This window comes from Polaromonas sp. P3_A5, assembly GCF_056403055.1.
This window is the reverse complement of sequence record NZ_JBFUGF010000003.1, coordinates 225,086-280,387: the sequence shown is the minus strand read 5'-3', so window position 1 is coordinate 280,387 and position 55,302 is coordinate 225,086. Positions and strand designations below refer to the sequence as shown.

The following is a 55,302-nucleotide window of genomic DNA, read 5'->3' as shown; positions in this document are numbered from 1 at the left end:
GGACCCCATCGCTTTTGTTTTTGTGTTTTAGAGGAGTCCCTTCATGGGCAACAAACTTTACGTCGGCAACCTGCCGTACTCGGTCCGCGACGAAGACCTGCAACAATCTTTTGGCCAATTTGGCGCTGTCACCAGCGCTAAAGTCATGATGGAACGCGACACCGGTCGCTCCAAAGGCTTTGGCTTTGTCGAAATGGGCAGCGATGCAGAAGCCCAGGCAGCTATCAACGGCATGAACGGCCAGCCTCTGGGCGGCCGTAGCGTTGTCGTGAACGAAGCACGTCCCATGGAGGCACGTCCTCCACGTAGCGGCGGCTTCGGCGGCGGCGGTGGTGGCGGCTACGGTGGTGGTGGCGGCGACCGTTCCGGCGGTGGTGGCTACGGCGGTGGCGGCGGTGGTCGCTCCGGCGGCGGCGGTGGCGACGGCGGTTTCCGCAGCCCCTACGGCGGCGGCGGTAGCGGCGGTGGCCGTTCCGGTGGTGGCGGCGGTGGTGGACGCGGCGGCTACTAAGCCCTGCAGAACCCCCTCTTCAGCCTCTGGTTGAAGAGCGCTTAAAAGGCTTCAAGACTTCGGTTTTGAAGCCTTTTTGCTTTGTAGTGCCCAATAAATGGGCGCGAGCAGCTCCTGTTTTGATAGCGCAGCGCGCAAAGGCGCCCGGCTCTCAGCTCTCGCCCTGGCGATGCTTGCGTGCGCGGCCAGACAAAGCCTTGTCGAACACCGCATTGGGCAGCAGACGCAACAGCTTGGCCACCACACCCATTTGCCAGGGGATCACCCGGTAGCTGCACCCCGCCTGGATGGTGGCAAACGCTTTTTCGGCAAATACCTCGGCCTTCATCAGAAACGGCATGGCATAGCGGTTTTCGCGGGTCAGCGGCGTGTCGATGTAACCTGGGCAAATCGTCACCACCTTCACGCCACTGGGGCGCAGTTCCCCGCGCAGGCTTTCGCAATAGGCGATGACTGCAGCCTTGCTCGCGCAATAGGCGCCATGGCCGGGAAGGCCCCGTATGCCGGCCACGCTGCCAATACCAACCAGTGTTCCTGTGCCTCGCGAAACCATGCCGGCGATGAACGGGTGAAAGGTGGCTGCGACACCGATATTGTTGGTCGCAAAAGTCCGGGCCATGACCTCAAGGTCAGCACGCACCGCGGAGTCCATGCCGATGCTGATACCGGCATTGGCAATCACCACATCGGGCACGCCCTGCGCGGCGATGCAAGCCTCGCCGGCGGACACAATGCTGTCGATGTCGGATACGTCTGCGCCGTAGACCTGGTAGCGGCTCGCACTGATGGCATGGGTCTCGGCCCAGGCCTGGACCTCGGCGGTTCTGCGAGCAGCCAGCGCCAGCCGATAGCCTGCAGAATAAAAACGCAGTGCCAATGCCTGACCGATACCGCTGGAAGCGCCGGTGATAAATACGAGTCTGGACATGGTGGGCAGTCGTTGATTAGAGAGTGTCGCGTTAGCGGGTCGCTGGTGCGTTGCTTGCCGGATTGACGGGTGGTGCAGGCGTGAGAGTGGGCAAGGTACCAGCACCTGCAGCGCTGGCCGCGGAACGCGGGACGAGAATGCCGCGGACACGTCCCTTGAGATCGGCCACCTGGTCCAGGTTGTCGTAGGCAAAAGTGTCACCGGTGAACTGGTCGGTGCCGCGAATCAGCAGCACCGGTTTGTGCGACTTCACGCGCTCGTCATTCAGGAAGGCATGAAGAAACTCACCGCGAAATTCCATGCGCGGCGTTTCCTTCCCGTTCGCATCCTGGCTCGCCTCCCTGACCACTACCGCATTGCCCGTCAACTGCACTTCCGATCCATCACCGTTGGTGTAGGCCCGGTTGGCCGTAGCCGTCGTGATGCGCTTTTCCACATTAATGCTGCGGATGCGCACCTGGTCAATTTCCAGGATGTCGGTGTCGGCGAAATGCCGGGCCTCTGTCCCATAAATTTCGCTCTTGAGCTGGCCCCCGTCGTCAAACGTCTTGACGGTGAACTTGCGCATGAAATAGTCCACATCGTGGCTCGCCTCCCTGGCCACTTCCGGCGTGCTGAAGATCGGGGTGTTGCGCACAAGCCAGTAGGTACCCAGCGCCAGCACCCCCATCATCACCAGCGGCATGTAAATGGCCATGCTGTCCCAGACGCGCAGAAAGCGTCGCCACACATTTTTCAGGTGCAGCAGGGCGCCGCGGTTCTTCGCCGCGGTGCTCACTGGCTGTACTCCTGAAGGAGCCCGGCATAGCGTCCGCTGGCAACCAGCAGCACATCACAGAACTCGCGTGCGGCGCCATGGCCACCAGGTGCTTGTGTCACATGATGGACCATCGCACGAACCTCCGCGTGCGCGTTGATCGGCGCGCAGCTCAATGCCACACGGGACAGAACAGGCAGGTCGGGCCAGTCGTCACCCATGGCTGCGGCAGCGCTCCAGTCCAGCCCCAGGGCCTGCAGCGTGAGCTCGGCGGCCGGGCGTTTGTCCTCCGTACCGAAATGGGCATGGGTGATGCCGAGTGCCTGCAAACGTGCGCGCAGCACGTGGCTATCGCGCCCGGTGATGACGGCGGGAGTAATGCCGGCCCTCTGGAGCAACTTGAGGCCATGGCCGTCCAGCGTGTTGAACCGTTTGACGATCTCACCCGAAGCGCGATAACCACCTGACGCCACAGCCAGTTCATGGCCGTCGGGGTATTCGGAAAAATACAGGCCACCGTCCGTGAGTACGCCGTCAACGTCAAAAAATGCCACCTTGATGCCTTGCGCGCGCAGCAGCAGTTCAGGCGGAAAGCTCAGTGTTGGAGTAAGCATCTATCGTTTCACCGCAAGCCAAATAACGGGTGCAAGTGTCATATCACTTTTGCGCGCATCAGGTCGTTGGTATTCAGCGCCCCGCATAACACCCCTGCGTCGTCCACAACCAGCACGCTGGTGATGCGGTGCTGCTCCATCAATGCCACAGCCTCGACAGCCAGCGAATCCGGCTGTATCGTGCGCGGATTGGCGCGCATCACATCGCCCGCCTTGCTGCTGCGCAGGTCCACGCCTTTTTCGACCAGCCGGCGTAAATCGCCGTCGGTAAATATACCGAGCACCCGCCGGCTGCCGTCCACCACCGCAGAAGCCCCAAGTCCCTTGGCGCTCATTTCACGCATGAGATCGGTGAAGCTGGTGTCAGCCAGCACTTGCGGCACCGCATCGCCACTGCGCATCACGTCACTGACATGCGTGAGCAGCTTGCGGCCGAGCGCACCGCCCGGGTGGGAGCGGGCAAAGTCTTCTTCCTTGAAACCGCGCGCATCCAGCAGGGCGACGGCCAGCGCGTCACCCAGGGCGAGCTGCGCGGTCGTGCTGGCCGTCGGCGCCAGGTTGAGCGGACAGGCTTCCTGCGCCACGCTGCTGTCGAGCGTCACCCGTGCATGCCGGGCAAGCGTGGACTGTGCGCCCCCGGTAATTGCCACCATCGGTACGCCCTGACGGCTTAACACCGGCAGGATCATCGTCAACTCGGCACTCTCGCCGCTGTTGGAAATTGCGAGTACTACGTCGATGGCCTTGATCATGCCCAGGTCGCCGTGGCTGGCTTCAGCCGGATGCACAAACATGGCAGGTGTTCCGGTGGAGGCGAGTGTGGCGGCAATCTTGCGGCCTATATGGCCGCTTTTTCCCATGCCCATGACAACCACTCGGCCGCGGCACTGCAGCATCAACTCCACGGCCCGGGCAAACTCATCGCCCAGCCGTCCCACCAGGCCCAGCACAGCGGCGGCTTCTATTTCAAAAGTCTTCCTGGCTAGGCTCAGCACCTGTTCGGCATCAAAATTCACGGCGTCAAGGCTCATGGCTGCATTCTATAGAGGCGGGCAGGCCCCATCCTGCCGGCCTGCCGCCGCGTGAATGGGCCTTTGCCGCCTGCAAATCGTCAAGGCCATGCAATATCCTCGGCTACCATCAACGCATGAGCGCGCTTGAACTGACCCTGCTGTACCTGCTGGCTGCTGTGCTGGGTGTGGTGGCATGCCGTTCGCTCAAGCTGCCGCCCATGCTGGGTTACCTGGCGGTCGGCGTGGTCATCGGGCCCAACGCACTGGCGCTGGCGCAAAATTCCGACGGCGTCAGGCATTTGGGCGAGTTCGGCGTGGTGTTTCTGATGTTCGTGATCGGGCTTGAGTTCAACCTGCCCAAGCTGCGCTCCATGCGGCGTCACGTCTTTGGCCTGGGCCTGCTGCAAGTCACGCTGACCATCGTGCTGGCCACGGTGGGCTCGCTGTTCCTTGCCAGCATGGCCCCCGGTCTCTGGAAGATGGGCTGGCAGACCGCGCTGGCGCTGTCCGGTGCCATCGCCATGAGCAGCACCGCTATTGTGGTCAAACTGCTGTCGGAGCGACTTGAACTCGAATCCGAACACGGCAAGCGTGTCATGGGCGTGCTGTTGTTCCAGGACTTGGCCGTTGTGCCGTTGCTCGTGTTGATTCCGGCACTGGGCGCGCCCGCCGATGCGCTCCTGATGGCGCTGGCGATCGCGGGGCTGAAGGCGGCCGTGCTGGTGGGGCTGCTGCTCACCGGCGGGCAACGCATCATGCGCTGGTGGCTCACCATCGTGGCACGGCGCAAAAGCGAAGAACTGTTCGTGCTCAACCTGCTGCTGGTCACGCTGGCGCTGGCCTGGCTGACCGAGCGCGCCGGGCTGAGCCTGGCGCTGGGCGCCTTTATTGCCGGCATGCTGATCTCCGAGACGGAATACAAACACCAGGTCGAAACCGACATACGGCCCTTCCACGATGTTTTGCTGGGTCTTTTCTTCATCAGCATCGGCATGCTGCTGGACTGGCGGCTGGTGCTGGAACGATGGCCGCTGGTGCTGTTGCTGACGACGTTGCCTGTTCTCTTCAAGCTGGTGCTGGTTACCGCGCTGGCGCGTTCGCTGGGTGCAACAGCCGGCGTATCGCTGCGCACCGGCCTGTATCTTGCCCAGGCGGGCGAATTCGGCTTTGTGCTGCTGACGCTGGCCCAGCAAAGCAAGCTGGTGCCACCCGCACTGTTAAATCCCATTTTGGCCAGCATGGTGCTGTCCATGCTGGCGACGCCCTTCATCATCATGTACAGCAACCGCATTGTGATGAAGCTCGTTTCCAGCGAGTGGCTGCAGCAATCGCTGCAAATGACCACCATTGCACGCAAGTCCATCAACGCCAACAAACACGTGATCATTTGCGGCTATGGCCGCTGCGGCCAGAACCTGGGTCACATGCTGGAGCGCGAAGGCATCCAGTACATGGCGCTTGACCTCGACCCTGACCGGGTACGGCAGGCCGCAGCCGCAGGCGATTCGGTGGTGTTCGGTGATGCGGTGCGGCTCCAGGCCCTGATGGCAGCCGGGCTGGCCCGGGCCAGCGCCGTGGTGGTAACTTATCTCGACACAGCCAGCGCCCTCAAGGTGCTGGCCAACACGCGCGCCCACGCGCCGACCGTGCCGGTGATTGTGCGGACGGTAGACGACCACGACCTGGAAAAACTCCAGGCAGCCGGCGCTACAGAGGTCGTGCCAGAGGCCATCGAAGGCAGCCTGATGCTGGCCAGCCATGCGTTGGCGCTGGTAGGGGTGCCCATGCGCCGCGTGATCCGCGTCGTGCAGGATCAACGTGACGCCCGGTACAACCTGCTGCGAGGTTACTTTCGCGGTGCCGACGACGACACCGTCAACGAGCTCGAGCAGGAGCGCCTGTCAAACGTCACATTGCCGCTGGGCACCAGGTCTGCCGGAAAACCTTTGGGTGCGGTGGCACTGGGCGCCGGCGGCGTGCGTGTGGTCAGCCTGCGCCGCAGCAATGGCAAGGCAGTGGCCGCGCATGACGAAACATTGCTGGAGGGCGGGGACACGCTCGTGCTGTCAGGCAAGCCCGAGGCATTGGCCATGGCCGAAGAGAAGCTCCTGCGCGGCCGTATCAACTGAGCAGCGGGCCGCCCGTCGCAAAGAGGGGCTTCCGGGGAAACATCTCACCGCTTTGTTCGCGCCTGCAGCAGGTCGTTGTTCGTTGGCACTGACGGCACAATATGGGCGCCACCCACCTTGGACACGCCATGCCTGATCTGCACAGCCTCACTCACCAGACCGTCGGCCAGTACCTGAAGAACCATATCCGCACCGTGCCCGACTGGCCGGCCCCCGGTGTGCAGTTTCGCGACATCACACCGCTGCTGCAGAACCCCAAGGTCTTTCGCGTGCTGATCGACGCTTTTGTGCACCGCTACATGGACGGCAAGCTCCGCCCCGACATCGTGGCAGGGCTGGATGCGCGCGGGTTCATCCTTGGCGCCGTCATCGCCTATGAGTTGAATGTTGGCTTTGTGCCGATACGCAAAAAAGGCAAACTGCCCTTCACGACCGTGCAGGAAACCTATGAGCTCGAATATGGAAGCGCCACCGTGGAGCTGCACACCGATGCGGTCAAACCCGGCGACCGGGTGCTGCTGATCGACGACCTGATCGCCACAGGCGGCACCATGATGGCCGGCAAGAAACTGCTGGAGAAGTTGGGCGCCACTGTCACCGAAGGTGCGGCGATTGTTGACCTGCCGGAACTCAGTGGTTCAGAAAAACTGCGGGCAGCAGGGCTGCCGCTGTTCACCTTGATCGACTTTTCGGGGCATTGAGCCGCGGGATGCAGTTCTGGAAACTGCCCGGAGAGAGAACGGGTTCAGCTATAACTTTTATAGCTGCTTGCGCCCGCCGCTATTGGGTTTGAAGCCTATTTGTTTTAAATTTAAAGCCGGCTCGGCCTAATTCAAATCGCCATACTGCGTGCTGCTCAGCGCTGGTGACGTGCTGAATTCCGGCGGCATTTCGGTGTCTTCAAAGCCCGTCAGCAGCGTGTATGAACGTGAGCGCGGGCCGCTTTGCACTTTGACCCCTTTTTCCGGCGCGACTGCGGGGCCTTGTGCAGACGCAGCAACCAAAGCTTGTTTGAAGGCGGCAACCTCGTCGGCCTGGATAGGCTCATACCGTGGTGTTGCGGGTTTGACGGGCGCGGGCGCGCGGGTTTCTACATTGGCTTCAGCGTGTGCTACTACGGGTGCTGGTACAACAGGTGCTTGCACGGCCTGCGGTGGCGTCGGGGCCTGTTTGACCACGACCGCCATTTCCTCCAGACGCCAGTACACAGCGGGTACCGTGATCTCAAAGCGCGCTTTGGCGTGCTGTGTGATCGATGCCTCAATTCCACTCAATTGCTCGGACGTGCCGCCAAATGCTTTTGCCAGGTCCATCATGACCAGGAATTCATTGCCGCTCTGGTCGAGCGAAAGAACTTTGAATTTGTAGCTGGCCGAAAGCACGCCGGAGCGGGTCATGGCCTCACGAATTGCTACGTACAGCTGCTCGCGGCGGGCGTGACGCTTGAGCTTGCCGGAATCCGCGGGAGCAGGGTGTTCGGGGGAGAGTCGCTGGGGTACGGACGTAGCAAATTTGTCGCGTCCGACGGACGCGCGTTTTTGTTCGTCATTCGCAGCCGCGCTGGCTTGCTGCGGTTTGTCGGAAAACCAGTTTAAGAAAGACATGGGCAATGTTCTCGTGATGAATGTTGATTTTCCGTCAATGCACGGAGTGAATCTGTAAGCAATATCGCAAACGGTTCAGCTGTTGTTTAGCAGCAAATCCTGTTGCCGACTTTATCGAATCACCCATGCAACTGTCTGGTAAAAAATCACGCCCGTCACGTTTTTGAGAACGCCTGTGACGCCCAAAAGTATTACGGCAAGGAGTCAGTTGTCTGATGATGCCAGTACACCCGAGAGAGGGGCGACGCTCAGGTCACGGCGACGCGCTTGGGACGGTTATAGAGTCGCTTGGCCATGACCGACCCCATTGCCATGGTCAGCTCCAATGCAATGGGGCTGTGGCGGTTTGCCAGTTCGAGGAACCGCATCGGGGTGAGGCACCAAAGCTTGCAGGGCGTCGACGCATGGACCGTGGCACTGCGCGGCATGTGCGAGAAAAATGCGCCTTCACCAAGCACGGTACCCGCACCCACCAGTGCCATTCGCACGCGGGCCTTTTCATCTTCGTAATGAACGCTGAGCGTGCCGCTCTCCACAAAGTACAGCGTGCGGTCCAGCGCGCCCTGTTCCATCAGCACCTGACCACTGTTGAGCGCGAAAGGCTGCATGTAGCTGGCCAGGATGTCCCAATGCGGCTGGTTGAATTGACAGCGCAATGCGTCACTGGCGTGGCAGTGAAGAATGGCCTGGGCAAGGCCCTGAATGTCAAAACGGATGGCGGCAGGTAGTGGAGCGTTCATAGTGGGACGGAAGATACCTTCGCACTACATAGCCCGCAAGAGACGTTAACGGCCCCTTACACCTGATACAGGAAATCCGGAGTTGTAATTTCCCCTCGACAGAGCCCCATTTTTGACTGTTTTGGGGCATTTTTCGCGGCATGGAACCGCTTGTCCCCAGACAAGGCCCGCCTGTCGCCGGTTTACTACTTTCCAATACAGAATCTGGAAAAAATTTCGCCCAACAAGTCATCCGGTGTGAACGCACCGGTGATCTCGCCGAGGTGCAGTTGCGCCTGGCGCAAATCCTCGGCAAGCAGGTCCAGGGCAGGGTGCCCCGCGCGAATCTGCGCATGGGCACGCCCGAGTTGTTCGGCGACCTGCTGCAGGGCATGCACGTGGCGTTCGCGGGCCATGAACACACCTTCAGGGGCGGCCTGCCAGCCCACGACGTGCAGCAGTTGCTTGCGCAGCGCCTGCAGGCCGTCGCCGGTTTTGGCGGAGATCAGAACACCGCCGCTGATTGTGCCCAGCACATCCGCGTCAGCCGCGTCCGACTTGTTCCAGACATCGATGATGGGCGTGTTGCGTGGCAGCTCGCGGCTCAGTACTTCTGCGATGTGTGCGTCAGCGGCCAGGTAATCGGCGGCACGCCGGGTCAGGTCATGCAGGAAGAGCACCGCGTCGGCGCTGGCGATTTCAGCCCACGCGCGTTCAACGCCGATTTTTTCCACTTCGTCGAGCGCGTCCCGCAGGCCGGCTGTGTCCACCACGTGCAGCGGCACGCCTTCAATCTGGATCAGCTGCGAAACCTTGTCGCGTGTGGTGCCGGCAATCGGCGTGACGATGGCGAGTTCGGCGCCGGCCAGCGCATTGAGCAGCGAACTTTTGCCGGCGTTCGGCTGGCCAGCGATCACCACCTTGATGCCTTCGCGCAGCAAGGCGCCCTGCACCGCGCGCTGCATCACGCCGGCGAGCGTCACCTGCAAGCGCTCAAGCTGGCCCTGTGCGTCTGCCTTCTGCAGGAAGTCGATGTCTTCCTCCGGGAAGTCCAGCGTGGCTTCGACCAGCATGCGCAGATGGATCAGCTGCTCCAGCAGCGTGTTGACCGCCAGAGAGAATTCACCCGACATTGAACGCGCGGCTGATCGTGCCGCGGTTTCAGTGCTCGCGTCGATCAGGTCGGCAATCGCCTCGGCCTGCGCCAGGTCGATCTTGTCGTTGAGGAAGGCACGTTCGGTGAACTCGCCCGGTTGCGCCACGCGCAGCCCCGGCACGGCCGCCGAGCCTGTCACCGGGTCGGGTGTAGCACCGGCCTCGAGGCATCGCGCCAGCAACAGTTGCAGCACAACAGGGCCGCCGTGCGCTTGCAGCTCCAGCACGTCTTCGCCGGTATAGGAATGAGGCGCCGGGAAATGCAGCGCGAGTCCCTGGTCGATGGCTACGCCATGTGCATCCCTGAAGGGAAGGTAGGTCGCCTGGCGCGGTTGAAGCTGGCGGCCGCAAATCGCTTCGATGACGGGCGCGATGTGCTTGCCGGACACCCGCACAATGCCCACCGCACCGCGCCCGGGCGCAGTGGCGATTGCAACGATGGGGTCGTGGTGTCGGGCCAGCATGGTGGTAGATGTTAAGGGGCAAACCAGATCTTGGCGCCAGGGTAAGGAGCGCAGCCGCGAAAGTCGGTTTCCCAAGAAAAAGGGCCGCGAAGCGGCCCAATTTTTTATTCCGTGTCCGCCTTATTTGAATTTCGGCAGGTTGAACTGCGGCGGCACGCCCATGCGCGTGTTGATCACCCACTGCTGCGCGATGGACAGAATATTGTTGGTAATCCAGTACAGCACCAGGCCAGCCGGGAAGAAGAAGAACATCACGCTGAAGATCAGCGGCATGAACCACATCAGCTTGGCTTGCATCGGATCCGGCGGGGCGGGATTGAGCGCCGTTTGCAGCATGGTGGTCAGGGTCATCACCACCGGCAGGATGAAGAACGGATCCGGCGCCGAGAGGTCATGAATCCACAAAATCCAGGGCGCACCGCGCATTTCAACGCTGGACAGCAGCACCCAGTACAGCGCGATGAACACTGGGATCTGGATCATGATGGGGAAGCAGCCACCCATTGGGTTGACTTTTTCCTCACGGTAGATTTTCATCATCGCCTGCTGCATTTCCTGCGGCTTGTCTTTCAGGCGTTCACGCATTTCCATGATCTTGGGATTGATCGCCTTCATCTTGGCCATGCTGGCATACGCCTTGGCGTTGAGCCAGTAGAACGCAATCTTGAGCAGCAGCACGAGCGCCACGATGGACCAGCCCCAGTTCTGGATAAAACCGTGCAACTTGTCGAGTAGCCAATACAAGGGCTTGGCCAGGATCTTCAAGTAGCCATAGTCCTTGACCAGCTCCAGCCCGGGCGCCAAGGCTTCCAGCGACTTTTCTTCCTGCGGACCGATAAAAAAGATCGAGTCAACCGTCTTGGTTGCGCCAGGGGCAATGCTATCCAGTGGCGTAATCATGCCCACGGCATACAGATTGGTGTCCACCTTGCGGAAGAACAGGTCGCGCTTGATACCGTCACCCAGAATCCAGGCTGTGGCGAAATAGTGCTGCACCATGGCCACAAAACCGTTGGTCGCCTGTTTTTCAACATCAACCTTGCCTTTTTCGATGTCCTTGAATTCGACCTTCTGGAATTTCTGTGCTTCGGTGTAGACAGCCGGGCCGGTGAAGGTCGAGTAGAACGACGACTCGCCGGGTGGTGGGTTGCCATCACGCACGAGCTGCAGGTAAAGCTGCGGAGCGACCGCGGCTGTGCCGGTATTGACGATCTCGTGGCGCACGGCAATGTCGTAGACGCCGCGCTTGAGCGTGTAGGTCTTGACCAGCTTGACGCCGCCGACGTCGGCCGATTCGAACTTCACTTCCAACTCGTTCACGCCTTCCTTGAGCGAACGCTCACCAGGAACTGCCTTCATCGGGGTCTTGTGGGTCGGGAAGCTGCTGCCGCCCGTGGCGCCGGCGATAAGGCCGGTTTGCGCGACGTAAACACGTTTGGCGCTTTCATCCAGGAGTACAAAGCCCTCTTCCTTGTTCGCCATGTCCTTGAGCTTACTGAAGGCCGAATGCACCAGGGTGCCGCCTTCGCTGTCAAAGGTCAGCGCGAGCACGTCGGTGTTCACCAGCACGCGCTCTTTGGTCGCCGAAGTTGCGGTGGATGGTGCGCCGCCAGGCACGGCGCCTGGGGTGGCTGTTGCACCGACGGCCTGAGGCGCCGGTACCGAAGAAGCTGCTGCACCGGTAGCGGGTGCAGAAGCGGCAGACCCAGCGGCCGGCGCCTTGGCGCTTTGCGTGGCTGACGGGAAAAAGGTCGCCTTGTGGCCGTTATAAACCTGCCATTGGTCCCACAAAAGGACCATGGAAAAACCAAAAATCACCCACAGAATGGTGCGGCGGATGTCGTTCATGACGGCGTCTTTTTAGAAGGGGTGGAGGCCACGGGGGTGGCCAGGCGGGAAAAGAGGGGAACAGGCGGCACCGGGTCGTACCCGCCATCGCACCAGGGATGGCAGCGTACCAGCCGGCGCAAAGTGAGGTAGCTGCCGACTGTTGCGCCGTGCTGCTGCAGGGCCTGCAGTGAATAGGCGGAACACGTCGGCTCAAACCGGCAGGCTGAGCCCAGCCACGGGCTGAGCAACAAGCGGTAGCCTTTGACCAGGCCGATCAGCAGGGTTTGCGGCAAACGGAAAAGAGGTGCCAGCGCGGCAAAAACAGGGCTCATGGCGCCTTGGCTCCTGCCTGCATCAGCGCCAGCACTTCGGTGCGTACCGCCAGCTTGAGCTGCTCGGACGTCGCGCTGATGAATTCCTTGCGCGAAAAATCACGCCGCAAGCGGACCACAAAAGCAGCCTGAGGATACTGATGCGAAAAATCAGCGCTCACGGTGTAGATCTGTCGTTTGATGGCGTTACGTGTGACGGCGCGTTTGGCCCAGCGTTTGGGAACCATGGCCCCAAGCCAGACATCCTGTACGGGAAACAGCGGCTTTGCCGCGAGCACGTCCGCCAGCTTGCCTGGCTCAGCTTGCACGGGCTTTGCGTCCAGCGCATTGCGGTGCAATGCGAAGTGCGTTGTCTTTGCAACAATGGCGCCGGCAAGAACTGCCTGGAACTGGGGTCGGGTTTGAAGCCGTTGCACGAGCGCCAGGCGTCAGTTTAAAAAACTGCGAATGGCCAGCAGAAAACAGGCTTATACGGCCAGGCGCTTGCGGCCTTTGGCGCGGCGTGCAGCAATCACTGCGCGGCCGCCACGCGTTTTCATGCGGGTCAGGAAGCCGTGCGTACGAGCGCGTTTGACTTTGGATGGTTGGTATGTGCGTTTCATGATTGAGTCCTACTAGCCGGTCAGCTACAAAGCTTTCCCCTTTGCCGTTACCTTGCCTTAGTTATAAGACACACTGCTTTGGGCGATTCGAATGATCTTGGTGGCCGTACAACACAGCCATCTCTGCAAGTCTTCAAGGCAGGCAAAACCCGCCGCGAATCAGGGAAACCCATGATTATCGCAGATTTCCTAACGCTGGCAACAAGTTAGCCTGCCCATTTGGGGTAAAGGCTGAGATGCGGCGAACCGGGTCGCTACATACCCCAAACCAGTGCCGAAAATAGGTTGAAACCCGGATCAATTATTTTGTGGATAACTCCCCGTCCGGACTACAATTGCCGGTGCTCAAAATTAACAATATCCACAAGCAGCTCACCGCTGCCGGGCGCCTCTTGCCAGGCCAGCAACCCAGCCAAAACCAGCCATGAGTGAGGCATCCGTCCAAAATCTGAACCAGGACTTGTGGCAGAGCTGCGTCGACCACCTGGCCCAGGAATTACCTGAACAACAGTTCAATACCTGGATCCGACCCCTGCTTGTCGAGGTCGCTCCCGACCTCACCAAAGTCACCGTTTTAGTAGGCAACCGGTTCAAACTGGACTGGGTTCGCGCCCAATATGCCGGCCGTATTTCGGCCCTGCTTGAGAAAATTTCCGGGCAAAGCATCCCCCTTGAGTTAGCACTTGCTCCGCGCGAAGCGCCCGCCAAATCTTCATCTCTGGTTCGCAGCTTTGAAGGCTCCGGCGTTCCTGAACCCGTCGGCCTGGGCGTTCCCGAAGAAGCCGCCGGCGCGCCGTTCAAGAATCGGCTCAACAGCGCGCTGACCTTCGACACCCTGATTGAAGGCACGGCCAACCGCATGGGCCGGGCCGCGGCGCTGCATGTTTCCAGCAGCCTGGGCCAGCTTTACAACCCGCTTTTTATCTACGGCGGCGTCGGTTTGGGCAAGACCCATTTAATGCACGCCATCGGCAATAAATTGCTGTCGGACAACCCCGCCGCCAAAGTTCTCTACATCCACGCTGAACAATTTGTTTCAGATGTGGTTAAAGCTTACCAGCGCAAGACTTTTGATGAATTCAAGGAGCGTTATCACTCCCTGGATTTATTGCTGATTGACGACGTCCAGTTCTTTGCCAACAAGGACCGCACCCAGGAAGAGTTTTTCAACGCTTTCGAGGCCTTGCTGACCAAAAAGTCGCACATCGTGATGACCAGCGACACTTATCCCAAGGGTTTGACGGATATCCACGAACGCCTGGTGTCGCGCTTTGATTCCGGCCTCACCGTCGCCATCGAGCCGCCTGAGCTCGAAATGCGCGTCGCCATCCTGATCCGCAAGGCCGAAGCCGAAGGCGCCTCCATGCCCGAAGAGGTCGCCTTCTTCGTCGCCAAGAACGTCCGCTCCAACGTGCGTGAGCTCGAAGGCGCCTTGCGCAAGATCCTGGCGTACTCTCGCTTCAATCTCAAGGAAATCTCCATCCAGCTGGCCCGTGAGGCCCTGCGTGACCTGCTTTCCATACAGAACCGGCAGATCAGCGTCGAGAACATCCAGAAGACCGTCGCCGACTATTACAAGATCAAGGTCGCCGACATGTATTCCAAGAAGCGGCCTGCCAGCATTGCGCGGCCGCGGCAGATTGCCATGTACCTGGCCAAGGAACTCACGCAAAAGAGCCTCCCGGAGATCGGTGAGCTCTTTGGCGGGCGTGACCACACCACCGTGCTGCACGCCGTGCGCAAGATGTCTGCCGAGCGCCAGCAAATGACTGAGCTCAACCAGCAGCTGCATGTGCTTGAACAGACCCTGAAAGGCTGAGGAACAGCCTACATGTGCCCCATGAACCCCACGAACCCTCTTGCGCCCGGTTTTCACGGTGTTTTACAGAGCCCAACCACCCTCACAATAACTTTGGGGACAACTTTTGAACAACCCATGGCTTATCCACAGAAGCAGATGACAATCGAAAGTTGTTCATATTCAGCAGTGCAGTTCAGGGGCGTCTGAACACATGGTTAAACAAACGCCAAGTGGTTGATCAAAAAGGGGAAAATGGCACTATCCACAGATGGGCGCCACCCTTATCTACTACTACTAATTTGAATTAAAGAATTAAAGATATATACAGAGGAAGTCATGATCGTTCTGAAAGCAACCCAGGATAAAGTTTTGTCGGTACTGCAGTCGGTGGCCGGCATCGTTGAGCGCAGGCACACCTTGCCCATCCTTGCCAACGTGCTGATCCGCAAAACTGGCGCCCAGCTGCAGCTCACCACGAGCGATCTTGAAATCCAGATCCGCACCACTGCCGAGCTCGACGGCGATGCCGGCAACTTCACCACCACCGTGGGTGCCCGCAAGCTCATCGACATCCTGCGTTCCATGCCCAGCGACCAGACCGTCTCGCTCGAGTCGTCGCAGAACAAGCTGATCCTCAAGGGCGGCAAAAGCCGCTTCACGCTGCAAACCCTGCCGGCCGAAGACTTCCCCCTGGTGCAGGAAGCTGCCAATTTCGGCCCCAGCTTCTCGGTGCCGCAAAAGGTTTTGAAAGAGCTGCTCAACCAGGTCTCGTTTGCCATGGCGGTGCATGACATCCGCTACTACCTCAACGGCATCCTCTTCGTCGCCGAAGGCAAGCAGTTGAGCCTGGTCGCTACCGACGGCCACCGTCTGGCCTTCTCCTCAGCCACGCTCGACGTTGAAGTGCCCAAGCAGGAAGTGATCCTTCCGCGCAAGACAGTTCTGGAAATGCAGCGCCTGCTCAGCGACAAAGAAGGCGCCATCGAAATGCAGTTCGCCGGCAACCAGGCCAAATTCAGCTTTGAAGGCATGGAATTTGTCACCAAGCTGGTCGAAGGCAAGTTCCCCGACTACAACCGCGTGATTCCCAAGAACCACAAAAACATCATCACCCTGGGCCGTGTGCCCCTGCTGGCCAGCCTGCAGCGCACCGCCATTTTGACCAGCGAGAAGTTCAAGGGCGTGCGCCTGAACATCGAACCCGGCACCCTGCGAGTGGCTTCCAACAATGCCGAGCAGGAAGAAGCCGTCGACGAGCTCGACATCGACTACGGCGGCGACGCCATCGAAATCGGGTTCAACGTCACCTACCTGATCGACGCGCTGGCCAATATGGACCAGGACATGGTGAAGATCGAACTGGCTGATTCCAACAGCTCCGCGCTGCTGACCATCCCCGACGACGCAGCCTTTAAATACGTGGTGATGCCGATGCGCATTTAACGCGCTGACCACACGCTAACCAACAACCAGACCCGCGACTCTCCGCGGGTTTGGTCATTCAAGAGATTGAAGAAATCGAAGCAATTCGAGAAAAGATCGGAAATAAAGCTGGCTATGACTGAAGAAAACAAACCGAACGAAGCCGATCAGGTAAACGTCAACGACGGCGCCGCAGGCGAGGGAAGCTCCAATTTCCAGCCCAAGATCGACACCAACCAGGCCGGCGCGTCCGAAGCCTATGGCGAAGGCTCCATCCAGATCCTGGAAGGCCTGGAGGCCGTGCGCAAGCGCCCCGGCATGTACATCGGCGACACGTCCGACGGCACCGGCCTGCACCACCTGGTGTTTGAGGTGGTCGACAACTCGATTGACGAAGCACTGGCCGGCCATTGCGACGACATCGTTGTCACCATCCACACCGACAACTCTGTCAGCGTCACCGACAACGGCCGCGGTATCCCGACCGGCATCAAGATGGACGACAAGCACGAGCCCAAGCGCTCGGCCGCTGAAATCGCCCTGACCGAGCTGCACGCCGGCGGCAAGTTCAACCAGAACAGCTACAAGGTGTCAGGCGGCCTGCACGGTGTGGGCGTGAGCTGCGTGAATGCACTCAGCAAGATGCTGCGCCTGACGATTCGCCGTGACGGCAAAGTGCACGTCATGGAATTTTCGCGCGGCTTTGTGCAAAACCGCATCATCGAACAAGTCAACGGTGTTGATGTGTCGCCCATGAAAGTCATGGACGACACCGACAAGCGCGGTACTGAAGTCCACTTCCTGCCCGACACCGACATCTTCAAAGAGAACAACGATTTCCACTACGAAATCTTAAGCAAGCGGCTGCGCGAGCTGAGCTTCCTGAACAACGGTGTGCGCATTCGCCTCAAAGACGAGCGCAGCGGCAAGGAAGACGACTTTGCCGGCGCCGGCGGTGTCAAGGGCTTTGTTGAATTCATCAACAAAGGCAAGACGGTTCTGCACCCCAACGTGTTTAACGCCATGGGTGACCGCCAGAGCGACCAGGGCACCAACATCGGTGTTGAAGTCGCCATGCAGTGGAACAGCGGCTACAGCGAACAAGTTCTCTGTTTCACCAACAACATTCCCCAGCGTGACGGCGGTACCCACCTGACGGGCCTGCGCGCCGCCATGACCCGCGTCATCAACAAATACATCGACGATAGTGAACTGGCCAAGAAAGCCAAGGTTGAAGTCACCGGCGACGACATGCGCGAAGGCTTGTGCTGCGTGCTGAGCGTGAAGGTGCCTGAGCCAAAATTCTCCAGCCAGACCAAAGACAAGCTGGTTTCCAGCGAAGTGCGCGGCCCGGTCGAAGACATTGTGAGCCGCCTGCTGCACGACTACCTGCAAGAGCGCCCCAATGACGCAAAAATCATTGTCGGCAAGATCATCGAAGCCGCCCGCGCCCGTGAAGCCGCGCGCAAGGCACGCGACATGACGCGCCGCAAAGGCGTGCTCGACGGCATGGGTCTGCCCGGCAAGTTGGCCGACTGCCAGGAAAAAGACCCCGCCATGTGCGAGATCTACCTGGTCGAGGGTGACTCCGCCGGCGGCTCTGCCAAGCAAGGCCGCGACCGTAAATTTCAGGCCATCCTGCCCCTGCGCGGCAAGATTCTGAACGTCGAAAAAGCCCGCTACGAAAAGCTCTTGACCAGCAACGAAATCTTGACGCTGATCACCGCGCTGGGCACTGGCATCGGCAAGGCCGGCGGCATTGGCGGCACGCCAGGCACTGACGACTTCAACGTCGCCAAGCTGCGCTACCACCGCATCATCATCATGACCGACGCCGACGTTGACGGCGCCCACATCCGTACGCTGCTGCTGACCTTCTTCTACCGCCAGATGCCCGAGCTTGTTGAGCGCGGCCACATCTACATTGCGCAGCCACCGCTGTACAAGGTCAAGGCCGGCAAGGAAGAGCAGTACCTCAAAGACACCGCAGCGCTTGACGGCTTCCTGCTGCGCATTGCGCTGAAAGATGCGTCTGTGCAAACCGGCGCTGAAGGCAGCACGGTATTGACGGGCGAGACGCTGGCCGAACTAGCCCGCAAGCACCAGCTGGCCGAATCCGTGATTGCGCGCCTGCGCGGCTTCATGGACGCAGAAGCCCTGCGCGCCATTGCTGACGGCGTGAGCCTGAACCTCGACACCGTGGCCGACGCTGAAGTGTCAGCCGTGACGCTGCAGGCCAAGCTGCGCGAGCTCAACACCACCGGCGCCCCTGCCGAAGTGGCCGGCGAGTTTGACACCCGCACCGACAAACCCATTTTGCGCATCAGCCGCCGCCACCACGGCAACGTGAAGAGCAGCGTGCTCACGCAAGACTTTGTGCACGGCGCCGACTATGCCACCCTGGCCGATGCAGCCGCCACCTTCCGCGGTTTGATCAGCGAAGGCGCAAAAGTCATGCGCGGCGAAGGCGAGCGCCAGAAGGAAGAAAAGATTGGCGACTTCCGCCAGGCCATGGCCTGGTTGATTGGCCAGGCAGAAAACGCCACCGCACGCCAGCGCTACAAAGGCCTGGGCGAGATGAACCCCGCCCAGCTGTGGGAAACCACCATGGACCCGACCGTGCGCCGCCTGCTGCGCGTGCAGATCGACGACGCCATCGAAGCCGATCACGTCTTCACCATGCTGATGGGCGATGAAGTGGAACCACGCCGCGAGTTCATTGAACAGAACGCCCTGCGCGCCGCCAACATCGACGTCTAAGCGACCACTCAGCTCTTACCTGACACCATGACCGAAGAAACCAAAACGGCAGAACGCCCAGCGCTGCCCGACCACCTTTCGACCGACGAGCGCAGCCCGCACTTCGTCAGGGCGATCTTTGAGCACGACATCGGCATCCGCTTCAACGACAAAGAGCGCAACGACGTCGCCGAATACTGCATCAGCGAAGGCTGGATCAAGGTGCCCGTGGGCAACAAGGTCGACCGCAAGGGCAACCCGCTGATGATCAAGTTGAAGGGCAAGGTAGAGTCGTTCTACAAGTAAGCTGCCGTGTTCCGGGTCGACGCATTGACTAACCGGACATTGACTAACACCATGAAGTTTGAACCTCTGCAGGTCGATTTCATGGTGTTTTTATTTTGGTGATCACATTACCTGAGCCATGAGCCGCATAGCCGTCATCGACTTTGAAACCACGGGCCTCTCCCCCGCGATGGGCGACCGCGCGACGGAAGTAGCCATCGTGCTGGTCGAACACGGCCAGGTGGTGGACAGGTTCCAAAGCCTCATGAACGCAGGCCGCTACATCCCGTCCTTCATCGAAAGCCTGACGGGCATCAGCAACGCCATGATCGCCGCCGCGCCGGCAGCTGAGAAGGTCATGGCTGAGGCCAACCGCTTTGTCGGCAACGCGCCCATGGTGGCGCACAACGCTTCTTTTGACCGCAGGTTCTGGGAGGCTGAACTAAGCCGCGCAGGGGAGACTGCTACCCAGCCCTTCGCCTGCACCATGCTCGTCGCTAGAAGGCTTTATCCCCAGGCACCCAGCCACAAGCTCGGCGTACTGATTGACTACCACCGCCTGCCCAAAGCCGGCCGTGCTCACAGGGCGATGGCTGATGCGGAGATGGCGGCGTCCTTGCTGGGCCAGATTCAGGATGATCTGCGTAGCCGCCATCGTGTGACTCGGCCTGACCATGCCTTGTTGCTGGCGCTGCAGCGTTGCGCCAAGCCTGCCGTGTCAGCGCTAATGTCGAAGTACGCTGAACGACTCCCTGCACAGTAACAGCTGAAGTCATGTTTGCCACGACGCGACGACTGAATCACAAAGAGCCTAACTTCGATCATCCATTTTTTAATGTCAATCTGGAGGTTGAGTTGCGTGCGTGAGCTATCAACTCTAGGTTGACGCAACACCCGATCAGCAGACCGGCATAGATTAGAGAGGCATTTCTGGCGAGCTTCGCCAACCCCGGCAGACGAGCAGCATTTTTCCCGTATTGTTTGAGGATCGCCTCGCCGACACAACCTTGAGCGACAAGTAGATGTGGCGTTAGCAACGAGATCAACTGCTCTCCGGTTTCGTCGATTTGATCCAAGAGCATGAATGGAGCAGTTCTTCCCACCCCGCGATGAGCCCATATCTTCTGCATATTTTCAACATCTGCATGAAGAACATACTTTCGTAGATTTTCAAGATTAGTTACAGCTGCTTTTCTTGCTGCAATCGGTAGTCCACAGACCAGTTCCTTATAGACCTGCGGCGTCATCTCCAGTTCATGTATAGATTTAGAGGTCCCAAAGTAGAAGGCGACCCTCCAAGAAGCTTCACCACTGTCAGTTATAGCGTTGGTCAGATCAAATCGAACGCCGCTCTTGAGGCGCAGACTGGGAATTGCAAATCGAAAGTTTCTTGTTAGAGGGTACGAAAAATGTGGCCGCGGCGGCTTGTGAACAATCGCCAGCGTTGTGGGAGGCTTCCAATGTTTCGATGCCTCGCTCAAGCTTGGAACGCGCTCGGAGGGGACTCCTTTGACGGCTTCGGCGACATAGTATGCAAACGGCGGCGGAATTGCATTTCCAACTAATCGCGCTTTCTCGCTGTATGACGCCGAATAGAACTGATAGTCAACCGGAAAACCCTGAAGAGAAGCCTTTTCGCGGATTGATAACCTACGATAGCGTCCCGTCATTTCAGGCGACTCGATGACAACACTTTCTCTTGACACGCGTGTGCAGGTAGCGGTGATTGTTCGAACCGTCCGAGTCAAGGGATCGGGGAATAGCATCGAGTTGTAGACGGGGTGCATACACTTCGAGGCTCGATTAATACGCACCTCCTCCTCGGTAAAAAACTCCTCCGTCACATGGTCGGTAAGTCGCTGACGCGAAATGCTGAAGCTGTAGATGGGATCAACGATCTGCTTGCGATTAAGAGAGCGAACCACGTCACCGAGGGTTAGTTTTTGGTCCTGATTGGCATATGACCTTAGTAGGTCAAAGTCTATGTTCCCTGCAATGCAGCGCACGCGACGTTGGGGAACTCCATAATTGGACATGTTCACCACGGTACTTTGGATGCCCAGATGTTTGAAGCGTGCAAGCCTGCCACCGGGCTGAAGCTCCTCCTTTAGGATTTCTGCGATCCTCGGCACGTTTTCCATTGCCCAGTATTTAGGGCGCAAATAGTCAACGATGGTAAGAAACTTAATAACGTCCTGCAGACCATCGTTGATATCGCCGTTTCCCCCTCTGTTCGAGAATGAAAACTGGGTACAAGGTGGGCTTCCTACTATTAGGTCTATGTCTTTAGGCAAATCCGCTAAATCTAGGCGCCGTATGTCGATGGTTTGTGCTTGGTGGCTGTTGTTCTTGAAATTCGTTTCATTTGCCGGCCCCCACCATTCATATGAACAAACAATTTCTACCTCCGCAAGTCGAAGCCCCAATGACCATCCGCCAGCGCCGGAGTAAAGATCAATAGCACGAATTTTTTTTGTTGATTTTGTCATCGTACAAATTGAAACCCAGCGACCTAGACCTGTCAAGATCTTTCAGCATTGCTCGCCGTTAATGGAACGATGAGAACGGAGCTTTATTCTGCTACTTGCGAACGTTGTTGATGATTTCAAAGAGGCGTGAATAGCCTTCTTCCGGGAGTAAGCGAAGAATTTTTACTAGTTTCTCGTCACCCGATTTAAGAATCTCAGCGCGAAAGTCGGCGGCAATTTCCTCGGACTCTTGAACGGCGTCTTCTGACAAGTCCATTCCCCTGACAATCGCTCCGTCGCGAAGTGCCTCGTCTAGCGTGAGACGGAATTGGTGTTGACTTGCAAATTTTCCACCACACGAGTGGCACGTCTTTGCAGATACGGTGTTTAACGCTCCGCAAACAGTGCACGATTTTGTCGGTTGCACCCGTGGCGGAAAAGTATGTTCGCAAGAAGAGCAAGTAGTCGCGGTTAGCGGGTTTTCGGTTGCACAAACCGGGCATCGTTTTGTTGTGTGGGTCGGTTCTTTTCGGGCATGAACAGGCATTTCATCCTCGACCCTTCGAGCATATCGGTCGAAAACTTCCCAGCTTGGCATAACAACATAGGCCCGAGTATCGTCCTCTGGGCCGTTTGATCTGACGACGCGGCCGATTGCCTGGCGAAACGCTAGCTCCGTAGTGGCGGTTGGAAGATAAATGAGGATGCGTAGCCGTTTGATATCCACACCTTCGGAGATCATCGCTACGGATACGAGCCACCTCCGTTGAGTGCCTCTGAATGCAGCAATCTTTGATTCAGCATCGGTCAGTCCGCTATGAACTAGCAATGGCTTTTCACCATCGATAAGCTCGATTAACTTGGCGAAGTATTCGGCCATTTCAATCGAATGCGCGATGATCAATCCGCCCGCATCCGGCATTCGGTTTCGAAGATCCATGAGCTTTTCTATGGCCCACTGAACCATCGTTCCTTGATAGCCATCCCTTTGTGGCGTGACACCATCACTTTCAAATAGAGGGGTGCAAGCCAATCTATAGAAGGCGAGCGCTCTTTGCAGTGCTGGAATTCGATTTAGTTCGCTGCTCAGTTTCGCAGGCTGATTGCCGGAGACAGCAACAGCTTCGCCGTCAATATCAACGGTGAAGAGTCCTTCGTGCCTATGGAAAGTTACGGGACGACAATAGCCGAAGTCCACAGCCTGCCCGTAGGTGAGCGTATAGGTACCTTCTTCCGGATGATTTATCGCTCCTTGATCGTCGTAGGCGAGCCATGCCGTTGACGCGCCGTCGCTGCGCATGGGTGTACCGGAGAGGATTAATACAAACTTTGCATCGGGGAATGCTGATGTTGCACCTTCGCCCCAAGCCGCTCTCACTGCCGCGTGATGATGTTCATCGCAAATAACAAGAGTCTTTGAATTACGACAGATGGCTTGGAATGGAATTTGTAGCCCCTGGATAGCTGACCAGGTAGCACAAACATCGACACCCAAATCCTGGATGTCGTCAGCGGCTCCAGTAACTTTGCTCATGTACCGTCCCGTGACATCGAGAAAGTCGGCGGCCCATTGTTTGACGACTTCACGGCGCGGTGCGATAACGATGACCCGCTCAACTTCTCCAAGCTCAATGAGATTTCGAGCAAGTTCGCAAGAGGCAATGGTTTTACCCGCGCCGGGCGCGGCATTGATGAGGAAATGTCGGTCCTTTCTTTCCTTGACCAACCATGTGAGCGCTTGGTTAATGGCTTGCGACTGCCACGGCCTTAGTTTTGTACTCATGATCATTGCCCCTTTTTTAGTATTGCAATTTGCACATAACGCTTGACCGTTGCTTGTGATCGTCTTTCCGGCGCGAACAAAGGGAATTCTGTGATCTGCATGGAATTTCCCGCTCAACTTGATGCCGCACATTGCACATTGCCCACCGGCGGTAAATAGTAGGACCAGCCGTTGAAGCGGAGAGAAGAGTCTTCTCACTTACTGACCCAGTACTCCGTAAGTTGAATGTCTTTTATTGGTAGATTTGCTGGTGGCTCTAACTTTGCTTGGAGATTTACCCGAGCAACCGCTTTTGCGAATGGAACGGATTTCTTTTGAATAATGAAGCCTTGTTTTTTGAGCTCATAAACAACCTCAGGCAAGTTGGAAACGCCGAAGAAGATAAGTGCCTCTAAGCGGGTAATGGGGTGTCCTTGAAGCAAATGATCTTTTGCCGCATCGACAAAACTTTGCGCGATTTTTGTCATAGTGCTTACTCCATGTCGTAATAGTCATTTTGTTCGCGACCGCGTGTCGTCCGACGCATCTGATCGTTGCGCTGACTGGCCGAAAGCCAGTCAAGAGATCGAAACACGCGATCACTCTCGGCTAATGTTGAATCGCTTTCTGCGGCATATACCCTTGATTCAGACGCAAAATCCATTTGATACATATGCTGTCTTCCTATGTTGATCTCAGGCTGTATCTGATCTAACTCGTACTCCAATATCATCCAACCCCCATCGGCCATGGCTGCGTCGAGGGGCCATGTCTCAAAAGCCTGGCGCTCTAAGGAGTACTGGGGTGGACCGAGGTAGAAGCCTTCATTGAGCTTTCTTTTAGTAGCGAGGTGAAAGCGAATCGCCTCGGCTGCGAAATTTAAAAGGTCGGCACGTGGCGTTGAGCCACCCAACATACGGTGAAGCTCGGCGTAGACGGTCCGTATTGCTGATGAGGCAGCCATGGTTTCAGACAGTACTACATCTCGTTACCAATGGGAAGGCTGTTTAGATATCTGACATAGATCAAGCGCGTAGACCCCAAAGTCTGGCTGCGTCGATGACGAGAGCCAACAGGCGCAATAAGGGTACGTGGGGGCAGTTACTGCCTTAATTCAAAACCAATATTTGTGAATAAATTACCTTTAGCCCTATTGATCACATGGCACTCCACTGATCATCTTGTCCCCAAGTTTCCATCGTCAGTTGCGCTGGGGTAACTACCTAGTAGGTCTCAATGATGTGCGTTGACGTGTGGTGGCGCATGCGGGCTTGCAATCGCCTGTGACCAAAGGGTATGGATTACTATGCCCCAACCGCGCAGCAGTAGCTGACGATTTAGATTGGGGCGATGAGCGCTTTAAAGGCGAGGGTGTGTTCCAAAAAAGAGGTAGTCGATGGATTGGTCCCGAGAGGAAGTCGAAATTGTTGTCGCTGATTACTTGGCGATGTTAGCCGCCCACTTTTCGGGACAACAGGTCAACAAGGCCCAGCGACGGCGTGAGTTACTGCCAAGGCTTGCTGGACGTAACGATGCGTCAGTCGAAAGAAAGCGCGCGAATATTAGTGCCGTTGTTGAAAAATTAGGGTTCCATTATTTGCCGGGCTATAAGCCATTGTGGAACTACCAAAGACTCCTTGATTCCGTCGTAGCCGAACAGATAGGAGCAGCACCATGGCTTGATGAAGCCGCACTAGCAGCAGTTCAGTTGCCAGCACTGCCCCAAATACCAACTGACTTCGTTAACGTAATAAGTGACGCTCCAAAACTAGCTCCGCGTGTGAGGGAGTCAGACTACGCTTTTACGCCGATCCGTAGGGACTACCTTGAACGCGAGGCTAGAAATCGATCTCTTGGCCGGGCTGGTGAGGAGTTTGTCTTAGAGTATGAGCGCTGGCGATTACGCCAATTCGGAGAAGCGCGGCTTGCTGCAAAGGTTGATTGGGTATCTACGACCAAAGGCGATGGCCTTGGCTACGACATCCACTCATTTAACGCGAGTGGCGAAGACAAGTTCATAGAAGTGAAGACCACGGCATTTGGTGTAGCGACTCCGTTCTTCATTACCAATTCAGAGCTTGCATTTGCACGACTAAATGAAGGCCGGTTCCACATTTACCGTGTGTTTGAGTTCCGATTGAAGCCGAGAGTTTTTTCGCTTCAAGGCAATCCGGCCGCCCATTGCATTCTTGATCCAGTTTCTTATCGCGCTAGCTTCGGCTGAAGAAGTGTGCCCAGGAGACTTGTTGACAAGTCGTGAAACCTGCTAAAGCCCGTCGAACCGCAGGCAATATTGCAAATGGTTTGGCCGCTCGCTAAGCTTTTCCTTTTTCAACCCACAAAGAAACAGCCCATGGCAAACACCCCGTCCCTCCCCGAAAGCATCATGTCCCACGTGTCCATCGGCACCAACGACTTTCCGCGTGCCAAGGCGTTCTATACGGCTGTGTTGGGTGCGATGGAGATCAAGGTGATCATGGAGCACCCCGGGGCAATCGCTTTCGGGCGGGCCTATCCAGAGTTCTGGGTGGGTGTGCCGCACGATGGCGGCAAGGCGCATGTGGGCAATGGTTCGCACTTTGGTTTTCTGGCCGTCTCCAAAGCGCAGGTGGATGCGTTTTATGCCAAGGCGCTGGAGATGGGCGGGCAGGGCGATGGCGCGCCGGGCCCGCGGCCTTTGTATGGGCCGCAGTATTACGGCTGCTTTGTGCGGGACCTGGATGGGCACAAGATTGAGGCGCAGTTTTCGGATACATCTGCGGGTTGATGTAACGCGGGTCTTAAGCCGAATGGGCCGTTGGGCCAGATGGGACCTGCGCGAGCAGCTATTTAATTCATAGCAAGCCGGCTTGCTTTCCCTGCGCCTTGTCGCGCTTGGGTACGGGGCGCTGTCTGACATGGGCGGGCATTCGGGGTTTTCAGAATGGTTGTTACGCGGGTTGGTGTTGCCTTGTTTGCACGCTGGCCCTTGTTCAACACCTTTATCTGGAGACAGACCATGCCGAACAAACAGAACGCCAAAAACAAGCAGAACAAACAACTCGCGCCCGAGGATGCCCGCAACCAGGCCGGCGGCGCGATGGAGCAAGACGGCACACCCAAAGCATCCGGCCACGGCGGCAAGGTGGAAAACGACTTCAACCAGATGGGTGAGCAGAAACCAACCCAGAAGAACGAAGGCCAGCGCACGGCCAACAGCCGCAGCGACCGGGAGTCGCATGTGGGCGGCAGCAACCAGCTGCAGTCGCGCCGCGGCAGCACGGGGCGTTGACGTGGCTGCGGACACGTTCAGCCGCGGGGCGAGGGTGAAGGCGGGCCAGTTTGACCACCACAGCGGCGACCACCTGACGCTGGACAGCGCGAAGATTTACTTTGAAGTTCACGGTGATGACGCCGACCCGCCGCTGCTGTTTTTGCACGGCGGGCTGGGCACGATGAAGGACTTCAACGGCGTCTTGCCGCTGCTGCAGAAGCGCTTCCGCGTGATCGGCATCGACAGCCGGGGCCACGGCAAGTCAACCCTGGGCACGGCGGGCGTGACTTACCAGCGGCTGGCGCTTGACGCTGCCGCTGTGCTGCAGCACCTGGGCGTTCAGCGCTGCAGCGTGGTGGGTTTCAGCGACGGCGGCATCACGGCGTTGCGCATGGCCGCGCAGACTGCGTCACTGATCGACAAGCTGGTTGCCATTGGCACCGACAAAATGCTCAAGGCAGACGACCCGGTGCGCAAGCTGCTGGGCGGCGTTACGGCGCAAAGCTGGACCCAAAAATTCCCTGAATCAGTAGCGCTATACAACGCGGTCAACCCGCAGCCCGACTTTGCGGCGCTGATTGATGCCGTCGTGCCGATGTGGCTGGACGACGGCCCCAGCGGCTACCCGGGCGAGTGCGTCAAGCAGATCCGTTGCCCCTTGCTGGCGATTCGCGGCGATGAAGACCACCTGGTGTCGCGCGCCAGTGTGTTTGAGCTGGTGGAGCAAGTGCCCGGCGCGAAGCTGCTGAACATTCCGTTTGCTGGCCATGAGGCGCACAAGGACCAGGCCGACCAGGTGATGGCGTGCGTCAACCGGTTTCTGGAATGAAATAACAGCCATTTTCATAACTAAAAGTGGCTGTAGCCCAAGCGGTGCTTGCGCGAACAGCTATCAATACCATAGCGCTTGGCGCGCTCAGTGCCGGCGCTGTGCGCGTCTTTACCTGCCGTTGAGGCATTTCCTTACAAACCGCAACGTGGCAGACGCATGGCCCTAAGTTTGGCGGCGCAGGATGAATGCTTGTTTTTTTCTGCGGGGCAACCACCTGCAGACATCGCCCGGAAAGGCCCGCCATGAAAAAGATCGCCGACTTCCTGTTTCACCCGCGCTATTTGCGGGCCATTCCTTCGCTGGTGGTGCTGACCACCGCCATGGCCTGGAGCGTGGCGCCGGACCCGGATGCGGTAGACACCGTGCAGAAGCGGGCGGGCGTGAGCTTGTCGCTCAACCACACGGCCGCGGGCAACAGCCCGAACGGCAAGCTGCTGGACAAGCCCGAACAGGCTTGAATGCGGCCCAAGCGGTCGTAACGCCCTAGGGCTTGGCCGCGGCCATCCAGTGGCTGATCTTGCCGACCACTTCGGCCTCGATGCCGTTATAGCCGTGGTACGCCATGGCCTCGCAGGGGTCGCCCCGGCTTTGGCCGCCGGTGAAGGTCAGCAGCTCGGCCTTGGGTGTTTTGGCGAGCTTGTTCATCAGCTGCGGCATGTCACTGAAGGCGCAGAGCTTGCAGCCGTCTTGTTCGTGGTGCACCACCAGCACGGGAATCCTCAGTTTCTCCACCGGCATCTTGGGCACGGCGCGGCCGCTGTTGTCGGTCAGCATGGTGGACGTGAGCACGATGCCGTCGGGCCCGCCTTGCGCCGGCGCAGCCTCGGTGGCGATGTAGGCGGCTGACTGCGTGCCGCGGCTGGTGCCCACCAGCCACACGGGCACTGGCGATTGCTGCCTGAGCCAGGCGATGACGGCCAGCACGTCGGCCGTGTGTTCGGGAGTTTGCCTGTTGCCAGCCAGGAAGGGCGGCGACTGTTTGTCTGACGGCGCATCAATCACCGCGACCGCAAAACCGGCGTCGGCAAACTGCTGGCGCGTGCGCACAAGGAAGTTGCCACCTCGGGCGAAACCACCGTTGTCATTGATCTGCAAACCGCCATGGCCGCCGGCGAACAGGATGACGGAGGCCTTGGGCGTGGCGTTTGGGGTGGTGGACGCGGTGGGCGCGATGTAGACAAAGCGCTGGGTCACACCCGGGCGGGTGGGAATGTCGACCACGCGCGGGGTGCTTTGCGCTTGCGCGTTCCCGGCCACGGCCATGCACACCAGCAGGAAAGCGGGCAGTGCGTGGCGCAGCCACAGGTACCGTGCGGGTGAATGCGGTGTCATGGTGGGGTTCCTGTAAGGACGTTCCGGGATTTTTTTAAAGAAAACAGGGCTGAAACCCAATCAGGTCGTGCGCGAGCGGCTATCAAAATAATAGCGTTGACGGTGGGCGCTGCTGGCGTGCCGGCGCTTCATGGCGCCGTCGCGGTTTTGATCCACTGCACCACGGCTTCGCTGGCCACGACCGGTGTGGTGAGGTGGTTGGCCTTGACTTCGAGGTACTGGCTTTTGGGATTGGCGGGCAGCTTGTCGGCAAAGTAGGTCTTGGCGAATTTGCTGATCCAGTCTTCGTCGCCCACCACCGTGAGCACCGGCGTGCCGGGCGGGATGCGGGGCGCGGTCACGCCCATTTCGGCGTCAGAGGCGGGGTCGAAGTAGCTCAAATAGTCTTTGGCGGTGGCCGCCACGGGCAGCTGCTTGCCCTGGTTGATGTCGGTAAAGCGTTCGCGCGAATCGCCCTTGCCGTCGGCCACCAGCTTGCGGGCTTCGTCGACGCTTTCGCGCACTGTGGTGTTTTGCAGGACGCGGTAGTAGCTCACGGGCACGTGGCCGGGCGCCAGCAGCACCAGGGCCTGCACGTCGCCGCCACGCGCGGCAAAGCTCATGGCGGCGGGCACGCCAATGCTGTGGCCGGCAATCACGATCTTCGTTGCGCCCTGGCTGCGCAGGGCTTTGACATGCGTGGCCATCTCGGCCATGGCCTTATCCCAGTTGCCGTCCAGGTAGCGGGTGCGCGACCAGGGCATGTCGGGGAAAAGCACCACCATGCCTGCGCCTTCCAGCACCGGCTTGATGCGGCTCATGTTGGGGTCGTTGTTGCTGCCGGGGTTTTTGCCGTGCAGCATCAGCACGCCGATTTTGGGGTTGCCGTCTTGTGCGTGGACGGCGCCGGCCAGCAGGGCTGACGCAAAAAGAAGGCCGATGGCCATCAGGCGGTGGAACGGTCTGCGGTGCATAAAGCCTTTCGGGCGGTGGCGGGCGGTGGCGGGCGGTGGCGGGCGGTGGCGGGTGGGGCGGGTTGGATCGAGGTCGGGCCCAATATACCCGCGGCAAACCGTTGCGACAGCCGGGTTTGCACGCAGGGGCCGGGCTTCCTACAATGGCACGATGAACGCCGTCATGCCGCAAACCACCCCCAACGCCCCGGCAACGCCCTTGCTGGCCAGTGAACCTGCCCGTGCGGCCTACCGCGACTACGCACAGCCCGGGCTGGACCGCGTGCGGACCTTCTACCGCAACAACCACCAGAACCAGACCTACGATTTTGTGCAGCGCAAAAAAGCCGAGTGGCTGGCGTTTTCGCAGCGCGAGATGACGCCTTGGGCCGCGCTGGAATTCCTCAACACGCTGGTCGATGAGTCGGACCCGGATATCGAGCTGCCGCAAATCAGCCACCTGCTGCAAACCGCCGAAGCGATTCGCGCCGACGGCCACCCCGACTGGTTTGTGCTGACGGGTTTCATTCACGACCTGGGCAAGGTGCTGTGCCTGTTCGGCGAGCCGCAGTGGGCCGTGGTGGGCGACACCTTTCCGGTGGGTTGCAAATTTTCAGACCGCATCGTCTACCCCGAATACTTTGACCTGAACCCCGACAGCACGGACGCGCGCTACAACAGCGAGTACGGCGTGTATGCCCCCGGCTGCGGGCTGGACGCGGTGCATATGTCCTGGGGCCATGACGAATACCTGTACCAGCTGCTGAAAGCGCACCTGCCGCTGCCGGCGCTGTACATGATTCGCTACCACTCGTTCTACGCCTGGCACCGTGAGGGCCAGTACGGCCACCTGACGGATGCGCAGGATGCGGCGCATATGGAATGGGTGCAGAAGTTCAACCCCTACGACCTCTATTCGAAGAACGACAGGCCGCCGGTGCTGGCCGAGCTCAAACCGTATTACGACGATTTGATGGCGAAGTACCTGCCGGCGCAGCTCAAGCTGTAGCCGTTCCGAAGGCGGTAAAACCGCTTTTTCTCAAGGAAAAAAGGCCTGTAAGCCTTTAGGAATGTGCGCAAGCAGCTCCTGAAAAGATAGCGCTGCTCAGTTCTCGTCGTCGCTGTTGCGGCCGCGGCTGCTGCGCCAGATGGCCCGCACCAGCCACAGGCCGCCGGCCATGGCGCCCATAAAACCGACAAACCCGAACGCCGGCAAACCAAACAGCGTGGGGCCGCCCTTGACGGTCATCACGATGGACGAGCCGATGATGAGCGCCGAAATCACCAGGGCCATGGCCAGCCGGTTGGCGGCGCGGTCGAGCTGGTCGCCCACGCGTTTAAGGTGGGCCAGCTCGATGCCCACCTGCACGCGGCCGCGGCGCGCGTTGCGCAGCAGGCGCGTCAAGTCATGCGGCAGCTGGCCGGCCAGCGCCATCGCGCGGCTCAGCGTTTGCCAGCCGCGGCTGGCAAGTGCCGCGGGTTCGTAACGCGCGCGCACCATTTGCTGCAGCAGCGGCGTGGCTTCGGTGGCCATGTGAAAGCCCGGGTCCAGCCCGCGGCCCATGCCTTCGAGCGAGATGAAGGCCTTGATCAGCAGCGCCAGGTCGGGCGGCAGGCCCAGGTGGTGGTCGCGCAGGATGGCGGTGACGTCGGACAGCATTTGCCCCAGGCTGAGCTGGGCCAGCGGCGTGCTGTGGTACTGGTCGACAAAGGCTTCAATCTCGCCCTCCAGCTGGGAGAGGTTGGTGCCGTGCTCGTCACTCGTCCAGTCGAGCAGCACGTCGGCCACGGCCTGCGGCTGGCGTTCGACCAGGCCCAGCAGCAGTTGCAGCAGCTCTTCGCGCCGCCGCTCGGTCAGGTGGCCGATCATGCCGAAGTCGATAAAGGCGATGCCGTTGCCGGGCAGGTAAAACACGTTGCCGGGGTGCGGATCTGCGTGGAAAAGGCCGTCTTCCAGAATCATCTTCAGCACGGCGTGGGCGCCGCGGCGGGCAAGTTCGCTGCGGTCAAAGCCGGCTTCGGGCGTGAGCTGGTCCAGCGCACTGCCGGGCACTCCGTCGACCAGGTCCTGCACATTGATGCGCAGGCCAGTGTGGGCCCAGTGCACGCGCGGGATCACGATGTAGGGCAGCGACGCCATGTTGAGGGCGATGCGCTCGGCATGGCGGCATTCGGCGGCTAAATCGAGCTCGCGGCGCAGCGACTTGGCGAGCTCGCGCACCAGCTGCCGCGGGTGGTAGGGCTTGAGCGCGGACAGCTCGGCTTCGGCCAGCGAGGCCAGCCGGTCCATCAGGCGCAGGTCGGCGTCGATGACTTCAGTGATGCCGGGGCGGCGGATCTTGACGATGACTTCAGTGCCGTCATGCAGCTGCGCACGGTGCACCTGCGCAATCGAGGCGGCGGCCAGCGGCGTGGTGTCAAAGCGGGCAAAGACAGCCTCAGGCTCGCCACCCAGGTCTTCGCGCAGCTGCGGCAGCAACAGCGCCAGCGGCACGGGCGGAACATGGCTGTGGAGTTTTTCGAACTCGGTGATCCATTCGGGGCCGAACAGGTCGGCGCGGCCGGCAAGTACCTGCCCGAGCTTGACGAAAGTGGGGCCCAGCTCTTCAAGCGCCAGGCGCACCTGCTCGGGCGGGCTGATGCGGGCAAGGTCTGCCACATGGCCCCAGTGCAGCGCATGGCCGGCACGCTCGAGCTTGTCGGCCAGGCCGAGCCGCCGCACGCTGTCGCCAAAGCCGTGGCGAATCAGCACACCGGCGATTTCCGCCAGGCGTGCCATGTCGCGCGCGGCACCGAAGGTCTCGATCAACATCGAATGATGATAGCCCTGAGTTGTGTTGCCGGGCTTGCCTTTTGTCAATTGCGGGGCAAGTGCGGCGGGTTTTCTGGCGGGTGCTATTTGCGGGCTGCTGCGGCGGAAGCGCCGGTTTTTTCCTTCTTGTCGGGCAGCTCGATCTTCACTTCCAGCACATCCAGGTTGTCCTGCCGCTCCAGGTGCAGCTTGATGTCGTGTGGGTCGATGCGGATGTATTTGGCGATCACGGCGATGAGGTCGCGCTGCAGCGCGGGCAGGTAGTCGGGCTCATGGCCGCGCCCTGTGCGCTCGTGCGCCAGGATGATCTGCAGCCGCTCCTTGGCGACGTTGGCAGTTTTTTTCTTTTCGCCGAGAAAAAAGGACAGGAAGGACGCCATCGTTTTACTTCCCCCCGAACCAGCGCTTGAAGAGGCCGGGTTTTTGCGCGTCGATGAAACGCATGGGCTTGTCCTTGTCGCCGAGGAAACGGTCGACCACGTCCTTGTAGGCTTCGGACACATCGCTGCCGTTCATGTGCACGGCCGGCACGCCCTGGTTGGAGGCTTGCAGCACGGACTCGGATTCGGGGATGACGCCGATGAGCTTGATGCGCAGGATGTCCTGGATGTCTTCCAGCGAGAGCATCTGCCCCTGGTCGACGCGGCCGGGGTTGTAGCGGGTGATGAGCAGGTGTTCCTTGATGGCGTCACCGCCGTCGATGGCGCGTTTGGTTTTGCTTGAAAGCATGCCGAGGATACGGTCGGAGTCGCGCACCGAGGAAACCTCGGGGTTGGTGACGATGAGGGCTTCGTCGGCAAAGTGCATGGCCATGAGCGCGCCGGTTTCAATGCCGGCGGGGGAGTCGCAGACGATGTACTCGAAGTCCATCTCGCCCAGGTCTTTCAGCACTTTTTCCACGCCGGCTTTTGTCAGCGCGTCTTTGTCGCGCGTTTGCGAGGCGGCCAGCACAAAGAGGTTGTGGCACTGCTTGTCTTTGATGAGCGCCTGGTTGAGCGTGGCTTCACCCTGTATGACGTTGATGAGGTCGTACACCACGCGGCGCTCGCAGCCCATGATGAGGTCGAGGTTGCGCAGGCCGACGTCGAAGTCGATGACCGCGGTTTTGTGCCCGCGCAAGGCGAGGCCGGTTGCAAAGCTGGCACTGGTGGTGGTTTTGCCCACGCCGCCCTTGCCGGAGGTGACCACAATGATTTTTGCCATCAGATAAAAGTCCTTTTGAAAACGGGAACGGGTATGCCGGGTTTACGCATGGGCGGCATGAAGGCGCGGAAACATGACGTGGGTTGAAGGCCTCGTGCTCAAGCGGTCAGTACATTCATGACGAGCCTGTCGCCTTCCTGCCCTTCCTCGGCGGGCACCAGCCGCACCTGCGTGGGCTGGCCTGCCAGGCCTTCGGGCAGCGGGTGCTCTGCGGTGCGGTACACGCCGGCGATCGAAATCAGCTCGGCTTCCAGCGCCAGCGAAAAAATGCGTGCCTCGGTGTTGCCGCGTGCGCCGGCCATGGCCTTGCCGCGCAGCGGCGCATACACATGGATGTGGCCGTCGGCAATGACTTCTGCGCCGGCGTTGACCATGGCCAGCACCACCAGGTCGCGGCCGCGTGCATACACCTGCTGGCCCGAGCGCAGGGGTTTGTCGACCACGAGGGCGCCCAGCGGGGCGGCGGCGGGCGCGGCCACCACCACGGGGGGTGCTGGCTGTTGCTGCTGTGCGGGTGCTGCCGCAGTGGGGCGGTCGGGCAGCAGGTGGGCGTCGGGCACGGGCAGCAGCCCGGCCTGCAGCGCTGCCGCCATTTGCGCGGGGTTGCCGCCCTTCACGGAAAGCGGCACCAGCTGGTAGCTGCCCAGCAGGGTGATGAGGGCGGGGAAGTCGATGTCGCCCACCGCCCGTCCGCTGCGCGCGGCGGCGGACTGCAGGGGCGAGAGGTCGATCATCAGCGCGTCCTGGTCGAAAAAGTCGGGAATGTCGCCAAAGCGGGCCTGCAACTCTTGCGCGAGCGCGACAAGGTCGGTGGACTTGAGCAGCAAAGCCACCAGGGGCAGGTTGGCGCTTTTGATTTCGAAGGTGGCGGGGGTGGTGGCCTGTATGGCAACAGTCATGGGTGGAAAGTCATGGGCAGAAGGACAACGGGCGACCGGTGCGGAAAATGAGGGCGAAGAAAGATGGCCGAGGGTAGCGTGCGAAGGGGCGGATTCGCACGCACGCTTTGTCGCACTTGTGAGCGTATGAAACGCTGGCCGGTAGCTTGTGGCGTGCTGGTGGCGGTGTTTGCGCAGCGCGGCAGCCCCGCTTTAACGCGGCGCCGGCATTGAATGCGCGCGGCCCGTACCCATGTGCAAGGCTCATCAGCTCGTCATTACCCTGGACATTTCATGAACTTCCTGCCGCTGGCGCTTGTAACCGCGCTGCTCCATGTTTACATTGGTGCACGCCTTCTCCCCGGGTTGGGGGCGTATCCCGCGGGGCAATGGCTGTTTGCCGCGGTCCTTGTGGTGTCGGCCTTTGTCATGCCGCTGGGGCTGATGGCCGGCCGTGTAGCCAAACAGCCTTTGGCCGATGTGCTGACCTGGGCGGGCCTGCTTTTCATGGGCCTGTTTTCGTCGCTGCTGGTGTTGACGGTGGCGCGTGATGCGGCACTGCTGGTGCTGTGGCTGGCCGATGCCGTGGCGCCCGGCCACCTGCCGCTGGCGTGGCTGCGCACGGTGTCGGCCGAGGCGGTGCCGCTGCTGGGCGGGCTGATCACCGTGCTGGGTTTTCTGAATGCGCGCCGCACAGCCGCCGTGGTGAAGGTGGATGTGCCCATCAAGGGCCTGCCCGCCGCACTGCAGGGGTTTACCGTGGCGCAGATCAGCGACATCCATGTGGGGCCGACCATCAAGCAGGCGTATTTGCGCCGCATTGTCGACAAGGTCAATGCGCTGGATGCCGATGTGGTAGCCATCACCGGCGACCTGGTGGACGGCAAGGTGAGCGAGCTGGCCTCGCACGTGGCGCCGCTGGCGGAGCTGCAGTCGCGCCACGGCACGTATTTTGTGACGGGCAACCATGAGTACTACTCGGGCGCGCATGCCTGGATTGACGAGCTGCGCCGGCTGGGCCTGACGGTGCTGCTGAACCAGCATGTGGTGATTCGACCGCCACTTCTTGCTGCGGGCCAGGACGCCACGCCGCTGGTGCTGGCGGGTGTGACGGACTACAGCGGCGGGCATTTTGACCCAACCCATCGCAGTGACCCGGAGGCGGCTCTGCGTGGTGCGCCGCTGGAGGCCGTGCGCGTGTTGCTGGCGCACCAGCCGCGCAGTGCGGCGGCGGCGGCCAAAGCCGGCTTTGACCTGCAGCTGTCGGGCCATACGCATGGCGGGCAGTTTTATCCGTGGAATTTGTTTGTGCGGTTTCAGCAGCCGTTTACGGCGGGCTTGCACAAGCTGCAGAACCTGTGGGTTTATACGAGCCGCGGGACGGGGTACTGGGGGCCGCCCAAACGGTTTGGGGCGCCTTCGGAGATTACTTTTTTGAGGTTGGTGGTGGGGTAAGGTTGTGTTGATTGGTGGTTCTGAGTAATGGGAACGAGCGCAAGCAGCTATTGAATTGATAGCGGCCTCTTTTGGGGTTGTTGTTGGTTTTGTGGGCGTGCTCTTTGCAGAGTGTTGCTGGCCGGGGGTTGCCCGGCATGCAACTCACTTTCTTTTGCTTCGCCAAAAGAAAGTAAGCAAAGAAAAGGCGACCCTGGTTCCTGCGTCCCCTGCGCTTCGCTCCGGGGCAACCTGCGGTGCTCGGTCCAGCCGGGGTCAAAAACAACTCGCTTCGCTCAAACAAGTTTTTGCCCTGATCCGTCTGGACCTCCGCTCCTCGGCGCATCCACAAGGGGGGTGGGAGAGGAATACCGAACAGCCAACAACCGAATACCAGAACCCGAACACCTGAAGAAACAAGGACACGCCATGGCGTGTCCTTGTTGGTATTGGAGTTGGTATTTGTCTTCAGTCCCCGTTCCCGATTAGCCCTTCTGTATGCGCCGAGGAGCACAGGTTCAGGCGGATCAGGGATCGCGATTGTCTGAGCGAAGTGCAACGTAGCGAGTTCGAGCGAGACCCCGCCTGAACCGAGCACCGCAGGTTGCCCGTAGCGAAGCGTAGGGACGCAGACAGCAGGGTCGCCTTTTCTTTTGCTTACTTTTCTTTTGGCGACCCAAAAGAAAAGTGAGTAGCTGCCGGGCAACCCCCGGCCAGCAGCCCTCAGCAAGAGCACACAGCTTGAACAACAACAGCAACATCGTCTACCCTCCACCCATGCCCCAAACCCTAACCCTCCGCCTGAACCCAGGCGACGACCTGCGAACAGCCCTGGATGCAGCATTCGCCCAGCTGCAGGCCGAGCAGAACACCCGCGCGGCTTGCGTCATCTCTGCGGTGGGAAGCCTGTCTCGCGCCGTGCTGCGCTATGCGGCCGAGCCGCAGGGGACGGTGCTGGTGGAACCGCTGGAACTGATCACGCTGTCGGGCACGTTGAGCCCGGACGGTGCGCACCTGCATGCCAGCGTGGCCAATGCGCGGGGAGAGATGTGTGGCGGCCATGTGATGCCGGGTTGTGTGGTGCGGACGACCGCTGAAATTGTGCTGGTGTCGTTGCAGGGTTGGGTGTTTGCGCGTGAGCATGACGCGCGTACCGGGTTCAAGGAACTGGTGGCGAAGCCGGCAACGCCCTGGTCTTGAAAGTAGACCGCGTCTGTAGGCCGGCCCTGACAGCCGTGCTGGCGTCATGGCCATGGCGGGCGTGGAGGACAGGCGTAGAGTGGTGTTAGCGCATTACCACGCACGCAACCTACCAGCACCCAGTATCAAGGAGGCATGTTCATGTTGAAACAATCACCCTTTTCCGTCGCTTCCGTCGCCCTGCCGGGCGTTGTGTTGGCAATGGCCCTGACGCTTTTCACAGGACCACAGGCGGTAGCCCAGACATCGCAAACCACACAGCCGGCCGCGGCACCCGATACCGCAGTGCCGACGGCTCCCTTGAGGAATCCGATGAACCGCAACCCGGCGCGCCGGGCGTCTGAACCCGAAGCGCCGCCCCCGCCGCCGGATCCGCGTGACTCGACCATCCGTCCGGTGGCGCCGCCCGGCAACGACGGCCGTGACGCGGTATCGCCCTCGCCGAATGCGACACCTGCGCCTGGTGCTGCGCCAACGCGGCCGCCTCTTGCCAAGCCCTGAGGCGGATTTGCTGCCTGTTTATAGCCCGTGAGCGGTATGGCGTGGCATCAGGGATGAATGCCAAATGACGCCCTGGCCCAACAGGGACAAGCGCAAGCAGCTATTAAATTGATAGTGGCTGACCGGCGGCAGCCTTCGGTGTGCGCGCCTTGCGGGCGCCGGCCGAGCTGCGGTTCTTCCGGTAGTAACGCTGCGGCGAATCTTTCTGCATCATCCGGCGGCGCAGGCGCGCGGGGTGAAAGACCTGTTCGTACTGCGTGAGCCAGCGCTGTTCGCTGGCGTCGGGTGAGGGGGCGGTCTGCCTGTCGGCGGCGGGGCCGAAGCGCAGTGAAGCCGGGGCGTCGGCCGGCTTGTGGCCTGGTCGTGTTTCTTCCGGGGGCAGCACCGGCGCAGCGTGCCGGCCGTGGCCGGAAGCCTGCGGGCCCAGGTAGTCGGACTCGACGCTGCATTGGGGCGTGAGGATGGCCCAGCGCATGTGGGCAAAGCGGCGGGCAAACAGCGGCGCCACGGCTTCAACGATGTGGTGTTCCGGCTCGAACCAGGCCACGTGCAGCGGGCCGCCTTGCGGGCGGGTTTTGAAGGTGTCGTCCTGCACCGAGTGAAAGCGCAGCTGGGCCTTCATTTTCTGCATGTCGTGGCGCACTTCTTCGGCCATTTGCCGGGCCTGCGCCATGTCGGTGTCGAGCTGGTTGTGCCGCAGTTCGGGCTCATGCACCAGACGCCACAGCAGGCGGTAGAGCAGGCTGAAGCGCTGCGGGTTGTTGTGCAGGATGACGGCCTGGCACAGGGTGAGAAATTCGGGTGGGACAGTGACGGTGGGTGCGTCGCTGAGTGCGGGGCTCTGCGCCGTGCCGGTGGGCGGCACGCCTTCAGCGGGCGTGGTGCTGCAATGCCAGATGACTTGCCCAGGCAGGATGTTCTGTGCCAGCAGGCCGCGTGCGGCACGGCGAAAGCCCTCGAGGTCCGTCTGCCCCTGCAGCGTGACAGGCAGCATGGCTTGTGGAAAGAGGTCGTTCGTCAGCAGGTCATTCATCACGCCCATGGACACATCCTTTCTTCACGGTTCAAGCACCCATGGTGCGGCGGCGGCCACCGTGGCGGGTGTAGGCAAAAGAGCCGTCTTCCTGGGTGCGGGCGGCGCATTGCCAGGACAGAAAGCCCGAATTCACTGTATTAATATACAGTGTTTTGGTGATTCAGGTGTGAAAGTGAGGCAAAAATCCCGGGCCTTTTGTGGCTTTGTCGCCTAAATCAGCCTGAACCCAGCCCAAAAGGGTCTGGCTGGCGGCAACGGTGCCAAACGTGCTGCAGCGTGCGCTTTTTGACCTGGACGGGGGTGGCGTCAGCGCTTTTTGTGGGCCCGCCGCAGCTTTTTGGCGTGGGTTTCCATGGCGAGATACGCCACAACGGCCGCGGTCAGCGGCACCAGGTAATAGATCACGCGGTAAGCCACCAGCGCGGCCAGCAGTTCGTACTGCGGCATCTCGTGCGACAGCAGGGCGACGAACACGGCCTCCAGCACGCCGAGGCCGGCCGGCACATGGGTGATCACGCCGGCAATGGCCGCCAGCAGCAGCACGCTGACGACGGCGGAAAACTCGATGCGGTGCTGCAGCAGGATGAAAATAATGCCCGACATGATGAGCCAGTTGCCGGCGCCCATCAGCAGCTGCAGGCCGGCCAGCCGCACGGAGGGCAACACCACCTCATGGCCGCGCAGCCGCAGCATGCGCCGGCGGGAAAACGCGCAAATGCCGAGATAACCCGCAACAACCGCCAGCAGCACCGCACCGATCAGACGCAGGGAGTTGGTGGTGACAGGCCAGTCCAGGGGCAGGGTGGGCGGCTGCAAGGCAAACACCGCGCCGGCGAGCAGCAGGTACCCCATCCAGTTGGTCAACATGCTCAGCGACATGATGCGGGTGATGGCGCCGTTGCCCAGGCCCAGGCGTGAATAGAGGCGGTAGCGAAAAGCCACACCGCCCACGAGGGAGCCGAGGTTGAGGTTGAAGGCGTAGCTGACGAAGGTCACTGCCATCACGGTGGGGGCGCGCAACGGGTGGCGGGTGTAGTGGCGGCCCAGCAGGTCGAAGGTGCTGTAAAGCGTGAAGCTGGCCACGGCTAAAAGCACGGCGCCCCAGGCGGCGGTGAGGGGGTAGTCCTCCAGCGCGGTGAGGACCTGGGACCATTCAATCTTGCGAGCCTGCGAGAACAGCAGGCTGGCGATGAGCAGAAAGAACGCGGCGGTGGCGCCGTGCCTGAGCCATGGCCACCAGGCTTTTTTTTTCGGCACGGCGGGCTGGGGCTTGCCGTGCCGCCCGGGCGGGCGGGGAGGATGGGGCGTGGGCAAGGTGCGGCTTTCGGCCATCACGCGCTCAAATGGGTCTGGCCTGGTGCTGTTGGGGCTCGCGCTGATCGGGCGTGGCCACTTCGGCGGGCGTGATGCGTGGCGCGTGCGCCGGCAGCCAGCCGGCCCAGGCGGGGTAGCGGCGCAGCAGGTGAAAGACAAAGTAGCTGCGCAGCGTGCGCCACCACGTGGGCTTCACCAGGTCCTGGCGGCCTATCTCTTTGCAGCTGTGCTGCATCAGGTGGTCCAGCCGCGTGCCCAGGTCGTTGTTGAAGGTGCGGTCGCGGATCATGACGTTGGCCTCGAGGTTGAGCGCCAGGCTCAGCGGGTCCAGGTTGCTGGAGCCCACGGTGGCCCATTCGTCGTCGATCACGGCCACCTTGCCGTGCAAGGGGCGGTCGCAGTATTCGTAAATGCGCACACCCGCGTCCAGCAGGTGGTGGTAGAGCATGCTGGCGGCGGTCTTGACGATCGCCATGTCGGGCTCGCCCTGCAGGATGAGGTGTACGTCCACACCGCGCCGCGCGGCGTGGCGCATTTCCCTGAGCAGCCGGTAACCGGGAAAGAAATACGCGTTGGCGATCACGACACGCTGGCGCGCCGTGCGGATGGCGGCGCGGTAGTGGCGCTCGATGTCGTTGGTGTGTTTGCGGTTGTCGCGCGTGACAAAAAGCGCCGCGGCGTCGCCCGCCGGCGCGGGCACGTCGTCCCTGCGCCAGGTGCCGGCCACGGAACGGGCGCGTTCGGAAAAACGTTCACGCAAGCCCGTGGGCGGCTCGGCGCCGGCATTGCGCTGCCCCGCCGCCAGGGCCCTGCGCACAAAGCTGTGGATGTCGGCGACAAGGGGGCCTTCAATCTCGACGGCATAGTCCTGCTTGGCCTGCGGGCCGAAGTCGGCCAGGTGGTCCGCCGAATAGTTGATGCCGCCGACGAAAGCACGTTCGCCATCGACGACCACAATCTTGCGGTGCATACGGCGAAACAGGTTGGTGCGCCAGCCCCACAGCCTGGGCCCCGGGTCAAACACATGCACGCGCACGCCGGCCCGCGTCAGGGTGGAAATGAATTCAGGTGACAGGTCCGGCGAGCCGTAGCCGTCGATCGTCAGGTCGATCTGCACGCCGCGCCGCGCCGCCTGGTGCAGGGCCGCGTGCAGCTCTTCACCGACCTTGTCTTCAAACAGGATGAAGGTTTCCACCACCACCTCGCGTTTGGCCGCGGCAATGCACTCAAAGACGCGCGGGAAAAACTCCTCGCCGTTTTCAAGCAGCTGGAACTGGTTGCCGCTTACCCAACGACTCATGTTCAGAGCTCGATTTCTGCCGCAAGGGGCGCGTGATCTGACAGGTGTGACCAGGGCCGCAGAGGCAGCACCACCGGTGCGTGGCCGATGGCGTTGCGCACATAGATGCGGTCCAGCCGCAGCAGGGGCAGGCGTGCGGGAAAGGTGCGCGCCGCCTTGCCGTTGGCCTGCACAAACACCTCATGCAGCTCGGCGCCTTTTTCCAGCCGGGCATGGGCGCGGTGCCGCCAGTCGTTGAAGTCCCCGGCCACCACGACGGGCGCGTGCGGCGGAATGTTGTTGCGCACCAGTTCGCACAGCATGTCCATTTGCTGCTCGCGGTGCGCTTCCATGAGGCCCAGGTGCACGCAGACGGCGTGCACGTTCACGCTGCGGCCGGGTATCTGCAGTTCGCAATGCAGCAGCCCGCGGCGCTCGGGCCCGCTGATGGACACGTCGAGGTTTTCAAAACGCACGATGGGGAACTTGGACAGCACGGCATTGCCGTGGTGCCCGTTGGTGTAGACCGCGTTGCGGCCGTAGGCGAACTGCGGCCAGATGGTGTCGGCCAGGAATTCGTAGTGCGGCGTTTCCGGGTAGTTGTCGAACTTGTCCTGGTGCTTGACGTGGTTGCCCGTCACTTCCTGCAGGAACACCACGTCCGCCCCGACGCCGCGAACGGCTTCGCGCAGCTCGGGCAGGATGAATTTGCGGTTGAAAAAGGTAAAGCCCTTGTGGATGTTGACCGTGAGTACCTTGAACGAGAACGAAGATTCGGGGCTGACCGCTGCAAGTGCAGTCTGCGTGTCGGCCTCGACGGCCTCCATGTCGATCAGCGTGGCGGCTTCAGGAGAGCGGGTGGGCACGGCGACAGACAGGGCATCCGGCCCGCGGCGCGAAGCTGAAGAAGGCGATGGCGATGGCGAAGGGGATTCGGGTGTGGAAGTCGGCATAGGAAAGATAAGCGAGTAGGCCCAGACAGGCAGGCGGAAAGGGCGCAGGACAGGCCTTGGCACCCATTGTTATTCTGCGCCCGGGGAGTGACTGTAGGACAGTAACTTATTTGCGGCAGGGCGCGGCGTACGCAAGCGCCTGGGACGTGCCTTTGGCCACAGCCCGCGGGCGCAGTGTCCTACATGGCGCGGAGGGCCTCTCCGATAAGGCCGGCGGGCCCGGCCCGCTAGATTGAATTCAACGTTAGCCCCGATGAAGTGGCAGGCGTGTTTTTTCAACCCAGCCTACGAGCACAACCCAAGGAACTACTCCCATGTTCAAAACCCCCTCTTCCATGAAGACCCTTTCCCTTGCAGCTGCCATGACGGCCGCACTGATGTTTGGCGCAGCTGCACACGCGCAGACCGATCCTGCGGGCAAACCAGGCGACAGCTCGGGTTCGGTCTCCACCGGTGCAACGGCCAAGACGCCTGAGCAGCGTGACGCCGCCAAGTCCGAAAAACAGGCAGCGAAATCCGACAAGAAGCAGGTCAAGGCCGCCAAACGCGCTGCACGCAAGAGTAAAGCCGCCACTGCAGGCGCTGCCCCCACGGATTCGGGCGGTACCAGCAAGTAAGGCCAGGCGCTGCCTTGGCGCCATGACAGTTTCAGGTTGAAGGTGCGCTGACGCGTTGCCATCACCCTTTTTGAAGGAGTTTGATATGTCCAAGTACTTTATGCGTTCCATTCCTGCGGCCGCTGCGTTGACCGCAGTCACGTTGTTCGGCTCTGCCGGCGCCTTTGCACAGGGCCTCGGTGTGGGTGTCGGCACCGGTGTAGGGGTCGGCGTCTCGGCCGGCCAGAACACCAATATCGACGCCGGTGTTCGCGCGAATGCCGCGGCAGGCGCTACCTCGGACTCCAGCGGACCCTCCTCGGGATCTTCCAGCGGCAGGCTCGGTGCCGGCGCCAATGTCTCCGGCTCAGCCCAGGGGGACACCTCCGCAGGCAGCAGGGCCGCGGCCGCGGTGGACAACACTGCCCGCAGCACCGGCCGGGCTGTAGCCCGCACCGGCAACGCCGTGAAGAGCGGCGCCAAGCGCACCTACAACAAGCTGGATAGCGCTGCGGGCAGTGCCCGTGTCCAGGGCAGTGTTCAGGGTGATGCGGCCGTCGGCGGCACTTCGAAGTAAGGGCAGGCAAGGTGCGGGTGTAATCGCCGCAAGGTAGTTGCACCGCCACAAAGCCGGGCACGGGGTTCTACCTGCCCGGCTTTTTTCGCGCCTGCGTTATTTGGGCCGGGGCTGCTGCAAGCCCTTGCCGGGCTGGGGTAGCTTCCCGGCCCGGAGTTCGGTGACAGCGGTGGCAACCGCCCTGGCCACGTTGCGGACTTCTTCCATCAGGGCTTTGTCTGCGTCCAGCGTGTCGTGGCTGGTGGCATAGGGTTCGTAGTAGCCGATGTAGCGGTCCAGGCGGGCCTGGCTGCCGGCGTCGATCAGGCCCATCCAGTCCAGCCAGTCGCACAGGCTTCGGCGCGCGCCCTCGATCCCGGCCACGTCGCCATGCACCACGACACCGTACGCGCGGCCGGCCAGGTGCTTGGGATAGTCCCAGCCTTTCATCTCCAGCGCCTTGGCTTCCTCCGGCTTTTTGCCGTGGGTGGTGGTGGGGTCGGGGTTGCCGCCGTCGGCACACACCAGGCGGTCGATCATGAGTTTGAGCGGGCTGGGTGACTGGTACCAGTACACGGGCGTGAGGATGATGACGGCATGCGCAGCCGTCCAGCGTTCGTAGATCTCGGCCATCCAGTCGCTGGTTTGCCCCAATGCATGGTTGGGGTAGCAGCTGCAAGGCCAGTGGCACAGCGGCATGGCGGTCGACACGCAGCCTTTGCAGGGGTGGATGTTGAGGCGGTAGCTGGAGGTGAGCAGGCTGAGGTCCAGCACATCGGGATTCATGCCTGCCTCTTGGAGCGTGGTCTTCGCGCTGTTGAGCAGGCGCCAGGTCTTGGAGATTTCGCCGGGGCAGGTGCCGTCGTTGCGGGCGGAGCCGCACACCAGCAGCACGCGGGAAGGCGTGGCCGGGTCTTTCCAGGCCGCCTGCGCTTTGGCCAGGCGTTCGCGGGTTTCCAGCCATTCGACGGACAGGTCGTAGTCGGGGTCGGAAAATTCTTCCCCGGCCTTGCGCGTGTGGGGCGCCTTGCGGCCCTCCTGGTAGGCATCCCAGGCCACGCTTTCAAGCCGGGCCAGGGCTTCGTCTTCCTGCCGGAATGCCGGGTCGACAAAAGATTGCATGAAGCGTTCGTGGAACGCGTCGCGTGAAAGGACGGCCGGTGCCTGGCCTTTGCGTACCGTGGTCATCTGCCGAGTCTAGTGACCCTGCAGGGCTTGAACCGGGGGTTTCGATGCCGTCCTACGCGGGCTTTCGGCGCCGTCTGGCGAGCTGCGGTTTTTGGTAAAAATGGCCTGTAATCCTTATGTAAGCAGCGCAGACAGCTATCAAAATAATAGCTAATGAGAAATGTGAACTGGCCACAAAAAAGCCCGCACGCAGCCGTTGGGGCTGCCGTGCGGGCCTGACACCGCTTCAGTTCAGCGTGTCGCAGTTATGGCTCAACCTTTTTGTGGGGCCGGGCCGTGGCCGCGAGGACCGCCATGGCGCATGCCATGCTTTTTGTGCTCGGCATCAAAGGTTTTTTGCTGCTCGGGTGTGAGCCCCGCGTAGAAGGTCTTGGTGGCTTCACCGCGCTTGTCCATCGCCGCGTTCATTTCGGCCATGCGCTGGGTGCGCATTTCCTTCATCTTGTCGATGCGCTGGGGCGTGGTCAGCTTGTCGAACTCGGCGCGTTGCTCCGGCGTGGGGCGTGCTCCGTGTGCGGGCGGCTGCATGGAGGCGGTGTAGCTGGTCCATGCGCCTTCCTGGGCAGGCGTGAGCTTGAGCTTGGCCTTCAGTTCGGCCTGGTGCTTGGCGATCATGGCCTGCATCTTGGCGGGGTCGTGGCGGCCCATGCGGCCTTCGTGGGGGCCGGCAGGCTTGCCTGCGGCGGGCGGCGATCCGGCGGGTGGTGCAGGAGGCGTTTGTGCCATGGCACCGGCGCCAACGGTTGCCAGCAGGCCGGCCAGTACGAGGCTGTTGAGGGAAGCAGGGCGGTTGAATGCGAATTTCATGGGGAACTTCCTTTCAGGAGAAGATGCCTGAGTTCCATTGAGTCGTGACATACGGCTTTTGGCTTCAGGTTGAAAGCAAGTGTGCGGGCCGTCTGTTTCCCTGGCGTTGCCGGGCGATGACGGTATGTAAAGTTTGGTGAAAGCCTGGTGGTGGCCACGGGGCAAGGACGTAAATATTGCCGGAGGCCGTTTTGCGGACGGCCGTGCCTCACGCCCAGGGCTTGCGGGTATGCTGTGTGCCTCAACGTCTTACCCGTCCGCCGACCAAATGAGTTTTTTGTCTGAACTGAAGAAGCACGCCACGGAACTGCAAAGCCGGCAACTCGGTGTGCAGCAAGACCTGAGCACCAACACGCAAAACTGCGAATTCGCATGCAAGATGGCGCGCAAATACCTGCAGGAACTGTGCGCGCAGCTCAATGTGATCAGACCGCCGGCGCCCGGCGACTACAGCCTGAATGGGAAACAGCCGTTCCCGCCGCTTGCGCTGGCAAACCTTCGGTGCGACGCCCGTACCAAGATGCTGAGAAACGCAGAAGCGATTGACTACATCGGGATGGGATGGGATCTGCTTCCGGCCAAGGGAAGTGTGGCCGTCCATAGCGTGACAGTGAACTTCCCGCCGGATCTTGAACGGGTGACGAGCCGCCTGTCTGTCGGCAAGGTACCGCATGAGCGCAAGGAGCAGCGTCATCCGGAAACCAACAAACTGTTGGCCTATGTGTTCGAGTATGAAACGCAGACACGGGGTTTTATCACGGTCACGCCGGACCACGACCGCGGCGAAATTGCCTTCCGGATCAGCAATGTGGGCGGCTTTGGTGTGGAAAACACGACCTACCCCGCGGCACAGGTTACGCCGGGCCTGATGGACGAATTGGCCAAAAAACTGGTTGGGCAGGCGAGCCGCTTTGGGTAACTGGCCCCTGGTTTTTGTCTCCCTCGCCGGTTAAGGTGCTATTGACCACGGTCAATTGCCATTACCGTCCGGCCTGCCTACAATGGCCTCAGCTTGTCGGGGTGCCAAGGATGTTTCCGTGAGGAGGCTTTCGAGGCTGAGATCGCAGTATGCGAGACCCGCTGAACCTGATCGGGATTATCCCCGCGTAGGGAACAACGCAATTGGCTCCGGAACTCCGCAGCGGCATCCCACATGCCACCGATGGACCCCCGGCTCCCCAGCAGGCACCCCACCTTCTGGAGAACCACATGGCCAAAACCCGACTCACCGTTGACACCCAAGACCTCACCAGTCGCATCACGCGCGCGCCTTTTCCGGGCTCCGCAAAAATCTATATTGAAGGCTCGCGCCCCGACATTCGCGTTCCGTTCCGTGAAGTCACGCTGACCGACACGCTGGTGCACGAAGGCGCCGGCGAGCCGCGCCGCGAGGCCAACCCGCCGCTGCGTTTGTATGACGCTTCGGGTGTCTACACCGACCCGGCCTCGCCCATCGACATTACGCGCGGCCTGCCGCCGCTGCGCGGCGCCTGGATCAACGAGCGCCAGGACACCGAAGCCCTGCCCGGCATCAGCAGCGCCTACGGCCGTGAGCGCCTGAACGATCCGGCCCTGGCCGCGCTACGCATGGCGCATGCGCCCGTGCCGCGACGCGCCAAGGCCGGCGCCAATGTGTCGCAGATGCATTACGCGCGCAAAGGCATCATCACCCCCGAGATGGAATACATCGCGGTGCGCGAAAACCTGGTGCGCGCGCAGCTGGCTGAGCGCCTGGCCACTGAACGCATGCCGAAAAAAGGGCACTCCTTCAACGCCGCGATTCCGGAGCAGATCACGGCCGAGTTTGTGCGCGACGAAGTGGCGCGCGGCCGCGCCGTCATTCCGAACAACATCAACCACCCTGAGAGCGAGCCGATGATCATCGGCCGCAACTTCCTGATCAAGGTGAATGCCAACATCGGCAACTCGGCGGTCACCTCGAGCATCGAAGAAGAAGTCGACAAGCTGGTCTGGTCGATCCGATGGGGCGCAGACACCGTGATGGATCTCTCGACGGGCGAGAACATCCATGAAACACGCGAATGGATCTTGCGCAACTCGCCGGTACCCATCGGCACGGTGCCGATTTACCAGGCGCTGGAAAAAGTCAACGGCAAGGCCGAAGACCTGACCTGGGAAATCTTCCGCGACACGCTGATCGAGCAGGCGGAGCAGGGCGTTGACTACTTCACCATCCACGCCGGTGTGCGCCTGGCCTATGTGCCGCTCACGGCCAACCGCCTGACGGGCATCGTCTCGCGCGGCGGCTCCATCATGGCCAAGTGGTGCCTGTCGCACCACAAGGAAAGCTTCTTGTACGAGCGCTTCGACGAGATCTGCGAGATCATGAAGGCGTATGACGTGTGCTTCTCGCTGGGCGACGGCCTGCGCCCCGGCTCGATTGCCGATGCGAACGACGAAGCGCAGTTTGCCGAGCTGCACACGCTGGGCGAGCTCACGCAGATCGCCTGGAAGCATGATGTGCAGGTGATGATCGAAGGCCCCGGCCATGTACCGCTGCAGCTGGTGAAGGAAAACGTCGACAAGCAGCTCGAAGCCTGCTTTGAAGCGCCTTTCTATACGCTGGGCCCGCTGATCACCGACATCTCGCCGGGCTATGACCACATCTCTTCGGCCATGGGCGCGGCCAACATCGGCTGGTACGGCACGGCCATGCTCTGCTACGTGACGCCGAAAGAGCATTTGGGCCTGCCCAACCGCGACGATGTGAAGCAGGGCCTGATCGCCTACAAGATCGCCGCGCATGCGGGCGACCTGGCCAAGGGCTACCCTGGCGCGCAGATGTGGGACAACGCGGTGTCGAAAGCACGCTTTGAGTTCCGCTGGGAAGACCAGTTCCGCCTGGCGATCGACCCTGACACGGCGATGGCGTATCACGACGAAACGCTGCCCAAAGAGAACGCCAAGGTGGCGCATTTCTGCTCGATGTGCGGGCCGAAGTTCTGTTCGATGAAAATCTCGCAGGAGGTGCGCGAGTTTGCGCGGCTCAACCCGGCCACCACCACGCTGGCGTCGGCCACCACGACAATTCCCATCAAGCAGATCGCCACCGGCTTTGAGGAAAAGGCCAAGGAGTTCCGCGAAGGCGGGAGCGAGATTTATTCCTGAGTTGTTTCGGAGCCGTCCCTGACATGAGCACTTTGCACATCGGCATCGCGGGCGCAGGCCTGGCCGGACGCACGCTGGCCTGGCGCCTGCTGCGCGCCGGCTGCCGCGTCAGCCTGTTCGATGCGCGGGCGCGTGACGATCTGGCCACGGCCTCGATGACGGCGGCGGCGATGCTCTCGCCGCTGGCGGAGCTGGCGGTGGCTGACGAGGCCGTGTTTGCCCTGGGCCAGCGCTCGATGCAGCTATGGCCGCAATGGATTGCCGAGCTGGAGGTTGCAGGCTTGCCGGTGTATTTCCGGCGCGAAGGTACGCTGGTGGTGGCCCATGCACCCGACCAGAGTTCGCTGGAACATTTCACCCGCCTGCTGATGCACAAGCTGCCTGATGCGTCACGTGCGCAGGTGCAGGCGCTTGATGCCGCTGCGCTGGGCCGGGCCGAGCCCGCGCTTGCCGGGCGCTTTGGCGGCGGCTTGCTGCTGGAAGGCGAAGGCCAGCTGGCCAATGACCAGTGGATGGCCGCGCTGGCGGTGGAGATCGACAGGCTGGGCGGCACCTGGCTCGAAGGCCAGGCAGTCAACGCTGTGGAAGAGGGCCGCATTGTCTGCGCCGGACAAACCCATGGCGTGGATGTTGCGGTGGACGCACGCGGTGTGGGTGCGAAGGAAGGCTGGCCGCAGCTGCGCGGCGTGCGCGGCGAGGTGCTGACGGTGGAATGCGCCGGCGTGACGTTGCAGCGCCCGGTGCGCCTGATGCATCCGCGCTACCAGCTGTATGTGGCGCCGCGGCCCGGCCACCGTTTTGTGGTGGGCGCGACCGAGCTGGAATCGGAAGACAGCGGGCCGGTGACCTTGCGCTCCACACTCGAGCTCGCCAGCGCGCTGCACAGCCTGCACCCGGCTTTTGGCGAGGCCAGGGTGCTGCGCCTGGCGGCTGCACTGCGGCCTGCGCTGGACGACCACCGGCCGGCGATTGCGCTGCGCAACGGTGTCTGGCACATCAATGGCCTGTACCGTCATGGGTATCTGTGCGCGCCCGCGCTGGTGGATGGGCTTGTCCATAAACTCCTGAGTACGGAGAATGAATGACATGACGACGACAACATTGGAAATATCGTTGAACGGTGAACGCATGGAAACCGATGCGCCGACACTGCAGGCATTGCTGCAGGCGCGGGGCTACGACTTCAAGAGCGCCTTTGCCTGCGCCATCAACAATGGGTTTGTGCCGCGGCCGCAGTGGCCGGAGCGCGCGCTACAGGATGGTGATCGCATCGATGTGGTGACCCCGATTACAGGGGGATAGACATGACACACCCCTGTCGGATGCTCACTGCGTGTAGCACCTTCCCCCCTTGCAGGGGGCGACGCTGGCGGCCTGGCGGAGCCAGTTCCGCGGCGTCTGCTGGCATCGCGATACTTTTGCGGAACGCTTGATATGACAACACCTGCATTACCTTCTATCGCCCACGGCCAGCCCCTGAAGGTCGGTGGCAAGACTTTGTCCAGCCGCTTCTTCCTTGGCACCTCGCATTACCCCTCGCCGCAAGTCATGAGCGATGCGGTGCGTGCCAGCGGGTGCGAAGTGCTGACGGTGGGCCTGCGCCGCCTGCAGCCGGAAAGTGGCGGCGGCAACAGTTTCTGGCAACGTATCCAGGCGCTGGGCTGCCACATCCTGCCCAACACGGCGGGCTGCCACAGCGCGGAAGAGGCGATCACGCTGGCGCAGATGGCGCGCGAGATTTTCGGCACGACCTGGATCAAGCTGGAGGTGATCGGCGACGACTACACCTTGCAGCCCGACACACACGCCACCCTGCACGCCGCAACGGTGCTGGCCAAAGACGGGTTTGCCGTGTTTGCCTACACGACGGATGACCTGGTGATAGCCCAGCGCCTGCGTGATGCGGGCTGCGCGGCCGTGATGCCCTGGGCAGCGCCCATTGGCACGGGCCGCGGGCCGCTGAACCCTTATGCGCTGGAAACCATGCGCCGCCGCCTGCCCGATGCGGTGCTGGTGGTTGATGCCGGCATCGGCCGGCCTTCGCATGCGGCGGCGGTGATGGAGCTGGGCTTTGATGCGGTGCTGCTGAACACCGCGGTGGCGCAGGCCGGCGACCCGGTGCGCATGGCGCGCGCTTTTGCCGACGGCGTGGCCGCCGGCCGCGCCGCTTATGAGTCGACACCCATGCCGGAGCGGGCTGCCGCGCAGGCTTCCACGCCGACCGTTGGCGTACCCTTCTGGCACGCACCCTGACTGGACTTCCGATGAAAACCCCCGCCTTTGCCCCATTGACCGGCCCAATTGGTTTTTACCCCGTGGTGCCCGACGCAGCCTGGGTCAAACGCCTGCTGGGCTGGGGCGTGCGCACGATCCAGCTGCGCATCAAGGCGGCGGACCACACGTCTGCGGAGATTTCCGCCGAAGTACAGGCGGCGATTGAAGCAGGGCGCGGCATCAAGGGCGCGCAGGTTTTTATCAACGACCACTGGAAGCTGGCGCTGGATTTCGGCGCGTATGGGGTGCACCTGGGCCAGGAAGACCTGGACACGGCCAACCTGGATGCGCTGCGCAAGGGCGGTGTGCGGCTGGGCCTGAGCACCCACACGCCGGCTGAACTTGCGCGCGCGCATGCGGTGCAGCCGTCTTACCTGGCCATTGGCCCTGTTTACCCGACGACGCTCAAGGTCATGCCTTATGAGCCGGTGGGGCTGGAGCAGCTGCGCGACTGGGCCTTGCGGGCGTCGCCCTACCCGGTGGTGGCGATAGGCGGCATCTCGCTGGACCGCATCGCCGGCGTGATGGCGTGTGGCGTGGGCGGCGTGGCTGTGGTGAGCGCCGTGACGCTGGCAGTCGACCCGCAGGAAGCCGCGCTGCACGGCCTGCGCCTGGCGGCACCGAACCGGGCCTAGATCGGGTTCATGGATGAAAAGGCCCGCTCAGGCAATCTGAACGGGCGCAAGCAGCTATTAATTTGATAGCGTCGGGTAGTCTGTGTAGCCCTTTTCGCGGCCGCCGTAGAAGGTGGCCTTGTCCGGCGTGTTGAGCGGCGCGCCAGCGCGCAGCCGCTCCACCAGGTCCGGGTTGGCGATATAGGGCTTGCCGAAGGCGACCAGGTCGGCGCCGTTGGCGACCGCTTTTTCAGCCAGCACCTGGTCGTAGCCGTTGTTGACCATCCATGCGCCCTTGCCGCCGGCCTGACGGTAGGCGGCCTTGAGTGCCTTGTAGTCGAACGGACGGTCGTCGATTTCGCGCGGGCCGCCGGTGGCGCCTTCGATGATGTGGATGTAGGCGAGATTGAGTGTGGCAAGCTGCTTGACCACGTAGTCAAACAAGGGCTGTGGGTCGGTGTCGTGCACATCGTTGGCGGGCGTGACGGGTGACAGGCGAATGCCGGTGCGGCCGCCGCCCACGGCATCCGTCACGGCCCGGGTGATTTCCAGCAGCAGGCGGGCGCGGTTTTCGATGCTGCCGCCGTAGTCGTCGGTGCGCTTGTTGCTGCCGTCTTTGAGGAACTGGTCGAGCAGGTAGCCGTTGGCGCCGTGGATTTCGACGCCGTCAAAACCGGCCGTCTCGACGGCGTTACGCGCCGCTGCCGCAAAGGTGTGCACGATGCCAGGGATTTCAGCTGCCGTGAGCGCGCGCGGTTCAGAGGTTTCAACAAAGGTCGGCACGCCGTCCTCGATCAGCACGGTCTTGGTCTTGGCGGTGATGGCCGAAGGCGCGACCGGCTTGCCACCGTCAGGTTGGAGTTTGGTGTGTGAAACCCGGCCGACATGCCAGAGTTGCACGACGATCTTGCCGCCCTTGGCATGTACAGCACGGGTCACTTCCTTCCAGGCGTCGAGCTGCTCGCTGCCGTACAACCCTGGGACGTCGGCATAGCCCTGGCCCTGATGGCTGACGGCGGTGGCCTCGGTGATCAGCAGCCCGGCGCTGGCACGCTGGCCGTAATAAATCTGCGCGATGTCGGTCGGGATGGCGTTGGGTGAGCGGTTGCGCGTGAGCGGCGCCATCACGATGCGGTTGGCAAGGGCCAGGTCACCGGCTTTGTTGGAGTCGAATAGGGTGGGCATGGTTGGTCCTGAAAGTCAAAAGCTGCGGAAATGAAAACAGGGCCAGTTTGGCCCTGTTTGGATTGGCCCGCCCAACACGGGTTGCTCGTTTCATGCTATTGACCGACCCATAAGGACACGCCATGGCGTGTCCTTGGTCTTTGTGCATTCGAGTTTGTCTTCGGCTGCTTGGCTGTTCGGTATTCCTTCCCCACCCCCTTCTGTATGCGCCGAGGAGCGGAGGGCCAGACGGATCAGGGCAAAAACTTGTTTGAGCCGCAGGCGAGTTGTTTTTGACCCCGGCTGGACCGAGCACCGCAGGTTGCCCGTAGCGAAGCGCAGGGACGCAGACAGCAGGGTCGCCTTTTCTTTTGCTTACTTTGCTTTTGGCGAAGCAAAAGAAAAGTGAGTTGCCGCCGGGCAACCCCCGGCCCCGGACCGCAAATCAACATCAGCGTCCGGCATGCCACTTAACTTATTTAAGCAGACCCTCGTGCTTCATGGCCGCCTGCACAGCTGGCCGAGCCGCAACACGCTCCCGAAACGCAGCAATGTTCGCAAACCCCGAAATATCCACCCCGACCCGCGGCGCCCAGTTGGTCACAGTGAAGAGGTAGGGGTCGGCCACGCTGAAGGCATCGCCCATCAGGTACTGCTTGCCGGCGAGCTGGCTGTCCACCCACTTGAGGCGCGACAGCAGCTTGTCGATGACGATGGTCTTGTAGTCGGCCGGTGTGGCGGCATTGAACAGCGGGCTGAAGCCCTTGTGCAGTTCGGTGCCGACAAAAGTCAGCCAGGACTGCAGCTTGTAGCGCTCCAGCGTGCCGTTGGCGGGTGCGAGTTTCTTCTCCGGCACCTGGTCGGCGATGTACTGCACGATGGCCGGGCCTTCGGCGATGCGTGTGCCGTCGTCCAGCTCCAGCAGCGGGACATAACCCAGCGGGTTGATGGTGTAGTAGTCGGTGCCGTCTTCCAGCTGGTGGGTTTTGGTGGGCGCCAGCACATGCTCGAACTTCAGGCCCGACTCGTGCAGCGTGATGTGGGGTGACAGGGAGCAGGCGCCGGGGGAGTAGTAAAGTTTCATGGTGTCTTGTCCTTTGTGGGGTAGCGGAGTGCGGTGGGAGTGTGGCGGGAATGTCGCACAGCCCCTCATGCTAGCCGGAACAGCGGATTATTGCTGGCCGGGCGCGCCACAATAGCCGCATGGCAAAACTTTTCAAATGGCTGGTGTTCCTGGCCCTCGGCTTGATGGTGCTTCTGGCCGTGGTGGCCTACACCTTGCACCGCTGGGTCAGCACGGACGACTTCCGCCAGCGCGTTGAGCGGGAGGCGTCGGCCGCGCTGGGCGTTCCCCTGACCCTGGACAGGGTGGCGGTGGACATCTGGCCTTTGCCCGCTGTGGCGCTGAGCGGTATTTCCGTGCAAAGCAAGCCACCGCTGACGCTGGAGCGCGTGGAAGTGCGGCCCGAATGGCGCCCGCTGTTGCAGGGGCGCCTGGAAGTGGCCACCCTGCGGGTGCGCCGGGCGGTGTTGCCGCAGCAGGGCATTGACGCGCTGCTCCTGCTGCTGCAAAAGAAGAAGCAGGCGGTGCCTGTCAAACCGGGCGCACCGGCGTCTGCAGCCAACACGGGCCCGGAAATGAACCGGCTTGACTGGTTGCCGCGCCGCACGGTGCTGGACGAGGTTACCTGGGTGAACACCACCGGCGCACGCACCACGGTCAAGGGCGAGGCCAGCCTGGGGGCCGATGGCCTGCCGGAGAACGCTTCGATCAAATTGACAGAAGGCAACCTCCAGGGTCTGGAGGCAACGCTGCAACGCGTGGAAGCGCAAGCCGGCGAGGCCGGCGGTGCCGCACAGTGGGACTTGCTTGTGAAGGTGGGCGGCGGCAAGCTGGAAGGCCGCCTGGGCCTGCAGCGCGGTTTTGTGGCGGCCGCAGCAGCAACGGCCGCCGCCAAGCCGGGCGCCAAGGCGCCGCCGGTGGCGCGTTCGGCGGAAGAACTGGTGCTGCAGGGCCAGCTGAAAACCAGCGGTGTCGAGGTGTCCGCACTGACGGCGCCCGCCAAGGCCCTGACCGGCCAGCTTGACGCCACGACCACGCTCAATGCGCGCGCCGCCACCACGGCTGCGCTGGTGGATGCGCTGCAGAGCCACACCACCTTCACGGTGCGCGATGCAGTGGTGAACGGGCTGGACCTGGCCAAGGCGGTCAAAACGGTGGGGCTGAGCCGTGGTGGCCAGACCCGGCTGGATACCTTGGCCGGGCAGGTCAGCACCCTGGGGCGGTCGGCGCAGCTGACCAATCTGGTGGCGAGCTCCGGAGCATTGAGCGCCACCGGCAATGTGGCGGTCTCGTCCGCCAAGGCCCTGAGCGGGCAGGTCAGCGTGACCCTGGCCGGCGACAGCAAGATCGGCAGTGCCATTGGTGGCGCCGTGGGGGTGCCGCTGGTGGTGGGCGGCACGCTGGACAACCCGGAAGTCACGCTGTCGCGTGCGGCGCTGCTGGGGGCCGCCATCGGCACGGTGTTGCTGCCTGGCGTGGGTACCGGGGCCGGCGCTGGTGTGGGCGAAAAGGTCGGTAAAAGCTTGCGCGGCATCTTTGGCAAATAAGCCGGACGCCTTCCCGGTTGATGCGTCAATGAGCGCTTACTTGCCCCTAAAGCCTTGGCTGTTCTGAAGTTGCGCTGAGCTGCGTCCTTGTCCTACAGGGCCATGCGGGCGCTGCTGATTCGGAAAATCGTCGCCTGCTTTTAGCATGGGCTTATGGGTCATGGGCTGCGTTGACTCACCTTGACTTCACACTTTGATGCCCATGACGTGCGTAACGCCGTAACGCCTCATCCTGCGCATTCGCGCAAGAGGCCACTTTCTGGAGGCCAT

The 55,302-nt window shown here is 61.3% G+C and carries 55 protein-coding genes, 1 pseudogene and 1 riboswitch; of the genes and pseudogenes, 26 read left to right on the top strand and 30 right to left on the bottom strand.

The features are described from left to right. Window positions 1-43: 43 nt before the first annotated feature. Window positions 44-511, top strand: a complete 468-nt coding sequence (locus AC1DU8_RS20810) for an RNA recognition motif domain-containing protein (protein WP_457281904.1) — start codon at window positions 44-46, stop codon at window positions 509-511. 151 nt (window positions 512-662) lie between these two features. Here the strand turns inward: AC1DU8_RS20810 and AC1DU8_RS20805 are convergent, their stop codons facing one another. From AC1DU8_RS20805 to AC1DU8_RS20790, 4 genes are all read right to left on the bottom strand, one after another. Beyond that, the gene (locus tag AC1DU8_RS20805; RefSeq protein WP_457281903.1) at window positions 663-1,439 is read right to left on the bottom strand and encodes an SDR family oxidoreductase; all 777 of its coding nucleotides are present in this window, start codon (window positions 1,437-1,439) and stop codon (window positions 663-665) included. Between the two features lie 31 nt (window positions 1,440-1,470). Then, window positions 1,471-2,136: an LPS export ABC transporter periplasmic protein LptC gene (gene lptC / locus AC1DU8_RS20800; RefSeq protein ID WP_457282087.1), complete on the bottom strand. Its 666-nt coding sequence runs from the start codon at window positions 2,134-2,136 to the stop codon at window positions 1,471-1,473. Between the two features lie 77 nt (window positions 2,137-2,213). Then, a complete protein-coding gene (locus tag AC1DU8_RS20795; RefSeq protein ID WP_457281902.1) occupies window positions 2,214-2,810 on the bottom strand; it encodes a KdsC family phosphatase in 597 nt (198 codons plus the stop codon). Between the two features lie 38 nt (window positions 2,811-2,848). Next, window positions 2,849-3,841: a KpsF/GutQ family sugar-phosphate isomerase gene (locus AC1DU8_RS20790; RefSeq protein WP_477689724.1), complete on the bottom strand. Its 993-nt coding sequence runs from the start codon at window positions 3,839-3,841 to the stop codon at window positions 2,849-2,851. Window positions 3,842-3,957: 116 nt separating this feature from the next. Between AC1DU8_RS20790 and AC1DU8_RS20785 the strand changes: the two genes are divergently transcribed. Both AC1DU8_RS20785 and AC1DU8_RS20780 read left to right on the top strand, forming a co-directional pair. Continuing rightward, a complete protein-coding gene (locus tag AC1DU8_RS20785; RefSeq protein ID WP_457281900.1) occupies window positions 3,958-5,952 on the top strand; it encodes a cation:proton antiporter domain-containing protein in 1,995 nt (664 codons plus the stop codon). A gap of 128 nt (window positions 5,953-6,080) precedes the next feature. Further along, a complete protein-coding gene (locus AC1DU8_RS20780; protein WP_477689723.1) occupies window positions 6,081-6,653 on the top strand; it encodes an adenine phosphoribosyltransferase in 573 nt (190 codons plus the stop codon). A gap of 126 nt (window positions 6,654-6,779) precedes the next feature. On the opposite strand, the gene AC1DU8_RS20775 is transcribed toward AC1DU8_RS20780, so the two are convergent. From AC1DU8_RS20775 to rpmH, 7 genes are all read right to left on the bottom strand, one after another. Continuing rightward, complete coding sequence (locus tag AC1DU8_RS20775) at window positions 6,780-7,556, bottom strand: hypothetical protein (RefSeq protein ID WP_477689722.1); 777 nt, start codon at window positions 7,554-7,556, stop codon at window positions 6,780-6,782. Window positions 7,557-7,804: 248 nt separating this feature from the next. Next, window positions 7,805-8,296, bottom strand: coding sequence for a Crp/Fnr family transcriptional regulator (locus AC1DU8_RS20770; protein WP_122954706.1), 492 nt, complete (start codon window positions 8,294-8,296; stop codon window positions 7,805-7,807). Between the two features lie 185 nt (window positions 8,297-8,481). Continuing rightward, window positions 8,482-9,894 carry a tRNA uridine-5-carboxymethylaminomethyl(34) synthesis GTPase MnmE gene (gene mnmE, locus AC1DU8_RS20765; RefSeq protein WP_477667048.1) on the bottom strand — a complete coding sequence of 471 codons (1,413 nt, stop codon included), beginning with the start codon at window positions 9,892-9,894 and terminating at the stop codon, window positions 8,482-8,484. 120 nt (window positions 9,895-10,014) lie between these two features. Further along, complete coding sequence (yidC, locus tag AC1DU8_RS20760; RefSeq protein ID WP_457281896.1) at window positions 10,015-11,742, bottom strand: membrane protein insertase YidC; 1,728 nt, start codon at window positions 11,740-11,742, stop codon at window positions 10,015-10,017. Then, window positions 11,739-12,056 (bottom strand): membrane protein insertion efficiency factor YidD, encoded by a 318-nt coding sequence (gene yidD, locus AC1DU8_RS20755; protein ID WP_477702301.1) that lies wholly within the window; start codon window positions 12,054-12,056, stop codon window positions 11,739-11,741. Before yidD ends, yidC begins: the two co-directional genes overlap by 4 nt. Continuing rightward, window positions 12,053-12,472 carry a ribonuclease P protein component gene (locus AC1DU8_RS20750; RefSeq protein WP_457281894.1) on the bottom strand — a complete coding sequence of 140 codons (420 nt, stop codon included), beginning with the start codon at window positions 12,470-12,472 and terminating at the stop codon, window positions 12,053-12,055. The genes yidD and AC1DU8_RS20750 overlap by 4 nt, the downstream gene beginning before the upstream one ends. A gap of 51 nt (window positions 12,473-12,523) precedes the next feature. Continuing rightward, complete coding sequence (gene rpmH / locus AC1DU8_RS20745; protein WP_007862708.1) at window positions 12,524-12,658, bottom strand: 50S ribosomal protein L34; 135 nt, start codon at window positions 12,656-12,658, stop codon at window positions 12,524-12,526. A 424-nt stretch (window positions 12,659-13,082) separates the two neighbouring features. Between rpmH and dnaA the strand changes: the two genes are divergently transcribed. The 5 genes from dnaA to AC1DU8_RS20720 all read left to right on the top strand — a co-directional run bounded on the left by dnaA (window position 13,083) and on the right by AC1DU8_RS20720 (window position 19,668). Then, window positions 13,083-14,477 (top strand): chromosomal replication initiator protein DnaA, encoded by a 1,395-nt coding sequence (gene dnaA / locus AC1DU8_RS20740; RefSeq protein ID WP_457281893.1) that lies wholly within the window; start codon window positions 13,083-13,085, stop codon window positions 14,475-14,477. Between the two features lie 318 nt (window positions 14,478-14,795). Next, window positions 14,796-15,902, top strand: coding sequence for a DNA polymerase III subunit beta (dnaN, locus tag AC1DU8_RS20735; RefSeq protein WP_457281892.1), 1,107 nt, complete (start codon window positions 14,796-14,798; stop codon window positions 15,900-15,902). 114 nt (window positions 15,903-16,016) lie between these two features. Continuing rightward, window positions 16,017-18,641 (top strand): DNA topoisomerase (ATP-hydrolyzing) subunit B, encoded by a 2,625-nt coding sequence (gyrB, locus tag AC1DU8_RS20730; RefSeq protein WP_477727203.1) that lies wholly within the window; start codon window positions 16,017-16,019, stop codon window positions 18,639-18,641. 27 nt (window positions 18,642-18,668) lie between these two features. Beyond that, entirely contained in the window at window positions 18,669-18,926 is a 258-nt protein-coding gene (locus AC1DU8_RS20725; protein WP_477650020.1) for a DUF3297 family protein, read from the top strand. 118 nt (window positions 18,927-19,044) lie between these two features. Further along, window positions 19,045-19,668, top strand: a complete 624-nt coding sequence (locus tag AC1DU8_RS20720) for a 3'-5' exonuclease (RefSeq protein WP_477727202.1) — start codon at window positions 19,045-19,047, stop codon at window positions 19,666-19,668. Between the two features lie 58 nt (window positions 19,669-19,726). Here the strand turns inward: AC1DU8_RS20720 and AC1DU8_RS20715 are convergent, their stop codons facing one another. The 5 genes and pseudogenes from AC1DU8_RS20715 to AC1DU8_RS20695 all read right to left on the bottom strand — a co-directional run bounded on the left by AC1DU8_RS20715 (window position 19,727) and on the right by AC1DU8_RS20695 (window position 24,099). Then, a complete protein-coding gene (locus tag AC1DU8_RS20715) occupies window positions 19,727-21,394 on the bottom strand; it encodes a DNA cytosine methyltransferase (RefSeq protein WP_477727201.1) in 1,668 nt (555 codons plus the stop codon). 91 nt (window positions 21,395-21,485) lie between these two features. Then, the gene (locus tag AC1DU8_RS20710) at window positions 21,486-23,156 is read right to left on the bottom strand and encodes a DEAD/DEAH box helicase (protein ID WP_477727221.1); all 1,671 of its coding nucleotides are present in this window, start codon (window positions 23,154-23,156) and stop codon (window positions 21,486-21,488) included. Between the two features lie 12 nt (window positions 23,157-23,168). Next, window positions 23,169-23,288, bottom strand: a pseudogene (locus tag AC1DU8_RS20705) (HNH endonuclease); the annotation flags it as partial. Window positions 23,289-23,350: 62 nt separating this feature from the next. Then, window positions 23,351-23,623 carry a helix-turn-helix domain-containing protein gene (locus tag AC1DU8_RS20700; protein WP_477727200.1) on the bottom strand — a complete coding sequence of 91 codons (273 nt, stop codon included), beginning with the start codon at window positions 23,621-23,623 and terminating at the stop codon, window positions 23,351-23,353. A 5-nt stretch (window positions 23,624-23,628) separates the two neighbouring features. Beyond that, the gene (locus tag AC1DU8_RS20695; RefSeq protein ID WP_477727199.1) at window positions 23,629-24,099 is read right to left on the bottom strand and encodes a hypothetical protein; all 471 of its coding nucleotides are present in this window, start codon (window positions 24,097-24,099) and stop codon (window positions 23,629-23,631) included. 432 nt (window positions 24,100-24,531) lie between these two features. Here AC1DU8_RS20695 and AC1DU8_RS20690 point away from each other — a divergent pair, with 432 nt between their 5' ends. The 5 genes from AC1DU8_RS20690 to AC1DU8_RS20670 all read left to right on the top strand — a co-directional run bounded on the left by AC1DU8_RS20690 (window position 24,532) and on the right by AC1DU8_RS20670 (window position 27,678). After that, window positions 24,532-25,359: a protein NO VEIN domain-containing protein gene (locus AC1DU8_RS20690; RefSeq protein ID WP_477727198.1), complete on the top strand. Its 828-nt coding sequence runs from the start codon at window positions 24,532-24,534 to the stop codon at window positions 25,357-25,359. A 129-nt stretch (window positions 25,360-25,488) separates the two neighbouring features. After that, window positions 25,489-25,902 carry a VOC family protein gene (locus AC1DU8_RS20685; RefSeq protein WP_477727197.1) on the top strand — a complete coding sequence of 138 codons (414 nt, stop codon included), beginning with the start codon at window positions 25,489-25,491 and terminating at the stop codon, window positions 25,900-25,902. Window positions 25,903-26,214: 312 nt separating this feature from the next. Further along, entirely contained in the window at window positions 26,215-26,406 is a 192-nt protein-coding gene (locus tag AC1DU8_RS20680; protein WP_477667089.1) for a hypothetical protein, read from the top strand. A 1-nt stretch (window position 26,407) separates the two neighbouring features. Beyond that, the gene (locus AC1DU8_RS20675) at window positions 26,408-27,217 is read left to right on the top strand and encodes an alpha/beta fold hydrolase (RefSeq protein ID WP_477727196.1); all 810 of its coding nucleotides are present in this window, start codon (window positions 26,408-26,410) and stop codon (window positions 27,215-27,217) included. Window positions 27,218-27,462: 245 nt separating this feature from the next. After that, window positions 27,463-27,678 carry a hypothetical protein gene (locus tag AC1DU8_RS20670; protein ID WP_457281884.1) on the top strand — a complete coding sequence of 72 codons (216 nt, stop codon included), beginning with the start codon at window positions 27,463-27,465 and terminating at the stop codon, window positions 27,676-27,678. A gap of 25 nt (window positions 27,679-27,703) precedes the next feature. Here the strand turns inward: AC1DU8_RS20670 and AC1DU8_RS20665 are convergent, their stop codons facing one another. Together AC1DU8_RS20665 and AC1DU8_RS20660 are read right to left on the bottom strand one after the other, a co-directional pair. Then, window positions 27,704-28,552, bottom strand: coding sequence for an alpha/beta hydrolase (locus tag AC1DU8_RS20665; RefSeq protein WP_477727195.1), 849 nt, complete (start codon window positions 28,550-28,552; stop codon window positions 27,704-27,706). Window positions 28,553-28,680: 128 nt separating this feature from the next. After that, window positions 28,681-29,505, bottom strand: coding sequence for an alpha/beta fold hydrolase (locus AC1DU8_RS20660; protein WP_477667034.1), 825 nt, complete (start codon window positions 29,503-29,505; stop codon window positions 28,681-28,683). A gap of 151 nt (window positions 29,506-29,656) precedes the next feature. Between AC1DU8_RS20660 and AC1DU8_RS20655 the strand changes: the two genes are divergently transcribed. After that, window positions 29,657-30,493: an inositol oxygenase family protein gene (locus tag AC1DU8_RS20655; RefSeq protein ID WP_477727194.1), complete on the top strand. Its 837-nt coding sequence runs from the start codon at window positions 29,657-29,659 to the stop codon at window positions 30,491-30,493. A gap of 96 nt (window positions 30,494-30,589) precedes the next feature. Here the strand turns inward: AC1DU8_RS20655 and AC1DU8_RS20650 are convergent, their stop codons facing one another. The 4 genes from AC1DU8_RS20650 to minC all read right to left on the bottom strand — a co-directional run bounded on the left by AC1DU8_RS20650 (window position 30,590) and on the right by minC (window position 34,398). Further along, window positions 30,590-32,296 (bottom strand): ABC1 kinase family protein, encoded by a 1,707-nt coding sequence (locus AC1DU8_RS20650; protein ID WP_477727193.1) that lies wholly within the window; start codon window positions 32,294-32,296, stop codon window positions 30,590-30,592. 83 nt (window positions 32,297-32,379) lie between these two features. Further along, window positions 32,380-32,676: a cell division topological specificity factor MinE gene (gene minE, locus AC1DU8_RS20645; RefSeq protein ID WP_457281879.1), complete on the bottom strand. Its 297-nt coding sequence runs from the start codon at window positions 32,674-32,676 to the stop codon at window positions 32,380-32,382. Between the two features lie 4 nt (window positions 32,677-32,680). Further along, the gene (gene minD, locus AC1DU8_RS20640) at window positions 32,681-33,499 is read right to left on the bottom strand and encodes a septum site-determining protein MinD (RefSeq protein ID WP_348046637.1); all 819 of its coding nucleotides are present in this window, start codon (window positions 33,497-33,499) and stop codon (window positions 32,681-32,683) included. Between the two features lie 98 nt (window positions 33,500-33,597). Continuing rightward, window positions 33,598-34,398 carry a septum site-determining protein MinC gene (gene minC / locus AC1DU8_RS20635; RefSeq protein ID WP_477727192.1) on the bottom strand — a complete coding sequence of 267 codons (801 nt, stop codon included), beginning with the start codon at window positions 34,396-34,398 and terminating at the stop codon, window positions 33,598-33,600. 273 nt (window positions 34,399-34,671) lie between these two features. On the opposite strand from minC, the gene AC1DU8_RS20630 reads away from it, so the two are divergent. From AC1DU8_RS20630 to AC1DU8_RS20620, 3 genes are all read left to right on the top strand, one after another. Then, window positions 34,672-35,832, top strand: coding sequence for a metallophosphoesterase (locus tag AC1DU8_RS20630; protein ID WP_457281877.1), 1,161 nt, complete (start codon window positions 34,672-34,674; stop codon window positions 35,830-35,832). A 756-nt stretch (window positions 35,833-36,588) separates the two neighbouring features. Further along, window positions 36,589-37,011 (top strand): PPC domain-containing DNA-binding protein, encoded by a 423-nt coding sequence (locus AC1DU8_RS20625; RefSeq protein ID WP_477667030.1) that lies wholly within the window; start codon window positions 36,589-36,591, stop codon window positions 37,009-37,011. A gap of 141 nt (window positions 37,012-37,152) precedes the next feature. Continuing rightward, window positions 37,153-37,512: a hypothetical protein gene (locus AC1DU8_RS20620; RefSeq protein WP_477667029.1), complete on the top strand. Its 360-nt coding sequence runs from the start codon at window positions 37,153-37,155 to the stop codon at window positions 37,510-37,512. A 103-nt stretch (window positions 37,513-37,615) separates the two neighbouring features. On the opposite strand, the gene AC1DU8_RS20615 is transcribed toward AC1DU8_RS20620, so the two are convergent. From AC1DU8_RS20615 to AC1DU8_RS20600, 4 genes are all read right to left on the bottom strand, one after another. Continuing rightward, complete coding sequence (locus tag AC1DU8_RS20615; protein ID WP_477667028.1) at window positions 37,616-38,554, bottom strand: TIGR03915 family putative DNA repair protein; 939 nt, start codon at window positions 38,552-38,554, stop codon at window positions 37,616-37,618. Window positions 38,555-38,854: 300 nt separating this feature from the next. Continuing rightward, window positions 38,855-39,880, bottom strand: a complete 1,026-nt coding sequence (locus AC1DU8_RS20610; protein ID WP_477667027.1) for a lysylphosphatidylglycerol synthase domain-containing protein — start codon at window positions 39,878-39,880, stop codon at window positions 38,855-38,857. A gap of 7 nt (window positions 39,881-39,887) precedes the next feature. Next, window positions 39,888-41,162, bottom strand: coding sequence for a cardiolipin synthase ClsB (gene clsB / locus AC1DU8_RS20605; protein WP_457281873.1), 1,275 nt, complete (start codon window positions 41,160-41,162; stop codon window positions 39,888-39,890). 2 nt (window positions 41,163-41,164) lie between these two features. Beyond that, a complete protein-coding gene (locus AC1DU8_RS20600; RefSeq protein WP_457282084.1) occupies window positions 41,165-41,968 on the bottom strand; it encodes an endonuclease/exonuclease/phosphatase family protein in 804 nt (267 codons plus the stop codon). Between the two features lie 440 nt (window positions 41,969-42,408). Between AC1DU8_RS20600 and AC1DU8_RS20595 the strand changes: the two genes are divergently transcribed. Beyond that, entirely contained in the window at window positions 42,409-42,711 is a 303-nt protein-coding gene (locus AC1DU8_RS20595; RefSeq protein ID WP_457281872.1) for a hypothetical protein, read from the top strand. 85 nt (window positions 42,712-42,796) lie between these two features. After that, a complete protein-coding gene (locus AC1DU8_RS20590; RefSeq protein ID WP_457281871.1) occupies window positions 42,797-43,267 on the top strand; it encodes a hypothetical protein in 471 nt (156 codons plus the stop codon). A 96-nt stretch (window positions 43,268-43,363) separates the two neighbouring features. On the opposite strand, the gene AC1DU8_RS20585 is transcribed toward AC1DU8_RS20590, so the two are convergent. Then, the gene (locus tag AC1DU8_RS20585; protein ID WP_477701564.1) at window positions 43,364-44,434 is read right to left on the bottom strand and encodes a flavodoxin family protein; all 1,071 of its coding nucleotides are present in this window, start codon (window positions 44,432-44,434) and stop codon (window positions 43,364-43,366) included. Between the two features lie 252 nt (window positions 44,435-44,686). Continuing rightward, the gene (locus AC1DU8_RS20580) at window positions 44,687-45,241 is read right to left on the bottom strand and encodes a Spy/CpxP family protein refolding chaperone (protein WP_457281869.1); all 555 of its coding nucleotides are present in this window, start codon (window positions 45,239-45,241) and stop codon (window positions 44,687-44,689) included. A gap of 268 nt (window positions 45,242-45,509) precedes the next feature. Here AC1DU8_RS20580 and AC1DU8_RS20575 point away from each other — a divergent pair, with 268 nt between their 5' ends. The 6 genes from AC1DU8_RS20575 (at window position 45,510) to thiE (ending at window position 51,279) form a co-directional block, all read left to right on the top strand. Continuing rightward, window positions 45,510-46,160, top strand: a complete 651-nt coding sequence (locus AC1DU8_RS20575) for a hypothetical protein (RefSeq protein WP_457306457.1) — start codon at window positions 45,510-45,512, stop codon at window positions 46,158-46,160. Window positions 46,161-46,247: 87 nt separating this feature from the next. Beyond that, window positions 46,248-46,371: riboswitch (TPP riboswitch) on the top strand. Between the two features lie 79 nt (window positions 46,372-46,450). Then, a complete protein-coding gene (thiC, locus tag AC1DU8_RS20570; protein ID WP_457281867.1) occupies window positions 46,451-48,370 on the top strand; it encodes a phosphomethylpyrimidine synthase ThiC in 1,920 nt (639 codons plus the stop codon). Window positions 48,371-48,393: 23 nt separating this feature from the next. After that, window positions 48,394-49,455: a glycine oxidase ThiO gene (gene thiO, locus AC1DU8_RS20565; RefSeq protein WP_477689706.1), complete on the top strand. Its 1,062-nt coding sequence runs from the start codon at window positions 48,394-48,396 to the stop codon at window positions 49,453-49,455. Further along, window positions 49,448-49,672: a sulfur carrier protein ThiS gene (thiS, locus tag AC1DU8_RS20560; RefSeq protein ID WP_477689705.1), complete on the top strand. Its 225-nt coding sequence runs from the start codon at window positions 49,448-49,450 to the stop codon at window positions 49,670-49,672. Before thiO ends, thiS begins: the two co-directional genes overlap by 8 nt. 132 nt (window positions 49,673-49,804) lie before the next feature. Next, complete coding sequence (locus AC1DU8_RS20555) at window positions 49,805-50,623, top strand: thiazole synthase (protein ID WP_457281864.1); 819 nt, start codon at window positions 49,805-49,807, stop codon at window positions 50,621-50,623. An 11-nt stretch (window positions 50,624-50,634) separates the two neighbouring features. Then, window positions 50,635-51,279 carry a thiamine phosphate synthase gene (gene thiE / locus AC1DU8_RS20550; RefSeq protein WP_457281863.1) on the top strand — a complete coding sequence of 215 codons (645 nt, stop codon included), beginning with the start codon at window positions 50,635-50,637 and terminating at the stop codon, window positions 51,277-51,279. Between the two features lie 57 nt (window positions 51,280-51,336). Here the strand turns inward: thiE and AC1DU8_RS20545 are convergent, their stop codons facing one another. Together AC1DU8_RS20545 and gstA are read right to left on the bottom strand one after the other, a co-directional pair. After that, window positions 51,337-52,443, bottom strand: coding sequence for an alkene reductase (locus AC1DU8_RS20545; protein ID WP_477667024.1), 1,107 nt, complete (start codon window positions 52,441-52,443; stop codon window positions 51,337-51,339). Between the two features lie 454 nt (window positions 52,444-52,897). Then, window positions 52,898-53,506, bottom strand: coding sequence for a glutathione transferase GstA (gene gstA / locus AC1DU8_RS20540; protein ID WP_457281861.1), 609 nt, complete (start codon window positions 53,504-53,506; stop codon window positions 52,898-52,900). 119 nt (window positions 53,507-53,625) lie between these two features. On the opposite strand from gstA, the gene AC1DU8_RS20535 reads away from it, so the two are divergent. Next, a complete protein-coding gene (locus AC1DU8_RS20535) occupies window positions 53,626-55,032 on the top strand; it encodes an AsmA family protein (RefSeq protein ID WP_477667023.1) in 1,407 nt (468 codons plus the stop codon). Window positions 55,033-55,302 lie beyond the last annotated feature (270 nt).

Coding starts and splice junctions, on each gene's coding strand:
- AC1DU8_RS20585 (WP_477701564.1), bottom strand. CDS start 44,434: ATGACCACGGTACGCAAAGGCCAGGCACCGGCCGTCCTTTCACGCGAC.
- AC1DU8_RS20710 (WP_477727221.1), bottom strand. CDS start 23,156: ATGAGTACAAAACTAAGGCCGTGGCAGTCGCAAGCCATTAACCAAGCG.
- AC1DU8_RS20580 (WP_457281869.1), bottom strand. CDS start 45,241: ATGAAATTCGCATTCAACCGCCCTGCTTCCCTCAACAGCCTCGTACTG.
- clsB (WP_457281873.1), bottom strand. CDS start 41,162: ATGAGTCGTTGGGTAAGCGGCAACCAGTTCCAGCTGCTTGAAAACGGC.
- rpmH (WP_007862708.1), bottom strand. CDS start 12,658: ATGAAACGCACATACCAACCATCCAAAGTCAAACGCGCTCGTACGCAC.
- AC1DU8_RS20780 (WP_477689723.1), top strand. CDS start 6,081: ATGCCTGATCTGCACAGCCTCACTCACCAGACCGTCGGCCAGTACCTG.
- AC1DU8_RS20785 (WP_457281900.1), top strand. CDS start 3,958: ATGAGCGCGCTTGAACTGACCCTGCTGTACCTGCTGGCTGCTGTGCTG.
- AC1DU8_RS20680 (WP_477667089.1), top strand. CDS start 26,215: ATGGAGCAAGACGGCACACCCAAAGCATCCGGCCACGGCGGCAAGGTG.
- AC1DU8_RS20725 (WP_477650020.1), top strand. CDS start 18,669: ATGACCGAAGAAACCAAAACGGCAGAACGCCCAGCGCTGCCCGACCAC.
- AC1DU8_RS20555 (WP_457281864.1), top strand. CDS start 49,805: ATGACAACACCTGCATTACCTTCTATCGCCCACGGCCAGCCCCTGAAG.
- AC1DU8_RS20685 (WP_477727197.1), top strand. CDS start 25,489: ATGGCAAACACCCCGTCCCTCCCCGAAAGCATCATGTCCCACGTGTCC.
- AC1DU8_RS20600 (WP_457282084.1), bottom strand. CDS start 41,968: ATGGAGGCCGTCGAGGCCGACACGCAGACTGCACTTGCAGCGGTCAGC.
- dnaN (WP_457281892.1), top strand. CDS start 14,796: ATGATCGTTCTGAAAGCAACCCAGGATAAAGTTTTGTCGGTACTGCAG.
- AC1DU8_RS20655 (WP_477727194.1), top strand. CDS start 29,657: ATGAACGCCGTCATGCCGCAAACCACCCCCAACGCCCCGGCAACGCCC.
- AC1DU8_RS20810 (WP_457281904.1), top strand. CDS start 44: ATGGGCAACAAACTTTACGTCGGCAACCTGCCGTACTCGGTCCGCGAC.
- gyrB (WP_477727203.1), top strand. CDS start 16,017: ATGACTGAAGAAAACAAACCGAACGAAGCCGATCAGGTAAACGTCAAC.
- AC1DU8_RS20700 (WP_477727200.1), bottom strand. CDS start 23,623: ATGACAAAAATCGCGCAAAGTTTTGTCGATGCGGCAAAAGATCATTTG.
- minE (WP_457281879.1), bottom strand. CDS start 32,676: ATGGCGTCCTTCCTGTCCTTTTTTCTCGGCGAAAAGAAAAAAACTGCC.
- yidC (WP_457281896.1), bottom strand. CDS start 11,742: ATGAACGACATCCGCCGCACCATTCTGTGGGTGATTTTTGGTTTTTCC.
- minD (WP_348046637.1), bottom strand. CDS start 33,499: ATGGCAAAAATCATTGTGGTCACCTCCGGCAAGGGCGGCGTGGGCAAA.
- dnaA (WP_457281893.1), top strand. CDS start 13,083: ATGAGTGAGGCATCCGTCCAAAATCTGAACCAGGACTTGTGGCAGAGC.
- minC (WP_477727192.1), bottom strand. CDS start 34,398: ATGACTGTTGCCATACAGGCCACCACCCCCGCCACCTTCGAAATCAAA.
- AC1DU8_RS20695 (WP_477727199.1), bottom strand. CDS start 24,099: ATGGCTGCCTCATCAGCAATACGGACCGTCTACGCCGAGCTTCACCGT.
- AC1DU8_RS20650 (WP_477727193.1), bottom strand. CDS start 32,296: ATGTTGATCGAGACCTTCGGTGCCGCGCGCGACATGGCACGCCTGGCG.
- AC1DU8_RS20665 (WP_477727195.1), bottom strand. CDS start 28,552: ATGACACCGCATTCACCCGCACGGTACCTGTGGCTGCGCCACGCACTG.
- thiO (WP_477689706.1), top strand. CDS start 48,394: ATGAGCACTTTGCACATCGGCATCGCGGGCGCAGGCCTGGCCGGACGC.
- AC1DU8_RS20575 (WP_457306457.1), top strand. CDS start 45,510: ATGAGTTTTTTGTCTGAACTGAAGAAGCACGCCACGGAACTGCAAAGC.
- AC1DU8_RS20795 (WP_457281902.1), bottom strand. CDS start 2,810: ATGCTTACTCCAACACTGAGCTTTCCGCCTGAACTGCTGCTGCGCGCG.
- AC1DU8_RS20690 (WP_477727198.1), top strand. CDS start 24,532: ATGGATTGGTCCCGAGAGGAAGTCGAAATTGTTGTCGCTGATTACTTG.
- AC1DU8_RS20595 (WP_457281872.1), top strand. CDS start 42,409: ATGTTCAAAACCCCCTCTTCCATGAAGACCCTTTCCCTTGCAGCTGCC.
- AC1DU8_RS20615 (WP_477667028.1), bottom strand. CDS start 38,554: ATGGGCGTGATGAATGACCTGCTGACGAACGACCTCTTTCCACAAGCC.
- AC1DU8_RS20715 (WP_477727201.1), bottom strand. CDS start 21,394: ATGACAAAATCAACAAAAAAAATTCGTGCTATTGATCTTTACTCCGGC.
- AC1DU8_RS20790 (WP_477689724.1), bottom strand. CDS start 3,841: ATGAGCCTTGACGCCGTGAATTTTGATGCCGAACAGGTGCTGAGCCTA.
- mnmE (WP_477667048.1), bottom strand. CDS start 9,894: ATGCTGGCCCGACACCACGACCCCATCGTTGCAATCGCCACTGCGCCC.
- lptC (WP_457282087.1), bottom strand. CDS start 2,136: ATGGCCATTTACATGCCGCTGGTGATGATGGGGGTGCTGGCGCTGGGT.
- AC1DU8_RS20770 (WP_122954706.1), bottom strand. CDS start 8,296: ATGAACGCTCCACTACCTGCCGCCATCCGTTTTGACATTCAGGGCCTT.
- AC1DU8_RS20625 (WP_477667030.1), top strand. CDS start 36,589: ATGCCCCAAACCCTAACCCTCCGCCTGAACCCAGGCGACGACCTGCGA.
- thiE (WP_457281863.1), top strand. CDS start 50,635: ATGAAAACCCCCGCCTTTGCCCCATTGACCGGCCCAATTGGTTTTTAC.
- AC1DU8_RS20610 (WP_477667027.1), bottom strand. CDS start 39,880: ATGGCCGAAAGCCGCACCTTGCCCACGCCCCATCCTCCCCGCCCGCCC.
- AC1DU8_RS20545 (WP_477667024.1), bottom strand. CDS start 52,443: ATGCCCACCCTATTCGACTCCAACAAAGCCGGTGACCTGGCCCTTGCC.
- AC1DU8_RS20660 (WP_477667034.1), bottom strand. CDS start 29,505: ATGCACCGCAGACCGTTCCACCGCCTGATGGCCATCGGCCTTCTTTTT.
- thiC (WP_457281867.1), top strand. CDS start 46,451: ATGGCCAAAACCCGACTCACCGTTGACACCCAAGACCTCACCAGTCGC.
- AC1DU8_RS20670 (WP_457281884.1), top strand. CDS start 27,463: ATGAAAAAGATCGCCGACTTCCTGTTTCACCCGCGCTATTTGCGGGCC.
- AC1DU8_RS20720 (WP_477727202.1), top strand. CDS start 19,045: ATGAGCCGCATAGCCGTCATCGACTTTGAAACCACGGGCCTCTCCCCC.
- thiS (WP_477689705.1), top strand. CDS start 49,448: ATGAATGACATGACGACGACAACATTGGAAATATCGTTGAACGGTGAA.
- AC1DU8_RS20590 (WP_457281871.1), top strand. CDS start 42,797: ATGTCCAAGTACTTTATGCGTTCCATTCCTGCGGCCGCTGCGTTGACC.
- AC1DU8_RS20775 (WP_477689722.1), bottom strand. CDS start 7,556: ATGTCTTTCTTAAACTGGTTTTCCGACAAACCGCAGCAAGCCAGCGCG.
- yidD (WP_477702301.1), bottom strand. CDS start 12,056: ATGAGCCCTGTTTTTGCCGCGCTGGCACCTCTTTTCCGTTTGCCGCAA.
- AC1DU8_RS20805 (WP_457281903.1), bottom strand. CDS start 1,439: ATGTCCAGACTCGTATTTATCACCGGCGCTTCCAGCGGTATCGGTCAG.
- AC1DU8_RS20620 (WP_477667029.1), top strand. CDS start 37,153: ATGTTGAAACAATCACCCTTTTCCGTCGCTTCCGTCGCCCTGCCGGGC.
- AC1DU8_RS20630 (WP_457281877.1), top strand. CDS start 34,672: ATGAACTTCCTGCCGCTGGCGCTTGTAACCGCGCTGCTCCATGTTTAC.
- AC1DU8_RS20535 (WP_477667023.1), top strand. CDS start 53,626: ATGGCAAAACTTTTCAAATGGCTGGTGTTCCTGGCCCTCGGCTTGATG.
- gstA (WP_457281861.1), bottom strand. CDS start 53,506: ATGAAACTTTACTACTCCCCCGGCGCCTGCTCCCTGTCACCCCACATC.